This window comes from Veillonella sp. (assembly GCF_041333735.1).
Classification (GTDB): Bacteria; Bacillota; Negativicutes; order Veillonellales; family Veillonellaceae; genus Veillonella.
Genome location: NZ_JBGKFB010000001.1, coordinates 790,344 through 848,014, shown reverse-complemented (window position 1 = coordinate 848,014; position 57,671 = coordinate 790,344). Strand labels below are relative to the sequence as shown.

General features: G+C 37.9%; 48 protein-coding genes, 1 pseudogene and 1 CRISPR repeat array (2 of these 50 cut by a window edge). Of the genes and pseudogenes, 6 read left to right on the top strand and 43 right to left on the bottom strand.

Features of this window, described 5'->3' with window-relative positions; all coding sequences use genetic code 11:
• On the bottom strand, positions 1 to 193 hold the start of the coding sequence (locus ACDF53_RS03760; protein ID WP_370815536.1) for a DUF3829 domain-containing protein. The gene continues 707 nt to the left of window position 1, outside the view; only the first 193 of its 900 coding nucleotides appear in the window; the start codon lies at positions 191 to 193; the stop codon falls past the left edge of the window.
• A gap of 247 nt (positions 194 to 440) precedes the next feature.
• On the opposite strand from ACDF53_RS03760, the gene ACDF53_RS03755 reads away from it, so the two are divergent.
• Together ACDF53_RS03755 and ACDF53_RS03750 are read left to right on the top strand one after the other, a co-directional pair.
• Positions 441 to 617 (top strand): type II toxin-antitoxin system HicA family toxin, encoded by a 177-nt coding sequence (locus ACDF53_RS03755; RefSeq protein WP_370815535.1) that lies wholly within the window; start codon positions 441 to 443, stop codon positions 615 to 617.
• Positions 618 to 626: 9 nt separating this feature from the next.
• A complete protein-coding gene (locus ACDF53_RS03750) occupies positions 627 to 1,004 on the top strand; it encodes a type II toxin-antitoxin system HicB family antitoxin (RefSeq protein WP_005384984.1) in 378 nt (125 codons plus the stop codon).
• Positions 1,005 to 1,436: 432 nt separating this feature from the next.
• Here ACDF53_RS03750 and ACDF53_RS03745 read toward each other — a convergent pair whose 3' ends face one another.
• The 12 genes from ACDF53_RS03745 to ACDF53_RS03690 form a co-directional block, all read right to left on the bottom strand.
• Positions 1,437 to 2,042: a tetratricopeptide repeat protein gene (locus ACDF53_RS03745; protein ID WP_370815534.1), complete on the bottom strand. Its 606-nt coding sequence runs from the start codon at positions 2,040 to 2,042 to the stop codon at positions 1,437 to 1,439.
• A 190-nt stretch (positions 2,043 to 2,232) separates the two neighbouring features.
• A complete protein-coding gene (locus ACDF53_RS03740) occupies positions 2,233 to 5,055 on the bottom strand; it encodes an FAD-binding and (Fe-S)-binding domain-containing protein (RefSeq protein ID WP_105093740.1) in 2,823 nt (940 codons plus the stop codon).
• Positions 5,056 to 5,548: 493 nt separating this feature from the next.
• Positions 5,549 to 6,343, bottom strand: coding sequence for a sulfite exporter TauE/SafE family protein (locus tag ACDF53_RS03735; RefSeq protein ID WP_227721266.1), 795 nt, complete (start codon positions 6,341 to 6,343; stop codon positions 5,549 to 5,551).
• Between the two features lie 40 nt (positions 6,344 to 6,383).
• Positions 6,384 to 7,934 (bottom strand): ClC family H(+)/Cl(-) exchange transporter, encoded by a 1,551-nt coding sequence (locus ACDF53_RS03730; RefSeq protein WP_105093742.1) that lies wholly within the window; start codon positions 7,932 to 7,934, stop codon positions 6,384 to 6,386.
• Positions 7,935 to 8,389: 455 nt separating this feature from the next.
• Positions 8,390 to 9,541, bottom strand: a complete 1,152-nt coding sequence (gene fucO, locus ACDF53_RS03725; protein WP_370815533.1) for a lactaldehyde reductase — start codon at positions 9,539 to 9,541, stop codon at positions 8,390 to 8,392.
• Positions 9,542 to 9,653: 112 nt separating this feature from the next.
• Complete coding sequence (locus tag ACDF53_RS03720) at positions 9,654 to 10,637, bottom strand: Abi family protein (RefSeq protein ID WP_213467379.1); 984 nt, start codon at positions 10,635 to 10,637, stop codon at positions 9,654 to 9,656.
• Between the two features lie 207 nt (positions 10,638 to 10,844).
• A complete protein-coding gene (locus ACDF53_RS03715) occupies positions 10,845 to 11,993 on the bottom strand; it encodes a glycoside hydrolase family 3 N-terminal domain-containing protein (RefSeq protein ID WP_370815532.1) in 1,149 nt (382 codons plus the stop codon).
• A 216-nt stretch (positions 11,994 to 12,209) separates the two neighbouring features.
• Positions 12,210 to 12,443, bottom strand: a complete 234-nt coding sequence (locus tag ACDF53_RS03710) for a (2Fe-2S)-binding protein (RefSeq protein WP_024047871.1) — start codon at positions 12,441 to 12,443, stop codon at positions 12,210 to 12,212.
• Positions 12,444 to 12,970: 527 nt separating this feature from the next.
• A complete protein-coding gene (locus ACDF53_RS03705; RefSeq protein WP_295213395.1) occupies positions 12,971 to 13,597 on the bottom strand; it encodes a site-2 protease family protein in 627 nt (208 codons plus the stop codon).
• A gap of 15 nt (positions 13,598 to 13,612) precedes the next feature.
• Positions 13,613 to 14,383, bottom strand: a complete 771-nt coding sequence (locus tag ACDF53_RS03700) for a carboxymuconolactone decarboxylase family protein (RefSeq protein ID WP_370815530.1) — start codon at positions 14,381 to 14,383, stop codon at positions 13,613 to 13,615.
• Positions 14,384 to 14,471: 88 nt separating this feature from the next.
• A complete protein-coding gene (locus tag ACDF53_RS03695) occupies positions 14,472 to 14,870 on the bottom strand; it encodes a hypothetical protein (protein ID WP_370815529.1) in 399 nt (132 codons plus the stop codon).
• Between the two features lie 160 nt (positions 14,871 to 15,030).
• Positions 15,031 to 15,549 (bottom strand): MarR family winged helix-turn-helix transcriptional regulator, encoded by a 519-nt coding sequence (locus ACDF53_RS03690; protein WP_370815528.1) that lies wholly within the window; start codon positions 15,547 to 15,549, stop codon positions 15,031 to 15,033.
• 372 nt (positions 15,550 to 15,921) lie between these two features.
• On the opposite strand from ACDF53_RS03690, the gene ACDF53_RS03685 reads away from it, so the two are divergent.
• Entirely contained in the window at positions 15,922 to 16,512 is a 591-nt protein-coding gene (locus tag ACDF53_RS03685; protein WP_370815527.1) for a nitroreductase, read from the top strand.
• A gap of 116 nt (positions 16,513 to 16,628) precedes the next feature.
• On the opposite strand, the gene ACDF53_RS03680 is transcribed toward ACDF53_RS03685, so the two are convergent.
• On the bottom strand, positions 16,629 to 18,566 hold the full coding sequence (locus ACDF53_RS03680; RefSeq protein ID WP_370815525.1) for a heavy metal translocating P-type ATPase: 1,938 nt from the start codon (positions 18,564 to 18,566) through the stop codon (positions 16,629 to 16,631).
• Between the two features lie 512 nt (positions 18,567 to 19,078).
• On the opposite strand from ACDF53_RS03680, the gene pgtP reads away from it, so the two are divergent.
• The gene (gene pgtP, locus ACDF53_RS03675) at positions 19,079 to 20,410 is read left to right on the top strand and encodes a phosphoglycerate transporter protein PgtP (protein ID WP_370816191.1); all 1,332 of its coding nucleotides are present in this window, start codon (positions 19,079 to 19,081) and stop codon (positions 20,408 to 20,410) included.
• Positions 20,411 to 20,529: 119 nt separating this feature from the next.
• On the opposite strand, the gene ACDF53_RS03670 is transcribed toward pgtP, so the two are convergent.
• The 17 genes from ACDF53_RS03670 to ACDF53_RS03590 form a co-directional block, all read right to left on the bottom strand.
• Positions 20,530 to 21,303 carry a hypothetical protein gene (locus tag ACDF53_RS03670; protein WP_370815524.1) on the bottom strand — a complete coding sequence of 258 codons (774 nt, stop codon included), beginning with the start codon at positions 21,301 to 21,303 and terminating at the stop codon, positions 20,530 to 20,532.
• A gap of 351 nt (positions 21,304 to 21,654) precedes the next feature.
• Positions 21,655 to 22,008, bottom strand: a complete 354-nt coding sequence (locus ACDF53_RS03665; RefSeq protein WP_009352301.1) for a Spx/MgsR family RNA polymerase-binding regulatory protein — start codon at positions 22,006 to 22,008, stop codon at positions 21,655 to 21,657.
• 76 nt (positions 22,009 to 22,084) lie between these two features.
• The gene (locus ACDF53_RS03660) at positions 22,085 to 22,399 is read right to left on the bottom strand and encodes a HigA family addiction module antitoxin (RefSeq protein ID WP_156719533.1); all 315 of its coding nucleotides are present in this window, start codon (positions 22,397 to 22,399) and stop codon (positions 22,085 to 22,087) included.
• Between the two features lie 12 nt (positions 22,400 to 22,411).
• Positions 22,412 to 22,696, bottom strand: coding sequence for a type II toxin-antitoxin system RelE/ParE family toxin (locus ACDF53_RS03655; protein ID WP_370815523.1), 285 nt, complete (start codon positions 22,694 to 22,696; stop codon positions 22,412 to 22,414).
• Positions 22,697 to 23,120: 424 nt separating this feature from the next.
• Positions 23,121 to 23,837: a DUF554 domain-containing protein gene (locus tag ACDF53_RS03650; RefSeq protein WP_370815522.1), complete on the bottom strand. Its 717-nt coding sequence runs from the start codon at positions 23,835 to 23,837 to the stop codon at positions 23,121 to 23,123.
• Positions 23,838 to 24,351: 514 nt separating this feature from the next.
• Positions 24,352 to 24,951, bottom strand: coding sequence for a DNA-3-methyladenine glycosylase I (locus tag ACDF53_RS03645; protein WP_370815521.1), 600 nt, complete (start codon positions 24,949 to 24,951; stop codon positions 24,352 to 24,354).
• Positions 24,951 to 25,394, bottom strand: coding sequence for a hypothetical protein (locus ACDF53_RS03640; RefSeq protein WP_370815520.1), 444 nt, complete (start codon positions 25,392 to 25,394; stop codon positions 24,951 to 24,953). Before ACDF53_RS03640 ends, ACDF53_RS03645 begins: the two co-directional genes overlap by 1 nt.
• Before the next feature lie 458 nt (positions 25,395 to 25,852).
• Positions 25,853 to 26,389 (bottom strand): flavin reductase family protein, encoded by a 537-nt coding sequence (locus ACDF53_RS03635; RefSeq protein ID WP_370815519.1) that lies wholly within the window; start codon positions 26,387 to 26,389, stop codon positions 25,853 to 25,855.
• 283 nt (positions 26,390 to 26,672) lie between these two features.
• Positions 26,673 to 28,491: a CRISPR direct-repeat array (repeat unit 36 nt; unit sequence GTTTTAGAGGTTTACAGAATTACACTACTCTCAAAC).
• A 65-nt stretch (positions 28,492 to 28,556) separates the two neighbouring features.
• Positions 28,557 to 29,231 (bottom strand): type II-A CRISPR-associated protein Csn2, encoded by a 675-nt coding sequence (gene csn2 / locus ACDF53_RS03630; RefSeq protein WP_370815518.1) that lies wholly within the window; start codon positions 29,229 to 29,231, stop codon positions 28,557 to 28,559.
• Positions 29,228 to 29,533, bottom strand: a complete 306-nt coding sequence (gene cas2, locus ACDF53_RS03625; protein WP_370815517.1) for a CRISPR-associated endonuclease Cas2 — start codon at positions 29,531 to 29,533, stop codon at positions 29,228 to 29,230. The genes csn2 and cas2 overlap by 4 nt, the downstream gene beginning before the upstream one ends.
• Positions 29,534 to 29,537: 4 nt before the next feature.
• Positions 29,538 to 30,413, bottom strand: coding sequence for a type II CRISPR-associated endonuclease Cas1 (gene cas1, locus ACDF53_RS03620; RefSeq protein ID WP_370815516.1), 876 nt, complete (start codon positions 30,411 to 30,413; stop codon positions 29,538 to 29,540).
• A gap of 19 nt (positions 30,414 to 30,432) precedes the next feature.
• On the bottom strand, positions 30,433 to 34,629 hold the full coding sequence (gene cas9, locus ACDF53_RS03615; RefSeq protein ID WP_370815515.1) for a type II CRISPR RNA-guided endonuclease Cas9: 4,197 nt from the start codon (positions 34,627 to 34,629) through the stop codon (positions 30,433 to 30,435).
• Positions 34,630 to 36,040: 1,411 nt separating this feature from the next.
• Positions 36,041 to 36,616, bottom strand: coding sequence for a TonB-dependent receptor (locus tag ACDF53_RS03610; RefSeq protein ID WP_370815514.1), 576 nt, complete (start codon positions 36,614 to 36,616; stop codon positions 36,041 to 36,043).
• 57 nt (positions 36,617 to 36,673) lie between these two features.
• Positions 36,674 to 37,930, bottom strand: coding sequence for a hypothetical protein (locus tag ACDF53_RS03605; RefSeq protein ID WP_370815513.1), 1,257 nt, complete (start codon positions 37,928 to 37,930; stop codon positions 36,674 to 36,676).
• Between the two features lie 445 nt (positions 37,931 to 38,375).
• Positions 38,376 to 38,846 carry a hypothetical protein gene (locus ACDF53_RS03600; RefSeq protein WP_370815512.1) on the bottom strand — a complete coding sequence of 157 codons (471 nt, stop codon included), beginning with the start codon at positions 38,844 to 38,846 and terminating at the stop codon, positions 38,376 to 38,378.
• A gap of 6 nt (positions 38,847 to 38,852) precedes the next feature.
• On the bottom strand, positions 38,853 to 39,422 hold the full coding sequence (locus ACDF53_RS03595; protein ID WP_370816189.1) for a hypothetical protein: 570 nt from the start codon (positions 39,420 to 39,422) through the stop codon (positions 38,853 to 38,855).
• A gap of 8 nt (positions 39,423 to 39,430) precedes the next feature.
• Complete coding sequence (locus ACDF53_RS03590) at positions 39,431 to 40,003, bottom strand: hypothetical protein (protein WP_370815511.1); 573 nt, start codon at positions 40,001 to 40,003, stop codon at positions 39,431 to 39,433.
• A 273-nt stretch (positions 40,004 to 40,276) separates the two neighbouring features.
• Here ACDF53_RS03590 and ACDF53_RS03585 point away from each other — a divergent pair, with 273 nt between their 5' ends.
• Complete coding sequence (locus tag ACDF53_RS03585; protein ID WP_370815510.1) at positions 40,277 to 41,692, top strand: sodium:solute symporter; 1,416 nt, start codon at positions 40,277 to 40,279, stop codon at positions 41,690 to 41,692.
• 519 nt (positions 41,693 to 42,211) lie between these two features.
• Here ACDF53_RS03585 and ACDF53_RS03580 read toward each other — a convergent pair.
• The 7 genes and pseudogenes from ACDF53_RS03580 to ACDF53_RS03550 form a co-directional block, all read right to left on the bottom strand.
• The gene (locus tag ACDF53_RS03580; RefSeq protein ID WP_370815509.1) at positions 42,212 to 42,769 is read right to left on the bottom strand and encodes a hypothetical protein; all 558 of its coding nucleotides are present in this window, start codon (positions 42,767 to 42,769) and stop codon (positions 42,212 to 42,214) included.
• Between the two features lie 5 nt (positions 42,770 to 42,774).
• The gene (locus tag ACDF53_RS03575; RefSeq protein WP_370815508.1) at positions 42,775 to 43,341 is read right to left on the bottom strand and encodes a hypothetical protein; all 567 of its coding nucleotides are present in this window, start codon (positions 43,339 to 43,341) and stop codon (positions 42,775 to 42,777) included.
• Positions 43,342 to 43,872: 531 nt separating this feature from the next.
• Positions 43,873 to 45,075 carry a hypothetical protein gene (locus ACDF53_RS03570; RefSeq protein ID WP_370815507.1) on the bottom strand — a complete coding sequence of 401 codons (1,203 nt, stop codon included), beginning with the start codon at positions 45,073 to 45,075 and terminating at the stop codon, positions 43,873 to 43,875.
• 183 nt (positions 45,076 to 45,258) lie between these two features.
• The gene (gene dcuC, locus ACDF53_RS03565) at positions 45,259 to 46,620 is read right to left on the bottom strand and encodes a C4-dicarboxylate transporter DcuC (RefSeq protein WP_370815506.1); all 1,362 of its coding nucleotides are present in this window, start codon (positions 46,618 to 46,620) and stop codon (positions 45,259 to 45,261) included.
• A gap of 29 nt (positions 46,621 to 46,649) precedes the next feature.
• Complete coding sequence (locus ACDF53_RS03560; RefSeq protein ID WP_370815505.1) at positions 46,650 to 47,810, bottom strand: M20 family metallopeptidase; 1,161 nt, start codon at positions 47,808 to 47,810, stop codon at positions 46,650 to 46,652.
• Between the two features lie 185 nt (positions 47,811 to 47,995).
• Positions 47,996 to 48,487, bottom strand: coding sequence for an IclR family transcriptional regulator (locus ACDF53_RS03555; RefSeq protein ID WP_370816187.1), 492 nt, complete (start codon positions 48,485 to 48,487; stop codon positions 47,996 to 47,998).
• A 51-nt stretch (positions 48,488 to 48,538) separates the two neighbouring features.
• Positions 48,539 to 48,682: pseudogene (locus ACDF53_RS03550) on the bottom strand (helix-turn-helix domain-containing protein); the annotation flags it as partial.
• Positions 48,683 to 48,953: 271 nt separating this feature from the next.
• On the opposite strand from ACDF53_RS03550, the gene ACDF53_RS03545 reads away from it, so the two are divergent.
• Positions 48,954 to 50,675 (top strand): DUF262 domain-containing protein, encoded by a 1,722-nt coding sequence (locus ACDF53_RS03545; RefSeq protein ID WP_370815504.1) that lies wholly within the window; start codon positions 48,954 to 48,956, stop codon positions 50,673 to 50,675.
• A gap of 132 nt (positions 50,676 to 50,807) precedes the next feature.
• Here ACDF53_RS03545 and ACDF53_RS03540 read toward each other — a convergent pair whose 3' ends face one another.
• The 5 genes from ACDF53_RS03540 to ACDF53_RS03520 all read right to left on the bottom strand — a co-directional run.
• Positions 50,808 to 53,282 carry a P-loop NTPase fold protein gene (locus tag ACDF53_RS03540; RefSeq protein WP_370815503.1) on the bottom strand — a complete coding sequence of 825 codons (2,475 nt, stop codon included), beginning with the start codon at positions 53,280 to 53,282 and terminating at the stop codon, positions 50,808 to 50,810.
• 288 nt (positions 53,283 to 53,570) lie between these two features.
• Complete coding sequence (locus ACDF53_RS03535) at positions 53,571 to 54,179, bottom strand: hypothetical protein (protein ID WP_370815502.1); 609 nt, start codon at positions 54,177 to 54,179, stop codon at positions 53,571 to 53,573.
• A 492-nt stretch (positions 54,180 to 54,671) separates the two neighbouring features.
• Positions 54,672 to 55,562: a sigma-70 family RNA polymerase sigma factor gene (locus tag ACDF53_RS03530; RefSeq protein WP_370815501.1), complete on the bottom strand. Its 891-nt coding sequence runs from the start codon at positions 55,560 to 55,562 to the stop codon at positions 54,672 to 54,674.
• Between the two features lie 334 nt (positions 55,563 to 55,896).
• On the bottom strand, positions 55,897 to 56,961 hold the full coding sequence (locus ACDF53_RS03525; protein WP_370815500.1) for an ATP-binding protein: 1,065 nt from the start codon (positions 56,959 to 56,961) through the stop codon (positions 55,897 to 55,899).
• A gap of 341 nt (positions 56,962 to 57,302) precedes the next feature.
• A protein-coding gene (locus ACDF53_RS03520; RefSeq protein ID WP_370815499.1) for a glycoside hydrolase family 3 N-terminal domain-containing protein crosses the window boundary here: on the bottom strand, positions 57,303 to 57,671 show its 3' portion. The gene runs 780 nt beyond the window's last position; the window shows 369 of its 1,149 coding nt (coding positions 781-1,149); its start codon lies off the right edge, out of view — the gene reads right to left on this strand; its stop codon occupies positions 57,303 to 57,305.

The following is a 57,671-nucleotide window of genomic DNA, read 5'->3' as shown; positions in this document are numbered from 1 at the left end:
ATCGGCTTACGGCTTTCACATATTGATTAAACAACTGTACCTGATCCTGCTCAGACCGCTGTGCAATTTCCTTGCGACTCTGTTCAGTGCCCTGCCATAGCTCCGACATACTACAACCGCTCAACAATAAGGGGGATGTCAATGTAGCCGCACACAACACAGCCATTGCAATCCGTTTACCCAATGGTTTCATGATGAATTCTCTCCTTTCATCAATATTGAACCTGATTTATATACCTTAATTATATACCAATACGATTTATATAAATAGAATTAATGCACATAACTCATACATCTAGTTTGTCAAGTGACTAATAGAGTCAGGGGTGACCAATGGTCACCCCTGTTTTCCTTTATATACGGTTAGACTAGAAATGAAAAGACATAACTCCTATCAATTGTTTTATACGTGTACACGTGTTACTATAAAAGGAGAGCGTATGAAAGATAAAGATCTACTAAAACTGCTACTCAAAAACGGCTGGAAGGATGTACGGCAACACGGCAGTCATCATCGTTTGAAAAAGGATAATCAAGTTGAAGTGATTGCCGTACACGGAAAAGATGTACCTGTCGGCTTATTAAATGCAATTTTAAAACGTACAGGACTAAAATGAGGAGGATCTATGAAATTTATATACCCTGCTATAATCCATGATGATGCTGATGGTTTCTGGGCTGAGTTTCCAGACTTAGAATATACTAGCAGTACTGGCTCAACGTTAACAGAGCTCGTAACTAATGCCCAAGAGGCAATGGAACTATATATTTTAGGTGCCTTAGAGGATGGGGAGAGTTTACCAACACCTACATCTATTCGCAACTTACCTTGTACGGATACAACGTATCCTACATTAGTACAAACAGATATTGATTTAGCTAAAAATAGTAAATCCGTAAAGAAAACCTTAACTATTCCTGCATGGCTTAATGATAGAGCACTAGCTAAAGGAATTAATTTTTCTCAGCTTTTACAAGAAGCATTAGTAGAGAAAACAATGTAAATGTAAATTTACCTCATCAATTGCTTAGTAAAATTAGAACTACTGTCCACGCAATAACTGCTAAGGTGAGTAATAGTATACAAATCATCCACAGGATTATTACAAAGTAGAGCAATAGCTTAAGCACATATAACACATCAAACCATATACTATGTTGATCCTCTAGACGGTCCATGTAGGTACTGAGACAGCGCTCTAAATATGGAGGTTTTGTACGAGGATTCAGCTTTTTCCAATAAAACACCAAATAAGGCGTAACAATACAGCCTACCAGCACTATGTAGGTAAGGAAGATAGGTGTTTCAATATTGTACCGAGTCATAAAGTCTGACCAGCTGCCTAGCATTTGACCGGCGAGATACAAAAAAAGAAACCAATACAAGAAGGCTACTAACTTTATAATATGGCGAATGATTTGTTTAGTGTCCATGCCTATAATCCTACTAATGTTTTAAAGCGCGCATTATTGTGAAAGCGTTCAAAATGGTCTTGTTCAGCGGCCACGGTTTTCACAGATGGATCAATTTTAATTGCTTTTTCAAGCCAATCAAGGGCCTTAGTATCATCCCCTTGGTCTGCATAAATGGTAGCAATGCCATACACAGACCAAGTGTTACTAGGGTCCTTTTCTAATACCTTTTCAAACCATTGTTTAGACTCATTTAATTGGCCTTGTAATTTGTACACCATAGCCATGTTGTAATAATTAGCTACGTTATTAGGATCTAAATCATATGATTTTTTAGTATCTACTAAACCTTTAGCGGTATCACCATTTAACGCCGTAGCGAAGCCACGGATGGAGTACGCCTCTGCATTATTAGGATTATCCTTAATAGAAGCTGATGCTTCCTCGATGGTTTTAGCATAATCACCAGAGGATAGAGCCTGCTTAGCTGCCATTACATGAGCATCTTGACCTTGATCTGTCTTAGCTTGTTCGTTAACTGTTGTAGGTTTAGTGTCTTGCTGGGTCTTAGTGTCTGTGCCACAACCTAATAGGCTAAGCAAACAAATACATAATAGAATATATTTCATACAATACCTCTATATTATCTATATATACAACCACATTATGTCGTATATATTCATTATTTAATATGATGACAATATGTAGTAGTAACTGATAATTTATTTAATACCATTACAATTATACCAAAACTATATACAAAAAAGGACGAGCCGCAACTCGTCCTTTTTCGTTATATGGTAGGTAAAGTTATAAATCTTATTTTTTTGCTTTAGAGCAACGGTCTAATAGGAATGCAACGCCTACGAATGGGATGCCACCGCTTTCACCAAGACCAATTTCACATGTGGAACTGGAACTTACGCCTAGTGTTGCGCCGTATTCAGCAATTTCACCAGCAAGGTCTTTTGTAGCAGCTTTGTTAAGTTCTGGTGTGAAGAAACCTTTTTGACCAGCAAAGCCATCGCATGCGAAGGATTTAATGTTGAATACATGGTCTGTACATAGACGAGCCAAGTCTTCGATGTATTGAGATTTACCCAAAGATTTAATCTTACATTGTTTATGTACGATTACCCGTTCATCGCATTTTTCAATGTCGAGATGAGGTACTACGTATTTGCACAAGAATTCAGAAATATCATTGATTTCTAAATCTGGCATGTGTTTGAACGCATGGTTGAAACATGCACTATGGTCGATCACGATTGGATATTTACCATTTTGAGATGCTTTCATCAATGCATCGTGTAAGTCCTTAACAGCACGTTCGTGAACATCATCGTAGTTTTCAAAGCTCAAGCCACAGCAGAGGTTTTCGATATGTTGAGGATAAATAATATCGATATGAGCCTTGTTACAGAGGCTTTCTACAACTTGTTGTAAGCTACGATCATCGTCATACCCTTGATTTGGTTTGAATGCGCGGTTCGCACAAGTACTGAAGTATACAACCTTTTCAAAGTTAGTAGGTTTAATGCGGTTTTTCAATTTATAGCGATTAGCCTTAGGAGTTGTTTTAGGTACATATGGTGTAACACCTGTTACGCCATGTAAGCCTTCAGTAATCTTAGAAATCGCTTTTTGTGTAATGATAGATCCTGCAATGCCTTCAAGACTTACACCAGCACGACACATTTGAAGTGTTGTGGAGAAGTTATCGTAGATTTTCTTAGCCAATTCTGGTGCAGGTGGATCGATGCGGCGCATGGACAATGCGATTTGAGCAGTATCGATGCTAAGTGGGCAAAGACCTTTACACATAGAGCAAGCAGCACAAGTATCTACGCCGAAGTATTCGTAACCTTTTCTAAGTTCAGATGCCAATGTGAAGTTACCTTCGTTTTCAAGGCGTTTAGTTTCGCGCAACAATGCGATACGTTGACGTGGAGTCAATGTTAAGTTACGGCTTGGACAATGTTTTTCACAGAAACCACATTCCATACAGATTGTGAAAGCATCATCGATAACGCATTGAGCTTTAAGGTTTTTCTTGTACACATCTGGGTCATCAGTAATCATAACATCAGGGTTCAAGATGCGTTCAGGGTCAAAGATGGCTTTGATGCGACGGTTGATTTCGTACGCTTTTTTGCCCCATTCCATTTCAACGAATGGTGCTACCATGCGGCCTGTACCATGTTCGGCTTTCAAAGAACCACCGAAACCAGATACGCGTTCGGACATTTCTTTTACCAAGTCGCCGAAGTTCTTAGTATCTTTAGGGTCGCTAAAATCAGGTGTAATGTTAAAGTGAACATTACCAGACAAAGCATGACCGAAGATTACGCCACCATCAACGAAATCGTATTTGTGGAATAATTCGGTAAGCATTTCAATGCCTTTAGTGAAGTCTTCGATTTGGAAGCAAACGTCTTCTGTGATAACAGTAGTACCTTTTCTACGTTGACCACCAACGATAGGCAAGATACCTTTACGGATAGCCCACCAAGAATCGTATTCCTTAGGATCTTGAGAATAAAGACTTGGGATAGCTGTTGGGATGTCTTTCAATTTATCTTTAATGAAAGCTAAATTTTCATCTACAGTTTCTTTGGAGTAGCTTTCAGTTTGGAACAAGATAGCGCTTGTACCTTCTGGCACTTCACGAACGAAGTCTGGTACATTTTCAAGAGTTTGAACGGCTTTCAAGGATTGATAGTCCATCATTTCTGCAGCTACAACCTTATCGCGGCCCATATTAGCCAAGGCCACAACGGCCAAGGATGCATCGTTCAATGTTTTGAAGAACATGAGACCGCAACCTTTATGAGGTACGTCTTCAACAGTGTTGTACACGATTTCAGATACGAAGCCCAATGTACCTTCAGAACCGATGAACAAGTGATTGATGATGTCGATGATGTCTTCAAAATCAACAAGGGAGTTCAAGCCATAGCCTGTAGTATTTTTGATTTTGTATTTGTGATGAATCAAATGAGTCAATTCTTCGTCAGCTAAGATTTCTTTGCGCAATTGCAAGATTTCTTCTACCATTTGAGGTTTTTCACGAAGGAATTGTTCAATGGATTTTTTATCGGATGTATCAAGAACAGTACCATCTAGTAATACAACGCGGATGGAACGGATTGTTTTATAGGAGTTTTGAGCCGTACCACAGCACATACCAGAGGAGTTATTGTTCAAAATACCGCCTACTAATGCTGTTGCAAGCGTAGCTGGATCTGGACCGATTTTGCGGTTGTATGGTTTCAACAAATCGTTGGCATCAGAACCGATAACACCACATTCGCATTTTAAAGCCTTGCCATCGTCGATAACTTCCATTTTTTTGAAGCCATCATTACATACGATGAGCACGTCTTCACTGGAGCATTGACCAGACAAAGAAGAACCAGCCGCACGGAATGTAAATGGTGTACCACATTGTTGGCACAAACGAATAAGGCGTCGTACTTCACGTTCATCCTCAGCCTTTACAACAACCTTTGGTAAATAGCTATAACAGGACGCATCAACACCATATGCATAACGACGTAAATGGTCAGTATAGACACGATCTTTGCAAATCTCTTTTGCCTCCTTGGCAAAACGTTCATAATCTCTAGTAAGCGTACTCACTTATATTTCCTCCTATCCTCTCTTAAGGAATATATCTTATAATGTCTTATATTTAGTATACGCCGTTCTCATTCTCACTACTATAATTATGCATAAATTATATGTCTCCTAACAATTCTCGATATGCACAGCTTTTTTATTTCTTTAGTTGAAAGTGCATCTCAATAGCATTATCATATACTCATCTTTTCATATGTTATATTAAAACTATTTTATTTACTAAGCATATTCATAACGCCATAACAAATGAGTGCTAAACATCCCATAAAACATGAGTTACACTGCATATAATTCTATAGGAAATAGTTTACAAAAATTATGCATAAATTCGGTATAATTTATTTGTTTTAGTTTTCTCGTTCTCATTTATATTTAACTATGACTTTTACTCATACCTTTTTAATTACCTATCTAATATGCCTATTCATAGTTTCTTTACATATAAAAAGCCCTCTAGTGATAACTCTTACGAGCAACCACTAGAGGGCTTATATTATCCAAGAATACCAGATTTCAAAATAAGGCGTACTGCCAACGCAAAGACTGCCACACTCATGAGGGCAAGGATAGATTTTGCTTTCAAACGTTTAGCAATGCGCGCCCCTGCTTGAGCACCAAAGATAGCACCAATACTTGTAGGGATAGCGATACTAAAGACGATATGATTTTCGATTAAATGTGTTATAACACCTATCGTTGTAGATACAGCAAGGATAGATTGGCTCGTAGCCGTAGCCATATGGGTTGGGAAACCCATGAGATAGATCAAGGCAGGTACATGGATGAGGCCACCGCCGATACCAAAGATACTGGAGATAAAGCCTACAAAGAAGCTAATACTAATACCGATAGGCTTGCTATAGGTTAGCTGATCAAGGGTAAGGCTTTCTTCCTTCCGCTCCCCTTTACGGAAATTCTTAAACCCAATCAAACCAGAAGCACAGAGCATAAAGCACCCAAAGGCAAACATAAAGCCTTTACCAGAGAACCAACCAGACATTTGAGCCCCTAAAATGGCGCCTGGAAGGGTTGCTAAACTAAATACAATAGCCGCGCTGATGAGTACTTTTTTCTGTTTAATATAGGCAATGGATCCAGAAATCGCATTACACATAACAGAAAATAGCGATGTCCCTACAATCATGGATGGAGACCACTCAGGGAACCAATACATAAAGAGAGGCACAAATACAAGCCCTCCACCAGCACCGATGATAGTGCCTAGCATAGCGGCTAAAAAGCCAACTATGGTAAAGAAGATATAAAATACTATAATATTATCCAGCATGATAAGGCCTCCCTTTACTTAGATTGGAAAAAGCTCTTTGCTATATCTGATTCGATTGGAAAAATTCTTTCGCTGCTTTTAATCGTCCTCGTTCACAAGAGACTTGTAGTTCGTCACCTGGTTCAAGTTTTACATCCCCTAACGGCACAATGTATGTTCCATTGCGACGAATACTAACGATAAGTGTCCCATCTGGCAAGGCCAAGTCTTGTAATTGTACATCTGTATAATTCGCTACTACAGGTACCTTCGTTTGGAAGAAGGTTTGTACAGATTCTAAATTGTTTTGACCACTCATAGCTTGTAATAAGGAATCGTAAATAGGTGGTTCTTTTAATAGTTCTGCCACAAGGTAGGCCACCAGTGTAACAATGCCGATGGCGTAAATATTGGAGAAACTATTCGTCATTTCAAGAACGAGCAAAATCGCAAGAATCGGGGTCCGCATAGCCGCCGCTAACATACCACCCATGGCGCAAATAACGAATTGCGGTACAAAATCAGGCGCGATGATACCCACTGATGAAAGCAAGCTTTCACAAAAGGCGCCTGCCGAAGCCCCTATAACGAGCATAGGCAAGAATATACCGCCTTGCGCACCACTGCCATAGCAGAAGGTAGTAAGCAAAATCTTACCTAATACGATGCCCCCCAAGAGCAAGACACCATGAGATTGAAAGGCTAGCTGCCCCACAAGATCATTGCCACCGCCCAAGAGAAGTTGCGAGTCATAGCCGATAACGGCCACAGTCACAAAGGTAAGGGCTAATTTCAAGAACCGAGAGCATTTAAGCCATTCAAAGAACTTCTTAAATGCAAAGATCATGCGACAGAAGAACACCCCACAGAGACCCATGATAACGCCAACCATAAGAAGGACTGGGAAGTACTCAAGAGGTACACCGGAGGTCACCGAAAATCCAAGGGCCGGTTCGAGGCCGAAGATACTAACCGTAATATAGTTAGAAATTAAGGTAGCCACGAAAGTAGGCACAACGAGGTACGGATAGAAGCTTTTATGGACCTCTTCAAAGACGAACATAGCCCCCGATACGGGTGCACTAAATGCAGCCGTTAAGCCTGCCCCTGCCCCAGCAGAGGTCAAGATACGCTGCTCACGCAGCCCTGAATTCATCCAATAGGACACAATCTTGCCGGCAGAGCCACCAATTTGTACGGCTGGACCTTCACGACCTACAGAGAAGCCGGCAAAACCAGTCAACACGCCACCAATCATCTTGGAAGCTAGCGTCCGATACGGCTTCATATCAAAGAGGCCTAGCATTTCCCCTTCGATTTGAGGAATACCAGAACCACCAGATAATGGAGCCCACGCGAGCAATCGATCTACGATAAAGGCAAAGATGACCATCATCACAAGCCATCCTATGGCCCATTCTAGGGTAATGCCATCCATCAAATGCCAGCGAATATGCTCAGATTCAAGGATCAAATAGCGATATGTAGCACCACAAAAGCCTGCAATCACGCCCACAAGAGCGCCCTTCGCAATGAGCTCCGTCAACAACATACGATTCATGGACATATCTGCTAAGGTAGAACTTCGCTTATTAAATTTCCATAGCTTCATAACATTCCTCCTTAGCACTGACCAAATCTGGCTTATTATCTAGTAACATACATACAACCAAACTATGTATTCATATCCTTAGTATACTTATGTAAACCACCATTTTCAAGAAAGGATTACGTATCAAACAGCTATCTCACTAAACGTAAAATTAAAAATCCAAATAACAAGACAATAGATAGCTCTTCAAACACAAAGCTAGCCACCTCTAAAACGAGATGGCTAGTTTTGTTAAGCAAGTGTGTAAATGTATTTTCTTTACATATTCGGAGGCATCTGAAATATGTAAAGATTCTAAAGATGTAAAGTTCTTAGGGCTAGAGCTAAGCATCATTTAGACTATTAGATTATTTAGACTAGCAAAATATTTAGACTAGTCTAAATATTGATACCACATTATAGTATTAAATCCTATACATCATGAAACACTATATGCTAGCAAATCCTAAAATTCCTTAGAATATGGATTCATAGATACCAATGATTTCTTCCATAGATGCATCCCGTGGATTACCAGGTGTACATGCATCGTTGAACGCAGATTCAGCGAGGAATGGAATATCTTCTCGTTTTACGCCCGCTTCGCTAAGGGATTTAGGAATGCCTACATCATCAGCTAGTTTTTGGATCACATCAATAGCTGCTTGACGATATGTTTCTTGATCCATGCTATCCACATCAGGAACGCCCATAACGCGAGCGATTTCACGATATTTTTCGCCTGTGACTGGGGCGTTAAATTTCAAGACTGCTGTTAACAGCATGGCACACGCTTTACCATGAGGGATATCGTACACAGCACTCAATGGATGTGCCATGGAGTGAACAATGCCGAGGCCTACGTTGGAGAAGCCCATACCTGCAATATATTGACCAAGAGACATGGCTTCACGACCTGCGAAGTCACCAGCTACGGCGCTACGCAAAGAACGACCAATAATTTCAATGGCTTTCAAATGAAGCATATCAGTAAGCTCCCATGCACCTTTGGTGATATATCCTTCCACAGCATGAACGAGGGCATCCATGCCGGTAGATGCGCAAAGACCAGTTGGCATCGATGCGGACATATCAGGGTCTACAATGGCTACGATTGGGATATCATGAGGATCAACGCAAACGAATTTACGATTCTTTTCAACGTCTGTAATAACGTAGTTAATCGTAACCTCTGCAGCCGTACCAGATGTGGTAGATACAGCAATAATCGGCAAGCATGGATGTTTCGTAGGTGCCAATCCTTCAAGACTACGCACATCGCCGAACTCAGGATTTGTAATAATCGTAGCAATAGCCTTACTTGTATCGATAGCACTGCCACCACCTACAGCAACGATAGCTTCAGCACCTGCCGCCTTACAAGCAGCCACACCAGATGTTACGTTTTCAATGGTTGGATTTGGCTTAATATTGTCATATACATCGTAAGCAATACCTGCCGCATCAAGTAGGTCTGTTACCTTTGTAGCCACCTTAAACTCAAATAGATCAGGTGTAGACGTAACAAGAACCTTTTTAAAATGGCGATTCTTAATTTCGTTCACAATCTCCTGAATCGCCCCTTGCCCAAAATAGGACGTACCGTTCAACATAATTCTCCGAGCCATATACATTCACTCCTAACGAATAAAAAATAAACCGATAGAGAATAACTATACTAAGTAATTCTCTATCGGTTTATTAAAATCCTTGAAACTGTGTTATGTATACACTATATAATCATTGCAATAATTCTAAGGTTTGTTTCCATTGAAGGGTTAACTCCATTTTAGCTAGAACCTGATTAAACTGCATAACAGGTAATATTTCACTTAAAAGTATTAATTCATTAATTACCTCATCAATAATACGTTTATACGATATTCTAGGCAATAGTAATCTTAAAGATATTAACACCCCATATACTGAAGATTCACTCCCTTTTGGAGTTTGTACAAAATAATATGTTAATTTTTTAATAGTTTTCTTTGGACCTATAATTCTATGGTTATAAAGTCTGTCTCCATGCGCACATACATTTCTATAACCCACAAGAACATCTAGTATCTCACTAAAAACAGGTATCAAAGTAGATGTTGGATCAGTAATAGATACCTTATACTCACCAGTATATTCCTTGTGTATATCTTTTAATATTCTCTCTTGTATATTAGGTGTAATTAATTTATAAAAATTAGTAATTTCACCGAATGTAAGTTTTGTTACCAATACCCATAATGGTAAATCTTGATGTGTTGTTAAATAATGAGAAAACATCGTATGTCTCGCATTACGTTGTGTAGCATTAGATAATTTAGAGACTAATTCTGTCGCTTTTGGTAAATTTGTTTTAGAAAAATTATTGACATTCAAATGACTAAATTCAGATGTATATATCTCTGAAAAACGATAAGATACTTTAGTACAAATATTTTGTTCAGCTTGTAATAGAGCTTTTAATAAAATAATTCGTAAATTACGATCAAAACAATATAATCCATATATTTGAAAGAATGTTGTCCCAGTTACATAATAGTCATCACCACTATTTAATGTTGCATTATTATCTAAAAAAATATCTTTATATCCATTGATTACTGCATAATAATTATCTCTTGCTAAAATTCTTTTTACTCTGCTACCTTCGCTCCCCTTTCCAATTGTAATATTTCGTTTTCTCATCAAGCGTAATAGGGAATCTAAAGACTTAAACGGCTTAGACATAAGTCCCTCCTACAGACAAAAAAGCTCGCCGACCCTTGAGTCGACGAGCGTTGTACGTTGCCCGTAAGCTTCGCACAGTTTCTCTGTGTAATAACTATAACAAAGTTCTCCCTCGAGTGTCAACTCAGATGCGATTTCAATGAATAGTACTTCCACTTTCTATATTCGTTATATGGTTAATTAATTCCTGCAACAAAAACAAATAGTCTAAGAAATTTTAGTTATCTTCATAAGCAAAATCCGTTTCACAGATTCATCGAGTCGTTCTTTAGAGATTCGGCCGTCTTTTACGGCTTTCATAAGGCCATTGTACGCTTCTTGCATGTGTTCGTACTCGTGGCATACGAGCAAGATATCGCTGCCAGCCAAGATAGATTGAACCGCCATATCGCCAAAGGTGTAGTGTTTTGCAAGAGCGCCCATATCCATATCATCCGTTACGACAACGCCGTTATAGCCCATATCCTTGCGCAACCAGTCTGTAATGATAGCTTTAGATAGACTAGATGGATGGTCTGGATCGATTTGAGGATACATCGCATGAGACACCATAATTGCATATGTATTCGGTTTAGACTGTTTAATGAGGTCTACAAATACCTTTGTATCTTCATTCAACAATGTCTCTTTAGACACTGGCACAACACTGGTATCAGCATGTAAATCAACATCCGTTTTACCAATACCTGGGAAGTGTTTGTAAGAATACCACAAGCCCGCTTCATCATAGGCCTTGCCTACTGCACTGGCATAGCGTACGACCTCATCAGGGTTCGTACTAAAGGAACGGCCATAGGTTAATCCCAAGTCCGCTACAGGAGCAAAATTAATGTTGAATCCCAAGTCTTTAAGTTCTGTACCAGACTGTTTTGCCAAGGATACCGCTTTCTCAATAGGCTCCTTGCCTAACTCTTCTGCTGGAGGGACCTTGATGAGCTGATCCTCCATGCGCGCTACGGCACCGCCCTCTTGGTCGATGCCGATGAATAATGGCGTTAAACCGGCGCTTTTACCAGTTTTATTAATGTCCGCAATCAACGATTTCACTTGATCTTTGGACTCCATATTCCGATCAAACAAGATAATGCCGCCCACGCGGTACTCATTGAGCATAAACTTAGCATCATCGTTCAAGGTCTTGCCGTGGATACCAATCATCAACAATTGCCCTACCTTGTCTGCATCAGACATATTAGCCACTAATTTGTCCACCTTTTCCTCTGGTGAAAGCTTGCTCTGTGCCACGGATTCATAGGTGACAGGCTCAGCCTTAGAAGTAAATGGATTATGTAAACCGCAACCCGTTGTGAGCGCCAACGCGCCGATCATCGTTGCTGCTACGATACGTCGAAACATATATACCTCCAAAATCTCTAAAAAGTATTATGTATAGTATATCAAATAATAAAGACAACCCCAAAACGCCAATACATCTCATGAATCGTTAGCGCAAAAAAGACTATTACCCAAAACCTACGAATATTTACCGTATTGGTTTGAAGTAATAGTCTTTATATGAGTTAAGGTCAAACTTACACTTAACTGTTGCTTAATCTTAAATTTTACTTAGTTTTAAATTTTACCTTGCTCTTTCATTTCAGCTAAAAGCTTTACTATGCGAGGGCCACAGCCTTTGCCACCGCAAGCACCTGTGCCGGCACGTGTTGCCTCTTTTACCTCAGGAAATGTATGAGCACCATTCAAAATGGCTTCCTTAATCGTTTTACGTGTAATGCTACGGCATGTACACACCTTTGTAAGCTTATCCAGAATCGCCTCTGGCACTTGGTTTTCTTCAAAATCCATATGTATTCCTCTTCTATTCACTTGAATATCTCTATACTAACTCATATACAGTATCAATATACTTATGGTATTACATACTACATTATATATAGTATTAAATACTTCATTATGCATAGTAATTACTACTTAGTGTTCAGTAATTAATACTGTTTTATCTACGATATACTAAAACACTAATACATCGAAAAATTACGATTTCTACATTCAGTATATCATATTATGAAAACTATATTGATAGTTTTTAATATAAATATATCGATACCAATTATTTTAAAGCAAGCCCTATCAAAATATAGTTACACGACTAGTAGCAATAATCATAATGCAGTTAAAATCTACTAACAAGAAAATCCAGCACTAAAAGAGATTAACATAAGGCACATATACTAGAAAAGAGATCAACATAAGACAGATATACTATGAAAAGCCTCTACCATATAGAAATTTCCTATACGGTAGAGGCTTTTTATATGTCTAGTATATCCATTAGCATATACAGTTACGGAAGCGGCTTTCACCAAATATATTTATAAAATTGTCCCAATGATGGCAAAGAAGATTTTGAAAATCGTTTGTTGCAATGGACGAATAATCATAGAAATAATTGGTGTATTGATAAGGATGATAAAGAAAATTAAATTGACCATCCCTAATTGATAGTATTTAATCTGCCATTCCACAGGCAGCCATGGCAATATGATATTAAACCCTGGCAATGGAGGAAACGGGATTAAACAAAACAGAGAGATACCAATGCTATACAGGATGATATATTGCAAAACCATATCAAGACCTTGAGTGGTAATAAGGTTTAGATTACCTAGTAATATGTATATAAAGGTAAATATAAAGCCTGCAATTAAGCCTGCCACAGGTCCAGAAAAGGCAAGCAACGTCATATCTCTGCGAGGATCTTTAAAGTAAGATGGGTTAATGGCCATCCCCTTTGGCCAACCAAAGCCAACAAGAATAATACAGAGAGTACCGATTAAATCAAGATGCGCAAAGGGAGACAGTGTAAGTCGTCCCGCCATGCGTGGTGTAGGGTCTCCAAGCCACGTTGCCACCTTAGCCTCTGCATAGCCGTAGATAGAGAAAATAATGATAATAGCCGGAACACTGGCTAATATCTGGATTGGATTAAAATCAAACATAGAACTCCTTGTCCATTATTGTTTAGCTTCCCATGCAGTAAAGCCTTCTTGAATGCAACGAAGAGCATTCAATGTACGAGGGTAGCCGATATACGGCACGCATTGGGAGGCGATGTTAATCAAATATTGTTTGCTGTTGCCTACGTTCAAGTTGCCTTCTACGTGAGCCTTCAGCTGAGGTTCACAGCCACCTTGAGCCGCTAAGAAACAGAAGGTAATCATTTCACGATGAGCCACACTTAAACCTTTACGAGTGTAGTAGTCGCCAAACATATTAGCAAGCCACTTATTGATGTGGCGTGTCTCTTCAGGACCTTCTTGGTAAGAATTACGGATAGACTCACCAAAGATTTCAACTTGCTTTTCAACGCCCTTTTCAAGGCGAGATTCACTAGTGATTGTACTGCGAGACGGATCCACAACAGTTTCCCCACGATAGTCAAAAATCTTATTTGTTACCTTAAAGAATGGGCGTACACGACCGATGCCAAGATAAGGTACCGCTTGATAAAGGAGCTCTATTACTTCATCGGGAATCAAGCCAAAGTTAAGTGCTGCCGGTAACATCAACGCATATTCATCAACAGCAGATACACCTACAAGCGTGGCAAGGATAGCCAAGAAACGATCCTTGGCAGGCACATTGCGACCCTCTTCGGTAATAACTTCATCAAAGGCGAAATTATCAAACAATACTTCAAACTCAGGGTCGATATAACCTGCAGGGGCTGCAATATCAGGGAACATTCGCTCCGTGTAGGCTTGAGCAAATTCAGATTTAGACATAGGAAACCTCCATAAACAACACTGGTGAAAGCTCAAAGGAGCTTTCACCAGCAATAGTTATGTAATTATTACGGCTTGCGCCATCAAATTATAAAGCTGGGAAAGAGAAATCAGTGCCGTATACTTCTTTCCAAGCAGCCAAGAACATATTGTATTCATTGGAACCAGGAGTGATTTGGTACACTTGACCATCTGGAGCAAAACGATATACAGTATGCAAACTTGGATGAACAATGTATTTGAACAATGTAGCTTCACCATATTGGTTGTTATGCATATTCACTACATTGATGCCGAATACATAGTTACGGCTACTATCGATACCACTGAATTGGGATGCTTTATCGAAGAAGTATGTTTCAGAACCATTTGCACTGTTTGGAACCTCTGGATAGTTAGCTAAACCATTCCAGTTTGCTGCATTAGCAACACCACCAACTAATAATGTACCGGCTAATACAAATGCGCCTAATAAATTTTTATTCATAATGCTCTCCTTTTGCCTTAACGGCATCTCACGACAGGTCATATTCTCACATGGCCTCAGCACAATACGTTATATGTATAGTATATCACATTTTATGAAAATATTAGATATATTAAATTACAGAATGTATGCATATGAGATCTTACTAGAGTACGCTACATTAGCGCTTATGGCTTTCTGCAGTTTTAGCATTTGCGTTATCGATTGCATCTAATAATTTGTTGAGCAACATACGCAATTGACGTGTTTCTTCCACGTCAAAGATGGGACCAGCAGATTCAGCCAAACGACGTGGTACATGAACAGCTTCGTCACGCAACGCTTTACCTGTATCAGTAAGGGTTACCATAACAACGCGTTCATCTTGACGACTACGTTTGCGCTTCAAGAATGCTTTTGCTTCTAATTTCTTTAAAAGTGGTGTTAATGTACCGGAATCAAGGCGCAATACTTGGCCTAATTCTTTTACGGACAAATCACCATATTGCCACAATGCCATCATTACGATGTACTGTGTATATGTCAAATTCAACGGATCTAAGTGACTGCGATATGCATTAACAATTTCCTTCGCCACTACATAAAGTGGGAAGCTCAATTGGTTTTCTAGTTTCATGTACTCTGCATCAGGTACATCTTCTTTATGTTTGTAACCTTCCAGTACGCCAATTTCTGCCATATTCTACCTCCATATGCACACAATAATCTACAAATTAATTGTACACAATTCTACGGCAAGCAGTCAACGTAAAAAACATACTTTGCACATAAATTTTCAAATTTGTCAATTATTTAATATATTTTTTCTTTTTTATTAAAGAAACTAGTGGCTCTATAGAATTTATGGGGCAAAATTATGACATATATCTACCAAGCTATTAAGAAAAATTTTTAATATCACCATAAAATATAAAACCTCCCAAGCATAGTTTAGGTTCAAGCGTAAGTTAGATTTATTACTTATATGATTCAAGTTTTTGACATATAGTATAATAAAGAAAATAGTCATTGTATTTCTTGTATTATATTCCCTATCTAACAGGAGGTTACTATGAACACATTAGAATGTATCAAAACTCGTCATAGTACGCGTAAATTTAAAGCAGATCAAGTATCTCGTGAGCTTATCGACCAAGTTCTGAACGCTGGTCGCCGTGCCCCATCTGGTGGCAATACACAATTAACACATTTCATGGTCATCACGAACCAAAACGTGCTCAACGAACTAGTAACACTTGTACAAGAGGAATACGGCAAAATGCCGATTACAGAAAATACATTGCCATACATGGTGAACATCATTAAAATGTCTGCGGAGGGCAAGTTTGTATTCAACTATAATGCACCAGTTCTCATCGTACTAGCGAGCCAAGCAAACTATGCGAATAACTTCGCTGATGTATCTTGTGCAATGCAAAACATGATGCTTGCTTGCAACGAATTAGACCTTGGTAGCTGCTGGGTTAACCAAATCCGTCACCTCCAAGACAACGAACGCATCCAAGCTAAAATGCGTGAACTAGGCCTAAAAGACGGTGAAAAAGTCTATGCTAGCCTTGCATTTGGCTATCCAGACTTACCAAATGGTCTCAACCGCCGTGAAATCGAAGCCAAAGGCTATCCTGTAACCTATATTGATTAATCAACACTAGACACCATCTATTTCATAATATGAGTAAAACAAAAGCGCTATCTATCCGAACACTCGTATCGAGTTTCGTTCGGAATAGATAGCGCTATTTTATTTAGAATATAGTATTAACCTTCAAACACGCGTTTGCGCGCTGCTTTTACAAGAATAGAATTGTCATCTTCTACGACGTGATTAGATTTATAAGCCCAACGTAAGAGTAGTGCAGAGTTAGCCACTACGAGAAGGCTACCACCGTTGTGAACGAGGGCGCCCCATACTGGAGACAATGTACCAATCATAGCTAAGATAATAGCTACGAAGTTCAAAAGCAAGGAGAAGGAAAGATTAATTTTAATAGTTGTCATCATGCGTTTAGACAATGCTACAAGGTGTGGAATTTCTTTCACATTATCGTTTACAAGAACGATATCCGCTGCTTCTACAGCAATGTCACTACCAACACCGCCCATGGCGATGCCTACATCAGATTTCTTAAGAGCTGGCGCATCATTTACACCATCCCCAACCATGGCAACGATGTTACCTTCTTGTTGCAATTTTGCTACAGTATTCATTTTATCTTCTGGCAAGCAATCAGCGATAACATTCGGTACGTTCAAACGTTTACCAATGGTTTTAGCTGTTGTACCATGGTCACCTGTTAAAAGAACAGGCATAACATGAAGATCGTTCAAAGACTCTACTACGGCGCGACTTTCACGGCGAACACGGTCAGCCAAAGCCACATACCCAGCCAAGACACCATCTACAGCCACGTACACAATAGACGCACCACGGTTCAAGTGGTCATGAACAGCTGCTTTCACAGAGTCCGCAATAGACACATTAGACAAGGTCATCATCGCTTCGTTACCAGCTAACACTGATTTAGTATCTACAGTCGCCGCTAAACCTTTACCAGGCACCATGCGGAAGGAGTCTACGGAATCGAAGCTTTCACCATGACGAGATGTAAAGCCATTCACAATCGCCTTGCCCAATGGATGCTCGGATTTAGTCTCTACAGACGCTACCAAACGATACAATTCATCATTAGACATAGTACCCACTGTTTCAACAGCAGTCACCTCAGGTGTACCATAGGTCAATGTACCTGTTTTATCAAAGGTCATTGTATCAACCTTTGCCAATCGTTCCATAATATTGCCGCGGCGCACGAGGAAACCGTGTTGGCTCGCATTAGAAATAGCCGCCATGATTGCTGCTGGCGTAGCCAATACAAGAGCGCAAGGACAGAATACAACGAGGATGGTTACGGCGCGGATGATTTCTCCTGTCACCACATAAGTACCAACTGCTGCTAAGAGTGCAATCACTACAATCCACGTAGCCCAACGGTCAGCGAGGCTAACGATTTTTGCATTACCTGGATCAGTAGATTTAACGAGCTTAATCATGCGTTGAATAGAGCTGTCTTCACCCTCTTTGGTTGCTGTCATATCAAAGGCACCGAATTGGTTCACCGTACCAGAGAATACTTCGTCGCCAATCGTTTTATCAACAGGCATGGACTCTCCAGTCATAACGGATTGGTCGATAGCTGTATCGCCAGTCAAAATCGTGCCGTCTACAGGGATTACTTCGCCTGGCAACACGCGGATTACATCGCCTACTGTTACGATGTCTGCAGGCAACACCTCTTCTTTGCCGTTACGAACAATACGCGCTGTGGTAGGCGTCAATTTAACGAGACGTTCAATGCCCGCTTGCGCTTTAGATACAGTGAACTCTTCGAGCATTGCACCGAGCTGCATGATGAAAGCAATCTCTGCAGCCGCAAATACTTCACCGATAGCTACAGCCGCGATGAGTGCCAAGGATACCAAGAGGTCAGCCTTTACGTCGAACTCTTCATACATAGCAACCGCTGCGCCCCACACGATAGGCAACCCACATAATAGGATGGTGAACCATGCCCAGTCAAATGGCAATCCCAATCGAACGCCTAATAAACTAAATACTACGCCGATACCACCGGCTACTAATGTGATCTTTTCGCGATTCAAATCGAGCCACTCTGCTGCTTTACTCCACCGTTCCATACTTACCTCCTGTGAAAGCTTATATATAATGATATGTACACATTTGTTATGGTCTATATACATGCGTCCATGTATATGACCTAAAATAAACAACATATATCTGCTTAGTGCTTATTCTCTGTAGTTTGTTGTTTATCATTTTAATATTAGCTCTTTGTATACCCATAGGGGTATGCCCTATTATTGTGTTATACCCCTATGGGTATACTTATGTCAACAACAAAATATGTACAAATATTCATATATAAGCAAAAACATAGATAAATACTGGATCCAATGGCATTATATAATTCATGCATTGTCTTATTACACAAATGCATGAGCGATTATTCATATATAGGTACCTCTCTATATTTATAAATAGAAGATATTTTAATGACCGATAATCTATGCGCTAAGCCCATAATGGTGTACCAAAATAACTATTTATCATAATTAAAAATAAAATATAGTCGACTTTTAGTCATACATGGTATGATTACAATGACATTTTGTAGAAAGGATGTGTGATGATGTCGATTTTCTCTCCAGCTCCTCATATTGAACGATTACCAGAGGGGCAAATCGATTCCACCTACAAACGTCTTCGCAAAGAAGTCTTTGCAGGTACTTTTATTGGTTATGCTACATTCTATTTGATCCGCCAAAACTTTAGTTTGGCTGTTCCGTACATGATTGCTGAGTACGGCTACACTAAAGCGGACCTTGGTATTGTCATGACCCTCTTATCCGTAGCGTACGGTGTAAGTAAATTTGTCATGGGTAATGCGTCTGACCGCTCTAACCCAAAATACTTCTCCACAGTAGGTCTATTGCTCAGTGCTTTAGTTATGTTATTATTCGGCACCTTACCTGGTGTTTTAAGCAGTATTCCTATCATGTGCGTGCTCGCCTTCTTAAATGGTTGGTTCCAAGGTATGGGTTATCCTCCATATGCGAAGAATATGGTAACTTGGTTCTCCCGTTCTGAACGCGGTGCTTGGTGGTCCTGGTGGAACGTATCCCACAACCTTGGTGGCGGTATCATCGCACCTCTTGCTACGTTAGGTATCTATCTATTTGGTACATGGCATAGTATTTTCTTCTTCCCTGCTCTTATTTCTATCGTGTTAGCTGTTGTTACATTCTTCTTGTTGAAAGATACACCTCAATCCTGTGGCTTGCCACCTATTGAGGAATACAAACATGAACCTGTGGCAACTGAAGTAAGCGATGAAAATAAAACTACTTTCAAAGAAATTTTCTACAAATATATTTTGCATAACAAATACTTATGGTACCTTGCAATTGCGAATATCTCCGTATACTTCATCCGTTACGGTGTAGTAAGCTGGGCTCCTACTTATTTGACAGCTGTGAAAGGCTTTACAAAAGAAGGTTCCCGTTGGGCTTACTTCTTATACGAATGGGCTGGTATTCCAGGCATGCTCGTAAGCGGTTACTTGAGTGACCGTGTATTCCGCGGCCGCCGTGCTCCAGCTACGATTTGCTTCATGCTATTCGTTATCTTGGCAATCCTTGTTTACTGGTTCAACCCAGCAGGCAATATCCTTATCGATAACTTAGCACTTATCGCTATCGGCTTCCTCATCTACGGTCCTGTTATGATGATTGGCCTTCAAGCAGCAGACATGGTACCACGTGTAGCAACAGGTGGCGCTACTGGTCTTACAGGCCTTCTTGGTTACCTCATCGGTTCCGCTGGCGCTGGTGCCTTCATGGGTCTCATGGTTGACCTTTATGGTTGGGATGGTGGCTTCGTAGCCCTCGTAGGTGCATGTATCCTCGCTATCGTATTCCTACTTCTCACACTTGGTGACAAATCCCAAGCAAAAGAACAGTAATCTACAACAAACTGTTGTAAGAACGTAAAAAATCCCCTAGTAACACATCGTTACTAGGGGATTTTATTATGTCTTAATATATACTGCACTAGACTGTATTCTATATACGATATTAGCTCTTATGCTACGCACAAAGAACTATTGAGAACTTTCAAATTATACACGAGACCAAGTCGCGCCAAACCGTGCAATGCAACAGCCGTAACAGGATCGATGAAACCAAGTACACCAGCACCGATGATGGCAATGTGGAATACAATGGACACGATTAGTAGACCTAAATGAGCCTGCTTTGCTCCTTTTGAAAGCTCCGATACAGGAGATGCGTCATCCACAAGAGAGCCCATCATGATCACCACTAAGATAAGCTCCAAGGAACATGGGCATAGTACCAATAACAAGGTTACAGTATGTATGAAGTCCTGTGTTAATGCAAAGGAACCCATTGATAATAGCAATACGGCCACAACAATGACAGATGAATAATTGTTAATACCCTGACGCATAGCAACGAGCTGAGATGGCATGGTAGGAAGCATGTCATCATCTAAGGTATAATGTGGCTCACCTGTGATAAGCTGTTCCAAGAAGAAACCAGCCTGTACAATGAGCCCCACATAAGCTGCCGTATGATAATCGCCAATGGAAATGAGCGCTACCATGGCCACAACAATAAGAAAATTAGCGTGGATTTCTAAATGCTTCAAAATACTTTGAACACTATTGATAAGCAGTGGCAAACCACAAACGATAACCGTCACCCAAGCCAAGTCAATCACAGGATTGAATGACTCTGTGATAGCATCTAATAGAATAAATAAAACACCTAGTGCCAAAATAGCACCTTGCGTAAATAACGACACCTGCGCCGATAAAGACTGTAAAAATTTCATATAGACCTCTCTATACACTAGAACCGGCCTTACTTACTCCGGAAATAAAACAAAAAACAACACAATATTAATTCAGAACTCTCTATACCTAAATTAATTTAAAACCCTATGAACCTAAAGTATTTTATAAACCTATGTACCCATAGGGGTATATCTATGGTGTAACTATTATACATAACATACAAGAAATATACAAATCAAATTTTTCGATGAGTAATAAATGACTTATCCTTAATAGGCCTTAGTTGAAGATACTAATTTCATATAAACAGAAAAGACTCTATCTCTAAAAATGACTTAGCTCGCTATGGAGGCTTTTAGAGATAGAGTCTTTGACCCAAGGTTATGAAATTAGAGCTTCAACGCCTCAATCCATTCTGCTTCTTTAAAGCCAACGAGAACTTTGTCTTTTAGAACCAAGATAGGACGTTTTACTAACATGCCATTAGATGCTAATAAAGCTACTTTTTCTTCTTCGCTAAGATTTGGCAATTTATCCTTTAATTGTTGTTCACGGTAGATCATACCAGACGTATTAAAGAATGCTTTCAAATCTTTGCCAGATTGTGGGTACCAAGCAGCGATTTCCTCAGCTGTAGGATTTTCGGCTTTGATATCACGAGCCGTGTACTTAACTTTATGATCATCTAAGAATTTCTTTGCTTTTTTGCATGTTGTGCATTTAGGGTATTCAACGAATAGCATAGGTTCTCCTTATATCAATATTCAATATTATAACAACTTACTTATATGATAAGTGTACCAAATATATCGAAAATTATCAATCAGCAGTAGATTGAGTTGTAATACATATAATATTTTTTAAATCAGCTTGTAGGCCTTCAGTATCCTCTGCTTCAAGCAAATCTAAATCCATCTGCAATCTTAAGAAAAAACCTTTAGACATACCAAAATATTTACATAACCGTAAATCTGTATCTGCCGTAATTTTTCGTTTATCTTGAAGAATTTCTTGTATTCGTGATACAGGAACCATAATATCCTTTGCAACACGATACGCACTTAACCCCAATGGTTGCATAAATTCTTCACGTAAAACCTCACTCATTTTAGGTACAGGAATTAATTCCTTCATACTTTTATCTCCTTAATGATAATCTACAATTTCCACATCATATAAATTAAAATCTTCATCTATACAAAAACATATTCTATATTGCTTATTAATACGAATACTACATTGCCCAAATCGATCACCCTGTAAAAACTCAAAATGATTACCAGGTGGAACCATAAAATCATCTATAGTCCGACAAGCATGTAAGATTCGTAATTTCAATAATGCTATTTTTTGAATATGAGTCGGTAAACGTCGCGAATATCCACGATAAAAAATACGTTCTGTTTCCTTATCCTTAAATCCTATAATCATAGAATCTCTCCTTTGATTATACCTGTTAAACAGGTATAATTCAATAATATATACCTGGATAACAGGCATATTGGAAATTAAAATTATTTTGCTAGCGATTTCGGTGAAAGATTTCTAGATAATACTAAAAGAATCCTACTTTTGTAGTGACTCTATTGGTCACCTATTTCGGAACGTAAGGATCTACATCTATTAACTTAATTGAGTTGAGGAATACCATCAGTTATTTTATGACAAAATAATTTCAAAAATAAAAAGACCTATATCCTCTACCATCTCATGTACAAGGTACATATTAAAGATGTAGAGAATATAGGTCTCTTATAATTTTGAGAGTATTGAACTCTTATAAATCAATAAGTCTTAATCTCTCTATTGATAGTGCTATTTGTAATACTATTTATAACACTATTTGTAATACTATTTACAACAAGAATGTTAAGCCCATAGCCACGAAGATGGCTGGCAACAGGTTTGCAATGCGGATTTTACCAGGCCAGATGAGGTCAATACCGACGCATAAGATCAGAATAGACCCCACATAAGACAGGTTATCGATGGCACTCGGTGTCATCAACGGTGCTGCGATGTGTGCCATAGCTGTAATAATCCATTGTGTAATTCCTACTGGAATAAAGGAGAACAACGCGCCCTTCCCCATAGAGGACACCATAACCATAACAATGATGCCGTCGAGGATACCTTTCAACAAAAGCGTTTGGTAATTACCAGTTAAGCCGTCTTGAATAGAACCTAGTACACCCATGGCGCCCACTGTAAACGTAAGGGATGCCGTAATAAAAGCGTGGGTAAACTGCGGATCACCAGTATTACCAGTTTTGGCTTTCACCCAATCACCAAACACAGTAATCCAACGGTTAAGGTCGATAAGCTCGCCAATTATGGCGCCTGCCACCATGCTAATGATCATCAGCATAGGCCCCGTTGTTTGAAGCGTGCCGTTCACGATGACTAGCATATACTGCATGGCACCGCTCATCCCGAGGAGGAGAACAATAATGCCGCTCACCATCATGAGCGTCTGTTTTAAATTTTCTTTCATAAACCGACCAAATGCGAGGCCACACAAGCTACCGGCTATGATGAGGCCAATGTTAATGGCCGTGCCCAAACCAATCATATATTTCCCTTTCTTAATTGTGAAAGTAATACTTTAATTTACCATCAGTATATCAACTATATCGAAATAAATCAATTTATCATGGTATACAACTGAATCATACAGTTATAGAATCAATAGTCTCTAATCATAAAGGTACTTAACAGTTCACTATGCAGCAAAAAGCCCCTATCCAGTAAAGGATAGGGGCTTCATGTTGTGTTTATAGCTTTGAGAGAGAAGTATATGAGAGACCCGCTTTGGAGAGAGAGAATATATGTGTTTGTATATAAAGCGGGCCGACATATGATGGAACGCTATCTTTCCATCGACTATAGTGTACACCTTAAAGTGCGGTTTAACACAAGTTCAATTTTGTAAAACCAATTATGTATAAAAACTATTGTTAACTAACGATTATACAAATACGTTACAACATATAGGTAAAAGAACGCCAATAATTAGAAAAAGGCAAAAATAATGAGCTAACTATCAAACATTCAGATTATATTAATACTCAACATTTAGAACTATATTAATCCTCAGTGTCTGCAGGCAATTGAACAATATCTGCGGTCTTATTAATCTCGTCAAAACAAGGACAGTCCTTACCGTGATCGTTGATGAGGCCACTAGCTTGTAGATGGGAATAGATGGTCACAGGGCCTACAAATTTAAACCCTCGCTTCTTTAAATCCTTACTAATCCGCGTGGATAGACCATTCTTTGCAGGAACATGCCCATCGGGATGGCTTTCATAAATAATGGTTTTATTACCTGTGAAAGCCCAGATATACTTGCAAAACGAACCAAATTCATCTTGAATACGTTTAAAAGCAGAAGCATTATTGATGATAGCCTCAATTTTTGGCCGAGACTTGAGCATGCCCTCAGTCCGCATAATCCGTTCGATGTCGCTTTCACCATAAGCAGCAACCACATCAATATCAAAGTGATTAAAACAACCTCGAATGATGTCTCGTTTATTCAAAATCGTGAGCCAACTGAGACCACATTGGAGGCTTTCAAGACAGAGATGTTCAAACTGCAATCGATCGTCATGAATAGGACGGCCCCACTCATGATCGTGATACGCCTGATACAAGGGCGTCGTCGGCCATTCACAAGTAGCCACTACACACCTCCATGGGCCCAGACGAGGACATCATACATGAGCGCTACCACGAGGCCCATCACGAGATGACCGCCCACATAAAACGGCACAAGATAATAGATAAATAGCAATAGTGAATGTAATGTCCTGCGGAGCCATACAATCGGTGTAGACGTACCGCCGCCCACCTTGCCATCAAGCCAATTATGGACGATGTAAATAGGTGTCCCTAATCGAACAATCCAGTCGGGCATACGCTTTCTAGGATTGAGTCCTGGGCAATACAAAATCACCAAGGGCAACGCCACCGCATCAAGGATGAGCAGCACCGTTAAGGTCAAAGAGAATAAATCTATCTCGCCTTCCCACGTCAATGGATGAGCTATAAAGCGGAGCGCCCACAAATAGGCTTTATATACGATATACGGTTCTAATAGCCATAATAAGGGCTTCACTACACTCATGGGACTACCTACGCCAAACACAAAATAAGAAAACTACGCATTCGCGTAGTTATTTCTGATACTATTATTATATCAGATTTTGCACTTTTTGTGGGGTTAAAATTCATAAAATTTTATCAAAATATACAATTTATAGTAGTTCTCAACGAAAGAACCCACTATATAAGCTATTCCTCACTGTCGGCTCATATATACTGATTTTTCATCAATTTTATGACTTATTTTGATAAATTACAAAAAAATATAGTGTAAATTACACCATAAAACCTTGTGTAAATTACAGCATAAAACCTTACTCAAACAACTAAGAATTTGTAATCAATATCATGCGGCATTTTATACTCATACCCTATGTTATTATAAATACAGGTAGTAAATACCGTCTCACTTTCTTTTGAAAACAATAGCAAATAAGGCAGTCCCTTGGGACTGCCTTATTTGTATATTACATAAATTGTCTATTTCTCTATCGCCTCAACTACTTCGCCGATGTACATATAATGTGGTTCCCATCGATCTTTACCAACTTGGGTATACATAGACGGATTTGCTGCATAATATTCCTTTACGTTATCCGCTAAGTGAGCTTCATCAAATTGATGTTCATACAGTTTTTTACATACAAATGTTAAATCTGCTTCTTTGAAAGTTACCCCATCGCCTGCTGCAACTGGTGTTAAACCAGAGTTAGCCACCTTATCTTCATCGCGGCCCGAATGAGAACCTAAATAACCAAGAGCTTTGCGTTGGCTTTCAGGGAAGAAACTAACTGTAAAGGTATCGTATTTAGCCATAAACTCTTGAGTGTAACGAGCCGGATGGATATACACCGTCACCGTGGACATGTCACCACCATTAGGCCCCCATACATTGCCCATACTGCCCCAACTAACCGTACAAGTATTAAAGTCATCAGGCGTACCAGCCGTAACAAGAGCCCAACGATTCTCAAACATAGAAAACGCTTTATAGTCTTTTGTTTCAAATGCTTTCATAATGACCTCCGGTTTATCTTATTTTCCCAACCTCGTCTAACTACCCTAACCCCATTATATAATGCATTAATATACGATATAATAATCATTATATTATATAAATATACGAATAAACTAATAAAAGCTCGGCTGTTTATAGACATACAATAGCTCAGCTTTTTTCTCTTTTGCTTCATAGATTTAGGATCTACTAAATTGAAATTATATTAATCTTAAATGCTACAGCTACAAAATATCTTCAAAATTACATTACTTTCAAACACTTGTGTAAGTGGGCCGCCTCATTTTTATAAATTACAGAATTACACTACTCTCAAACTAATCGGCGCAATTAACTTCATTAAGACTAGTTTTAGAGGTTTACAGAATTACACTACTCTCAAACTAATCGGCGCAATTAACTTCATTAAGACTAGTTTTAGAGGTTTACAGAATTACACTACTCTCAAACCCAGATATGGATACGTTGTACTTTACAACAGTTTTAGAGGTTTACAGAATTACACTACTCTCAAACCACTCAATACCAACAACTAACATGGAATGTGTTTTAGAGGTTTACAGAATTACACTACTCTCAAACTAGTCCAATCACCACTATAGTTAGTGGTTAGTTTTAGAGGTTTACAGAATTACACTACTCTCAAACACGGCAGCAGCGTTTATAACACAAAAGAGAGTTTTAGAGGTTTACAGAATTACACTACTCTCAAACAGACCTTATGGTGCGGTAGCTAGACGGCAAGTTTTAGAGGTTTACAGAATTACACTACTCTCAAACCATCATGGTTGCGATTTCTTCACGAGTTAAGTTTTAGAGGTTTACAGAATTACACTACTCTCAAACTAGATATCTGTATTGATTTTATTGCCTAATGTTTTAGAGGTTTACAGAATTACACTACTCTCAAACAGTTTAGTCAACTTAGACTCTGTCAATCCAGTTTTAGAGGTTTACAGAATTACACTACTCTCAAACAAAGAAGGGCGTCTTCAATCTAGTCGATTAGTTTTAGAGGTTTACAGAATTACACTACTCTCAAACGGCACCGGAGATGGACGAAACTACAGACGTGGTTTTAGAGGTTTACAGAATTACACTACTCTCAAACAAACACACACCATATAATCTCTGTTTCCTTGTTTTAGAGGTTTACAGAATTACACTACTCTCAAACATGCTGTCATTATTATGACTTTCAAAATGTGTTTTAGAGGTTTACAGAATTACACTACTCTCAAACATGTAACACCGATGTAACGCAAGTGAAACAGTTTTAGAGGTTTACAGAATTACACTACTCTCAAACTCAATGAATTTACTATCATCTTTTCGCAAAGTTTTAGAGGTTTACAGAATTACACTACTCTCAAACCATAAGTGTGTTTACCTGTTCAGGGGTCAAGTTTTAGAGGTTTACAGAATTACACTACTCTCAAACATATCAGATTGTACATGCTTTAGATCTTCCGTTTTAGAGGTTTACAGAATTACACTACTCTCAAACCGCTACGAAATCAGCAATTTTTTAAGAACAGTTTTAGAGGTTTACAGAATTACACTACTCTCAAACTGGTGGTGATAAGTACTGGTGTTTTTATTCGTTTTAGAGGTTTACAGAATTACACTACTCTCAAACTGTACCAAAGGCAATGCCGTTTGGAGCGGAGTTTTAGAGGTTTACAGAATTACACTACTCTCAAACGCAAAAAGCTATGATTGCAGCATTATTTGGGTTTTAGAGGTTTACAGAATTACACTACTCTCAAACATTGGCATCGGTTAAGGATACACCAAATTGGTTTTAGAGGTTTACAGAATTACACTACTCTCAAACTGTTTCTTATGCTCAATTTAGCAAGCAATTGTTTTAGAGGTTTACAGAATTACACTACTCTCAAACGAACTCGAGGCGCTTGTAAATCGATTAGTCGTTTTAGAGGTTTACAGAATTACACTACTCTCAAACCCTAATTTTAACGATAACTATGCTGACCAAGTTTTAGAGGTTTACAGAATTACACTACTCTCAAACGTCTATCTGAGCTTGTTGGGATTCAGATTCGTTTTAGAGGTTTACAGAATTACACTACTCTCAAACCCCAAAATTAAATTTGAGGCTCAAGAGTAACTTGGGCTACCACCAGGTGTAATTCTGCATACTCTTTAAATAACACAGAAATCATTATCTAAAATATACCCATTTATAAAGCTTTTATCAAGTTTTTCTTTGTTTAGAGATCCTGTTGTTAAGCAAACTAACCGTAATTGCCTACTCAGCATATTTTGATAGAATGCATTAATTTCGTCATCATTTAAAACTAGGTCTAAATTTACCACAATATACACCATAGGGGATAGTAATGTATCTACCACTTCTATATAAGACATTAGATCCATAATATCTCCTTTACGATTAAACTCAAAATTAAAACTTCCTAATTTAATAAGTTCAGCAGTCCCGATTTCAAGTTTATGTTGAATCGATAATGGATACCCAAATTCTAAAGAGTAGTAAAAAGTATGTAGTCGATTAACAATATCGGCGACCTCTTCAGTCATCAACAAAGCTTCTTTAGATAATTGATTTTGTAATTTAGTTAATAGAGTTTTACTATTTACATCCACATATAACGGATTAAGTATTATATGGCTATATTTATCTATACTGAAAGCTTTATCATTGTCATTTAAGATCCATGGCCCTTCTCCACCATCGCACTGTACATCAAGTTCCGTAACCATGCGACGAAACACTTTCCGGTCTTCAAAGGATATCACCGTTACCTTATCATGAGATATCTCAAAGTCCAATATAGAGTCTTGATACATTAACTTCATATCATAAGCACCCTCTCTGTGGAATCTATAACTTCACTTTGCTTATTTCCAACTACAATTTCCATTCTAGAAAACTGCTTTTCTGTAACAGTTAACATAAATAAGCTACCACTCGATGGCTTATTTTTACGTACATGTTCCATGATAAGATTAGCGCTTGTCGTATTAAGAACGAGCTTTGAATATACAGACTCTTGTAACATAAGAAAGCCAGATACAATTAAATACTTTCTAAAATTCCTATATTCTTTTCGATTTTCCGAAGTTAACGTCGGCAAATCAAACATCACTAATATTCTCATAAATCTATAGCTCATATTCTATAAACCTAATTTGATTAGCATCTTGAGTACGCAATGCATCAAATACACTTTTACAATAAATCCGAATTGCAGCACTAAAGGTTTGAATGGTATCATTTATCTTTACATCTTCAGATAAAAGTTCTATAAGTGAAAGCTTTACATTGCGGTCAAATTCTGTAGGTCTTAACTTGTTAACTACCGCATCAACAAATCCACGCAATGGCTCCATTAAATCAGAGCCTAAATTATACGGATTAAATTGATTACAGTGATTTAACCCTAACTGAGTAATATATCCTAGGGATAAAATCTCTCGATTTACTGCTGAAAGTAAGATAGCATATCCATAATTAAGGGCTGCATTAATAGGATTATCTTGTTCCCTAGAAAATGATTTCCCAAACAAAGCATTGAAATATACCTTTGCAGCATGTCCTTCACGTTGAGTTTCATCGTTTAAAGTCAACTCATCTAGATATTGATATAACAACTCTGCCTCAGCTAACTCTTGATGCTGCAATAAGCTGGCTTGATTCATAATTTTATGCCGTACAATTTCAGTCCAAATATAAGCTTGCAAATCTTTCGACCAATCAGCCTGCTCCCGACAACGTTTGCTACTATTATGACTACCGTATAATGGAAGGACCTCACTAGCAGGATTCCGTTTCTCATCACAGAAAACAATAGCTACCTTCTTTTTAATCAATTCATTTAGGAGTACGGCGGTGAGACTCACCGCCGTAGATTCAATAATCAACATATAGATTTCATCAATATATATTTTAGTCGTCTCAAAGTCCTTACGAATAATCATATAATTCATTTTAAAGTCTAGTTTAGAACGACTACCTATGACCACTGTACGCCAACTCATAATAGCTCCTAATATTAACTCACTCGTTTGAAACTATGGTGATCTCATTAGAATATAATCCTGTAATAGATTCATTTATAATTTTAAATTCATCTAATGTCGAAATTTTAAAATTAACAACTTTACGAGATGCACTAATATTTATAGTACTTAAAGATAGTTTTTTATTCATATTAGTAAAAATATTAAGCAACTCTGCTAATGCTTTACATTGTTCTTCTAGAGAAAGTTTTATAAATTGTTTTCTTCCTATATTATCAATTTCTGTTATCTTATTCCCCCTCATCTTCAAATAAATAGGCTCGTTAAACTTAGATACCAAATAATCGAATAGTTTTTGCGTATACTCTGAGGTTATATTTTCAACCTGATTATTTATTGGATTTCTAGATTTGACCGACGTAGCTTTAAGTGCAATATTCTTATTTTCTGATGTTATAGCTGTAAATTTCTCAACTAATTTTATATAAAATTGTAACTCTAAAGGAACTATAAGTTGAATTGCATTATCAATACAAAACCGGTCGTTTGATCGTCCACCTAGATAATAATTAAATCCATCAATTTTCAATAATTGATCATTGTATACTTTTTTATAAATTATTCGTAGATCATTAGCCTTAGGTAAAATCGTTTTTATATAATCTAAGAGAGCTTGATTGGTCAGATTCTTTGTAGCAATAAAAATAGGTATTGGTAAAAAAGATTTAATACTGTTATTCTTCTTATCTCTATATTCAATAATCGTGTAATAAGCATTTTTTATATCTGAATATCCGCCATATTTTGTATTCTGAGACATAATTAAATCATTACTTTTTATCGGCAAATATATATCGGCCTTAACTTTACTAGCCTTAGTTAAATTAATATCAGCCAATTGCCCCTTTTGCTCATAAACACGTTTAGTAACACGCACATCATTACTAGCCATCATTTTGCTAACTGTATCCATACTTGTTTTTACATCCCAAGCTTTCCCATCTTTAGCATTAGTACAGGTAACATCATAGTTGAACATCTTCGCTAAGTTATATGTACGATTAGCTCCATTCTTTTGGAAGAATGAACGGAAATTACGTGTAAATTTCTCATGGTACACATTGCCAACTACGATATTTAAATATGCATCTTTAGCATGGTGATGGTGGTTCAATGAGCGAACCTTAATAAAGTTATTATCATGACGGAAGTCCGTTACATTCTCAGCTTTTACAAAGACTACATCAATTTCTGGGTAAAGACGACGCAGTAAAGTTGTAGCAGCTTTTACAGATTGATTGGTTTCTACCAATTGACGAGCAATAAAGCCACTTAGATCATCAGCTGTAAGAGGCGTGTTACGAGTCAGACGCGCATATTTTCGTTCGCTAATAAGTCCTTGTTGTTTTAAGAAATTCCAGAATGGTTTTTGTACCTTTTGAACCCCCTCAGCAATTGGATAGGTATCTGATTTCTGCGCATTTGCTGTTCGTTTACATAACACTAAATTGTCAAAACTATCATCCTTAGTAAGGCTACGAGGATAAATATGATCGATATCGTAGTTATCCGTATTTAAAAGTGCTATATCAATAACTTCACCTGTATAAGCACAACGACCCATTTGAGTGTAGTATAAATAGAGTTTTTTACTTCTCAAATCCGCATCATTATAATTAGCTAAGCCTGATTTCAAGCCTTCAAACTCGGTGGCCTTTAGCCCACTTAATAAAGCTTCGTCTTTTTTAATCGCTGCATATAAATCAGATAATCGTTTTTGGCGAGAGTCCTTTTTCTTTTTCTCAGCTTTATTAGACCGTGTTACCTCTACAAAGATACGAGATGGTAACGCTTTTTTAATATGTATAACCTCATCAACAATACGCAATGCCTGCCATACTGCACGTTTAACAGCAGGTGAAAGTCCTAATTCATCGATAATGTCATAGGGATCTACTACTTGACTGGCAGTCAATTCATCATTTAGCTCTTGGATACGCTCCATAAAGGAAAATTTATCTCCTAATAGTTCCATCAAATTATAACTAAAATTGCGCATCAGTTTAATTATAGTTTCAGGTGTACCATCACCAGCTTTATCGCAACCCTCGATACCATTCAGTAACTTTTTAGAGAGACGGCCCCAGTCTCGATATCTTAATTTTGACAACTTTTTGATAGCTTCATCATCAAGGTGCGAAGCAAATTTATTGCGCAATGTTTCTCGCAACATTTTTTTACTTTCACCAAAGATAGTAATATCCGTAATGATGTCTTCAGCCATAGATATATCAAATTTACCACCTAGAATACGAACCATGTCTCGATAAGATTTCAAATCATTTTTAATCTCCCCATCAAGACCTGTAATTTCTGGTTTATGCTTCTTAGGGATATAATTATTATCCTTTAAGAACTGCTCTATACGATTTTTAGTCGTTTTCTTATGGTCTTGCTTGAATACAGCGTCAATAAGATGTTCTTTTACAGCCGTCTCCAATGGTCTACCATCAATACGTATATTATTTAACTCATTTAGCAACATGAACTCGCTATATAAAAGAGAGGATTTAGGTAACACATCTTCACCTAAAAGATAGGTACATTTATTAGTAAGGTTCTTAATAAAAGCTGCTGCTGATTTTTCTCGATCAATCTTATCATCAAAATTCCATGGTGTGACACGACCACTAGCTTTACGAACTGCCCATGCAAAACCACCATTATCTACATTATGATAAGTATTTAAAGGTCCTACATAATACGGAATTCGGAACTCAAAAATTTTAATAATTTTCTCTGCTACAGAATAACCGTCTGCCACTTCATTTAAGAATGGAAATTTAGATTTACATGTATCAAGAATGGTTTTAAGTTCATCCAAATGTAATTGATACGGAATTACACCATTATCTTTAATCCGTTGCAAGGGCAATAACGTTTGTAATTCAATTTCACTAAGAATATATGCTTTATCCTTAGAGGCTGGCAATCCCTCAACTATCTTCTTAGTATACTTATAAAAATCTTCTCGCTTACAACTCGTTTCCTCTTTACGACCTTGTTTAATATAGTGTACATAGTTATGCAACCCTTTTTCATCAACTTTAAACATCGCATTGTAAATGCTTCTATCAGACTTTAGTAAAGATTTCAATATAGCTAAATCATCTTTATGCTTGTTGAAAGCTTTTACCTTAGATTCAGAAATAGTAAGACCAGGCTCCTTGATGGACATCAGAATAATAGCATCATATACAGATTTACAATCATCAATAATATGAATCTCATCGCCCCATGCTTTAGCTAGTTCATCACGTTTATCTTCATATGTATCCCCTGTTATTTGAAGCTTTTTAAGGTCATCATCTAACTCCTCTACAGAGCCGAATAGCTCTGTAAGACTAGCAGATAAACCTAACACTAAATTAGCAAATGCTTTAAGTCTTTTTTTATCTTCTTTGACCTGCTCTTTTTGAGTTTTACTAGAAGCATCTTCTATATCAGTAGCTATATATGTATCAACTAGACGTTCGATGGCCTTTGCTTTATCGGATTTTGTTTTTCCAGATTCCATAAGAGTTTGGCCTATAGAGCTAATAGCAGAATTACAGTCAAAGCAATTAAATGTAATATTTTCTAAAGCTTGTTTGAGAACATCATCAAGCGTTGAAGCATTAGAATCAAATGTAGCCCCTTCATAAAGGAAGTTACCACGATATTTTAAAATATGGTGTACCACTAAAAATAGTTTGCGAATATCATCAGTACCAGATTTCATCAACTCTGCACGCAAGTGATAAATAGTAGGATACTCTTTAAAGTAATCTTGATCTGTATAATCTTTATCGATAAATAAAATATGTTTAGAGCTATGACCAGTCGTTTTATCCTCATAGTGGTATTTACTTTCACGAAGTCGCATGAAGAATGTAGGATCTACCTGAGCCATAGCATCAGCAAATAGTTCTTCTAATAATTTTAATCGTAATTTACGGCGTTCCAAACGACGACGTATAGAACGGAAACTACGACGTCCTACAGCTGATTCACCTTCATCAAATAAACGGCTGCCCCACATTTTATGTGATCTGAATTTTAATAATTCATATGACTTATTCGTTACTGCCCATCCTGTAGAGCCTGCACCAATATCTAGGCCTATAAAATAATTCTCAATCGGATAGTTTTTCAAATGACTTGAGATGAGTTGTTTCGATGTTTGCATTTCCATAAGACCTCTCCTTCGGAAATTAATAATTGACATTCATCAAATGCTTAACTATACTATAAGTAATCCAATTAGTTTTGGAGGTTTACAGAATTACATTACGAGTTCAAATACAAATTTATTTACAATGCCTTTTGGCCGCCCGACGTAGGGCATCTATTCTCAATTCTTTGGAATTGAGATTTTTTATTGCCAAAATTTACTATTTAAACATGATATATAATCTATAAGTCGCCAAACACCGTATAATTAACTTCATTTTAGCATAAAACAATAAAATTATTCATTATTTCTTCATAAAACTTATAGTTATACGGATATATCTTATTTTGACGATATATATCTTTATCCCTATAATATAGGCAGATAGTAAGATGAGTAGTAACGTCAGGCGCATCTCAAAAAAGTAAAACATTAGGAAATGATCTTTCAGTTATCTAGTTACACTAGGCAATGGGGGCTATTTGTCTTTTGTGAAACAACTAAAAAACCGAGCTACCAAAACATAGTAGCTCGGTTTTTGATTTATGTAATATTTGAAAGAAGTCTAATAATTCACTAATGGAATACTCAAAATACTGGAAACCACAATTATGATATATACCAAGAGAGTTAATTTTAGCAAAAGTAATAAGATTCCAAACAGGATTTTATAGATAGGTGCATCTTCTTTCTTAGATCGTATCCATTCTTTAGTCTTATAATATATTTTGGGCTTGTTAAAAGCTGGCCGTAATCGCTTACACCATAAAACAAGCCACAGAATACAGCATATATTACCAAATAGAAAGAATAAAAACAGGCCAAAATGCTCCAATGAATATGCTTTCAATACATAGATATTATAGAGTAGCTGAGTAAACGTCTCTACAAAGTTAATCCATAGATAGACAAGATAAGCCTTCAGCAAAAGCACTAATATAGTTTTGATGTATTTGAGTTTGCTCATTGGCTTTCTCCTATCTAATACCATAAAACTTAAAAACAAAATTTCTTATTGAGTTAATATTTTAATCCATACTTGGTTTAGTGCCTATTATCTTAAGTTTATATTTTAGATTGTATAAGGGTTATTTCTAATTAGTATGTATAAGGTTTATCTCAATTTGACGATATATACCTTTATCCCTATAATATAGATAGATAGATAGCCAGACGAGTAGTGACGTCAGGCGCATCTCGAAATTGAAAAAAAGATTAGGAAATGGCCTTTCAGTTATCTAGTTACACTAGACAACAGAGGGCTATTTTATTTTCCCAACCCCGTCTAACTATCCTAACTCTATTATAGAACGATCTAATATGCGATATAATAAGCATCATACTGTATAAATATACGAATAAACTAATAAAAGCCGAGCTAATTCTATGAATTAAAAGCTCGGCTTTTTTCATAGATATGGTAAGAATACAATCATTTATAAATCAAAATCTTACTGACTTTATCGCCTTTTTGTTCAAATTGTATGCCATGCATCATATCAGTTCGATAGCGATATTTCCCATAAAACCATCGATTGTTAGTATCCACTAAATCAGGTCTGCCATATAAATTAAGAACTTTTCGCATGGAGTCGCCTACGGCGATACCTCTATGAGTAGTAGCATCACGATTCTCGATCATCATATAGGTAACAATAGGGCCCACACCATCCATTTTAAAGTTCCCAAATGTAACACCACCATAGGTAAGTCCTCTACTAGTTTCTTTAGTAGGCTGTCCTAAACTAGCTTTCACACTATCAAAGGTATTGCCTAATGAAACACCAAGAATCATCATATCCTCTTCTGGCAAGGTAGTACCTACAATTTGCCCGCCCGCATAATGAGTATATTGCTCAGCTTTGGGCCAGTCATAAGACTGTTTCGCTGCATTTGTTTCAAGGCGGTCCCAAGTTTTACTAAGCCAACTCGCATCTGATTCATAACTATAACCACTTACCAATTGCAGGCCTATAACAAGCCCCATAACCATATATTTTGTTTTCATAGTCTCTCTCCTAAAATTTCTTATAATTAGCTCAAACTACATTCACTATATTACACACTATTGATTCAATAGCTTAACCCACTCCATATACCAAGGAATAAATATAGGCCCACGTTCTAATTTCTCTTTATAGCTTCCATCTTCTCTCCATTGTGGAACTTTTCTGAGTTTGGCTGCATTATCTAAGCCTACATATTCAATCATATCTCTCCATTGTTTATGTGTATAAGAGGTCTTACTTTCATCATAATTAATACGATAACTGTAAAAGTACACAGAATCTTTCACCACATGACGGAGATAAGACTCTCCTTTAGGCTTGTAAGAATCAATCAAAGAGCCTGCGATTCCATTATTCCATACGACTGCATATTGTGTAGGTGTTTCTAAATCATTATACTTTCTCAAAAAAGATAATATTGAACTCTTGATGACCGTTCCATCTCGTTTTTCACCCAATATGGAAGTACGTACTACACGTATCTTGGAACCTGTATCCTCATAGGTTCTCACATCATATTGACTATTCTCTACAGCCTCACTCACTAGCTTTGCAGTCTTAGGAACGCGATAACTAAAATTACCCCAATGCTCAACACGACTATAAGTATCTAATCCAGACAAGGATTCTATGGATGGAATAATATAATTACTCATCACAACTTCCGGTGATTTATCTTGATACGGATCTTCCGCATTAACCCAACCGCCATACGTAATCCCATAGGTAGTCTTTGAATCATTCGGTGTAAACTCCGTATACATTACACGGGCATTGTTGGACATAAGCTTCCAAGATGCATTCTGCAAACCTGGATAATTATATTTACCTTCTTCTTCAGCATATTTATTGAGCTCTTTACCATGTGGTGGGCCTACCACTAAAAACGCACTAAGACTTCGAACAGCAAATAAAGGTCCCTTTCCAGACTTAGACTCAACAGTATCGCCACGGAAGCTAACATTTGGGATGGACAATCGAATATTCTTATCCCCTTCATGAATCAATACAACCGTGGATTGAGAGTAATCTGCTAACTCCAACGCCTTAGCCAAACCAGGGCGTTCTCGATACAACTTATCCATCCCAGATGTAGGATTTACAGGTTGTGATTTTATAAATTCACTATAGTCCTCTGCATTCTGCTCCGCTACTTCATTAATATGACGATAATTCTCATACGCATTAGCAGGAATACTCGCGTCTGCCCCAGGCATAGGCGGTTGTCCGGCTGGCACTTCGATCTGTACAGCACTTACATTTATGGTGAAAGCAGCTGCTAAAGCCATCATAATTACACTTTTACGTAACATAAAATCCTCTCTTTTTCTTCTCTCACATTACAACAAAATAAGCACAACCTTATTAGCATAAGTATACTATGCAAACAAGGCTGTGCCTATGATTAATAATTTTATAATTTAGTATATGTAGGTTTCGTATATATTTAGCATTTATAAGGTTTATCTCAATTTGACGATATATATCTTTATCCCTATAATATAAGTAGATAGTCAGACGAGTCGTACCGTCAGGCGCATCTCTAAAACAGAAAATCTTGAGAAATGGCCTTTCAGTTATCGAATCATCTAAGATAACGAAGGGCTATTTGTCTTTTGTGAGACAAATAAGCGCTACAAGTGCTCCACTAATAAAAGCCAAGCTATTTTTAAATATGAATAGCTTGGCTTTTGCATTATGTAAATAAGTTAAGAATATATCAGAAATCTAATATGAATGTTTAGGAGCTTTTAAGAACTAACGAAGTATCAGTCCAGCAATCACAAGTAGAATCGGAACTAATATAGCAAAAGCCGAAATAAAACAAACTATAACAACAATAGTACCATACGTTACTACACATAACTTTATAAAAAAATCCATAAAATTATATACACACATACCCACGGTAGATTGTTCTTTTAAAGAAATGAACCAAGCTTTCACTCTATAATATAGATTAGGTTTATTAAATGCAGGAGATAGTTTCTCATACCACAAAATTACACACGGTAAAACCCAAATATTCCCAAAGCAAAATATCAACACGGGAAGATAATCTCTTAATGGATATGCTTCTAATACATATCGATCATACAATAATGTATAAATTCCCCAAATAGAGATTCCCCAAATCAGTAAAAGAACAAGCTTTAACAAGATGTTAAAAACAAGTTTTATTATCGATCTATCTTTATTCACTGTTTCAACTACTCTAGTGCTATTCATACGCTATCACAGCTCATCATCATAGGCAATGCCATATGCTTTTTTATACATCAAATTAGGCAGTTTATATTTTTCGACACCAAATTCTGCAGGTAGAATCATAGCTTTTAGGTTTTCTGCATACACACGTTGTTGGCGAATTTGTCCATTATTGTAATAGGTACCGCCATCATTAACGGTTCCAGTGATACCTGAGTTTTCTTGTTTTGCACGCCAAATAGAGATATATGGCGTCTTATCACCTTGTTTTAAACTATTATCATGAGCATTAATCAAATGGCGCAAAGAACGATCCATTTGGTAATCGTATTGTACTGAAAGTCCTTGAATCATATTAGCAGCAGGCATGGAAACATAAATGCTAGCTTCGATACGACGATGACCATTCGGTGCCGTTACAGACTTAACAGATGAAAGGTCCAAATATTTTCCATCCCCTCGTCCAGAGTCAGCACTCGAATCGATGTGTTCAAATCGCTCTGAGTTTAGTAATTCAGCCTGTGATACGGCTTGTCCTTGCATCGGTGCTATGAGACAGCCTAATAACCATAGTGAAAATAAATATATACGTTTCATCATCTACCTCACTGCACCACAACATCATCAAAATGCTGCTGATACACAGACATAAATATAGCATCCGCTATATCATACATAATAGTGTTATTACGATTAAGTGGGAACTTACGCGTATCATTCACATAATGCATTGGCTTCGTCGCCCCATCAAAGGTATACTTCGCCACATCTACCTCTGTCATAGCTAAACCAGACTTACTTTCACTAGCCTCAATTAAAGCTATCATAGACGGACTCGGATTCATTATACGAGACGAATGAATAAGGGTCGCTAACGAATAGTTAGTATCATAATCCACAGTGAGCTGTCGCTCGTCAATGGTAGATTGATAAGACGTATCCATCACAACATAGTAGGTCCCGCGCAAAGAATACTGTGGCGGTGCATAGCGAAGGGCCTCAATAGAATACGTGTTCAAATAGATATACAAGCCACCACTCTCCATAGAACCATTCATCGATCGAGTATGAACCAACTTAAACTGTGGTGACGTCTTCAACTCTTGATATGTAATTGCCTCTGTAGGCATGGTGAAAGCCAGCAACACAAGGGCTAGCATCAAAATACGTTGAATCATAAAAACCTCTCTCAAAAAATGAATCTTATCTCTCAATAAAATAAGCACAACCTTATTAGCATAAGTATACTATGCAAACAAGACTGTGCCTATTATTAATAATTTTATATTTTACTTCCTAATATATATACATTCTCCAATGTAGCAAGAAACTCCTCTTTGTATTTTCCCCAGTTTTTATGGATAATTAAACTATACTTGATATATGCACCGCAAGTAGTAAGGGTGATTTAGTATGTGTCTCTAACTAGTTTGTAGTTTAGGAGGTGGCATATGGACTCTTTAACTATTATATGGGTTATTGTTTGTGCCTATTTATTACTGAATTTATTGGTCGGCGTGTATTGTCATATTCGTGTAAAAGATAGTACTGACTATCTACTCGCAGGTCGTCGTATTGGGGTTCTTATGACGGCAGGCACGTTAGCAGCTACAGAGATCGGTGGCGGGAGTACCGTTGGTGTAGCCGCGAAAGCGTATGGTTCTTGGGGTTTATCTGCAGGTTGGTACGTAGTCTCTGCAGGGATTGGGGTTATTCTCGTTGCTTTTATCGCACCACTGTTACGACGTGCCATGGCAACGACCGTACCGGAGATCATCGGTCGTCGCTTTGGTGGCTCTAGCCATCTCATAACGTCGATTCTCTCTATGCTTGCAACAATTACCCTAGCAGGCGTACAGATTACTGCTACAGCAACCATTATTAGCGTTCTTACCGGGCTTTCAACAGAGCTAGCAATCCTCATCTGCGGCGCGGTACTCGTAATTTACACCATGTCCGGCGGTATGTGGAGCGTAACGATGACAGACGTTATCCACTTCTTCGTTCTCGTTGGGGGCTTTACCCTTGCTGTACCGTTCGTACTGCACAATGTGGGCGGCTGGGAAACAGTAGTGTCTAAATTACCATCTGAACAGCTAGGCTTCACAAAGGTTGGTTGGAAAACCATCATCGGCCTCATTATCATGTACTTCATGACCTTCTCCACCGGCCAAGAATCGGTTCAACGGTACTTTGCCGCGAAGGACGAAAAAACAGCCGTTCTCGGTTCTATCATTTGTGGTATTATCATGGCGTTATTCGCCTTCGTTCCTGCGGTTTTAGGCCTCGTAGCATTGGCCGAGTTCCCGAATATCGAAGCGAACAATGCGGTGGCAACGGTTGCCCTTAACCTCATGCCTCCAGTAATGGCGGGCTTTGTTATGGCCGCTGTCGTATCGGCCACGCTTTCATCAGGCGCAGGCGACCTATTAGGCGCCGCTACTGTATTTACCAAGGATATTGTAGAACATCATTTTGGTAAAAGCCTCACCGATGCTCAGCTCACGAGATATAGCCGTCTATGCGTGCTATTCCTCGGCATTATCGCCATCGTTATCTCCCTCGTAAGCAAAGCCATCATTCCGATGCTCGTATTTGCTTTCACCATGAGATCCGCTGGCCCATTCGCCGCATTCCTACTAGGCCTCACTTGGAAAAATGCAACAGCTGGCGCTGGTATTTGGTCCATCGTGCTCGGCTCCATCGCAGGCGTGTACTGGGAATTCGTGGGCAACCCATACGGCATTATGTCCATCATCTTTGGTTCCATCGTCAGCCTCATCGTCTTTGTAGCTGTGGTATTCATTGAAAGAGCCATGGGTAAACCACCGGCTCCACCGGCAATTCCTGACGACTTAAAAGAATGATATAAAAGAAGCATATAAACGAATACACTAAAAGGAACACTCCTATCGGCTAAGCCAATAGGAGTGTTTCTTATTTTACAACAACATCATCAAATTATATGCCATACACACATTCATCACAATTTGACGATATATCATAACCTTACTATAATATAGGTAGATAGTCAGGCGAGTGGAAACGTCGGGCGCATCTCGAAAATCAAAATACTTAGGAAATGGCCTTTCTGTTTACTTAGCTACCATGCGGTAACGGAGGGCTATTTGCTTTTTGTAAGGCAAATAAGGGCTACCAATGCTCCAAAAGCAATGACAACAGCCAGTACTTGTAAAAGGAGCATGATTATTTCATAATCACTCATAGGCTTCTCCCTCCCTTCGATGACGAAGAGAGGCCCAACCTCGTCTAACTATTCTAAGTCTATTATAGAACGAACTAATATACGATACAATAAGGAACGAATAATAGAAATATATAGATAAATACAAAACTCCTATCGGTTAAACCAATAGGAGTTTTTCTTATTTTACAACGACATCGTCAAATTGTACGCCATGTACACGTTCATATAAGCGGTTTGCCAAGAGGTATCCTGCAAATCCAAAGTCTACAGGGGCTGATGCCATGCGTCTATCTTGTGCTTCGCTTTGTGCATCATATCGAGTGCCATCTACATGGTACTGTTTGAAATCAACAACACTCGATGTTATGCCGGAGTATTTTTGTTTAGATAGCCATAGGTATTTATAGGATCCTAATTGATGGGCATCCACCTTCTTAATCAAATTAGCAAAGGATTGTTTTGTATCAAAGGTGTAAAGAACCTGTTTTTCTTGAATTGTATCACCCGCTGGCATGAGCACATATTGTGTGACGTTGATTTGTTTGGTTCCATTCGGCCCGTTAGAGGTCTTGATGGAATCCTTATCTATAAAGGTGCCATCACCATTGCCGCTTTCACCAAAGCCATGCAGCATTTCATAGCGGCTCGTATTTTGTAATTCCTGCATAGACATGCTGTGCGCAGGCACTACACAAGACAGCGCCAACGCCATTGCTATATATAGTACTTTCATCATGGGCCTCATTTCACCACCACATCCTCAAAATGCATACGATACGCTTCATAGAATAACGTATCTGCTATATCATAACGCGTTGTATTCGGCGCCGTGCGCACAATAGCACGAGTTGAGGCTTTCACCTGAACCGGCAGCGACTGTCCGTCAAAGGAGAAATCCCCCAATGGTTCCTCAGTGCCCGTCATACCTGTTTTCGTCTGTGCCACATCAATAACCGTCGTCAACGAAGCGCCCGCCTGTTTCGCACGATATACCTGACTTGCAAGTGACAAACGAGTATCATAGGACACAATCCAAGAATCACTAAAAATGACATGTTTCCGCGGCGACTGATACGCATTGTACACAGTAGCCTTGATCTTATACATAGGCGGCGCATACTCTAGCACCTCAATGGAACTCGTGTCTACATACCACGTAGTATGCTCGTCAGCATTAGGAACATCTGGTGTTACCTCATAAACTACCTTAAACTGCGGTGACGACTTGAGCTCCTGTATCGAAATCGCTTGGCTAGGCATGGTGAAAGCTAGCGTCAGTGCCATCATCACTAAGAATTGTTTTAACATATACCTCTCCTTAAGCCTCATACACTATTATGTAAACTATATTTATTATACATCATATATGTGAGCTCAAATATCTAAATAAAACCGATAAAACGGTACTCATTTATCACCATTTGACGATATACAACTTTGTCCATATAATATAAGAAGATAGTCAGACGAGTCGTAACGTCAGGCGCATCTCTAGTTACACAAAAACATGAAGAAATGGCCTTTCAGTTATCTAGTTACACTAGGCAACGGAGGGCTATTTGTCTTTTGTGAGACAAATAAGCGCTATTAAAGCCCCAAAGGCAATAACTACTGTTATCACCTGTAATAAGAGCATGATTATTTCATAATCACTCATAGGCTTATCCCTCCCTTCGATGACGAAGAGAGGCCCAACCTCGTCTAACTATCCTACAATTATTATATAGTGAACTAATATGCGATACAATAAGGAACGAATAATAGGAATATATAGATAAATACAGCAAAGACCGTACCTAAAAGCACGGTCTTTTTCTTATGTCTTTATCTTTTTTCTATCTAGTTTCTTAACTCGTTAACATTTTTAAAGTCTAAGTATTCCATCATATTGCGCAACTCTAAATGATTGTATTTAGCTTTACCCTCTTTATACATCAATACCATAACATAGGAGTATTCATTATCTTGTATCAAATGGAGTATACGTGATTGCTTACCAGGGTTATATTGATCCATAAGATACGTAGGAACACCATTATTCAACACCATCGCCGATTGGATTGGTACATTTGGTAACAATAATGTAGAGTTTTTATAAATAATATCCTTAAAAACACGTTTAGGGTACGCAACCATTGGATGATCTTTACTATGTATAGGGCCTCTTGTTACAACCAACCTCATGTCTGAACCTACATATACACGACCTTCTATATGTGGACCACCTTTTGTTTCTGATTGTAACTGCAATCCCTTAGGCACACGATATGTTACATTCCCCCATGTAGCACCATCACTGGTACGATCTACATCATCTACTGGCTGTAGCGATGGAATGACAAAATTAGCCATTGTACGCTCTATCTTATCGGTAATTGGGTGATTTTTACTGCCAAGAATGGCCATATAATTGTGGTTCGGTTGTTTATCAAACGTAACAGCAGCCATCATTAAAGGTGTATTCTCACTAGAATATTTATCTGTTACACTCCAATACCCTTTCGTAATACCAGGGTAATTAAAAGCCCCCTTTTGTTTTGCAGATTTATAAGCTGCATCATCTACAAAGCTTTCACTGGAACTAGCAAGACCAGCAACAACACTACTTTCAGCGACAAAAGAAGACACCTCATTTTTCTTATGAGCGTCTTTATAAAAACTTCTGGTTACAACAATAGGCACTGTCATTTTAGCCCGATGGTCACCCTCGTGCAGCAAGATAACCGTAGATTCATGAGCAGATATATCCATAGATTTATCATGTACTTTCTTCCATCGTTCTGCTTCTTCGATACTTCTTTTATTCTCTTGCACCTGTTTATCTAGCATTTCATATATGTGCTTGCGTGCTAAAATGATTGCACTCGCATTAGCATTCAGAGCTTCACCATAACGATAGTTCTGATATGCAGTATCTGGAATACTTGCATCAGCCCCTGGTACAGGTGGTTGGCCTTCAGGAACACTATACTGCGCCGCATCAATAGGCATGGTGAAAGCCAGCGCCATGGCTAGGCTCAACAATGTACTTTTTAGTTTCATACAATACCTCTCTCAAATAACAATAGGCACGTTCTCTCATTAGTATAAGTATACTACACCGTTGAGAACGTGCCTATGTGTTGAACAACCTCAAAGCTCTAGATTGTATTATATTTGTAGTTATGACCTCTATGGTCTAATCAAATTTATCTACATATTAAGATATTAATTTCTTAACTTCAATTAGTGAATAAGCAAAATCGCAATTGTACTTGTAATGAATGTAACGATGACAGGTACGCTTGTACGTTTTACAAGGTCGAAACTGGAGATGTTTGCGATACCTGCTACGGCGATCATAACAGCACTGATTGGGCTAAGTAGACGGCCTACGCTAGCCGCATTTTGCATACCAAGAAGGATTGTTGTAGCATTGCCACCTAAATCAGCTGCAAAGTTAGGAACTAGAGGGGCAAATGCGAACATAGAGGCAACGCCAGAGCCCATTACAATGCTTAGACCTGTAATGATTGTAGATACGATTACGCCTACTACATCAGCAGAGATAGCAAGACCTTGGATTGCTGCAACGAATTCTTTTACGATACCCAAGGAAGTTAAACCGAAAGCGAATGTTTCGCCTGCAACGATCAATGTTACAGTGTTGGCAAATTGGTCGCCCATACCTTTAAAGAAGGTTTGGATACTAGCTGCCATTTTACGGAAGTCACGATGACGAATGAGTTCACAGCCCATAGCGATGAATAAGCTGAGGAACATGGCAAGGTTTACGTTCATCTTAACGCCTTGAATACCATAATCGCTGAATCCAAGGATAAAGATCAATGGTAATAATGGTAAGAAGATATATGGCAATGGACCTACTTCAAGTTCATCAGATTTATGAGCCTCAACATATTCTGTAGGAACATGACCAGATTTTTTATCTAAGTATTTTTGCCATACGAAATGAGCAATAGCCGCCATCAAGCCACAGATAATATATACTTTCAACTGATAATCTACAAAGTATTCATGAACAGGCATGTTTACAGTTTTGGATACGAGTAATGTAGTAGCAGAGGCAGGACCGATGTCGAGTAAGTGACCTGTAGCAACAGCTGCTGCAGCACCAACAGGACTAACACCTAAACGCACAAGGATAGGGAAGATTGTCACCATCATGAGCATCGCAAGACCAGAAGCACTTGGAATTACAAGGGACATGAACATATTGAGGATAAAGGTAAGCGCCATTACTAGGTATGCAGATTTCATTTTACCAAGGGGCTTAATAGCCGTTACAACGAGGCGAGAGCTAGCACCGATGTGGTCCATGTATTTCGCAAAACCAGTACAAGTCATGATCATGAGGCCAAGATTGGCCGCATCTTTCGCAGTAGTAATGTTAATGAATTCAAAAGCATCAAAGAAAAGAACACCTGTAGCCTTCTTCGCATCTACGAAGGATGTTGTATAGCCTAACAAGTACGCCGCGAACATCATAATAAGACCGCCCAACAACAATACGGTTTGCGCTTTAAACTTCTTAATAACTAGCGTTCCCGTTATGGCAATAACCAATAAACAAACTAACAAATTCATACATGTTCCCTCCATTTACAACACAATAATTAGAAGTTTTCCTTTGCTTGCTTGAAATCTTCTTTGATTTTTTCTAACAAGCCTGGCGTTTCAAGGATTTCTTCTACAGATAAAGCAATGCCCTTTGCACCATACATGATAGCATCCTCAGCGAGCTGGCTTTTACCATTGACTAACCATTCTTGAGAATGGCTAGTCACGCCTTTGCCTACAAATTTCACGCGCAAGCAAGCACCTGGCACTCGGAACGTAACGCTAGAGAAATCGGTAGATCCCGTCACCTTACGAGGCTCAGAAATCTCTGGGGCTCCTACTTTTTCTGCATTTTTTAAAAGTATATCATTCAAGGTTTGTACATTAACTTTGTTGTCGTACGCCTTAACCTCTTCCCATTCCATGGTAGCTCCGACCTGTAAAGCTGCCCCTTGAGCTACATTTTTCACGCGCTCCACAATCTCATCGAGACGAATGCGACTAGAGGAACGAATATACCATTGAGTACACGCATAATCTGGAACGATGTTCGCCGCCTTGCCGCCGTCAGTGATGATACCATGCATGCGAACCTCTGTCGGCACGTGCTCACGCAAGTACTCCATGCCGTTAAAGAACAACAATACTGCATCTAATGCGCTAATACCCTTTTCTGGCGCAATTGCCGCATGAGCAGACTTGCCGTGGAACTTGATGTTCACAAGATTTAGCGCCAAGGACTTGCCATCTACCGTCGTCGTGTCACTGCCGTGCATCATGAAAGCAAGGTCTAAATCATCAAACACGCCTTCACGAGCCATAACGAGCTTGCCGCTTGCTGTTTCCTCTGCAGGCGTACCGTACACAACTAACGTGCAAGGTGCTTGTAACGTACGTTTTAAAGCAATCGCAGCCGTACAGATGGATGGGCCTTGTAAGTTATGACCACACGCATGACCCAAACCTTCAAGGGCATCATACTCGCAAAGTAGGCCAATCTTAGGGCCGCCACCATTTACGTGGTACACCGCTCTAAAGGCAGTCTTAAGACCACTCACCTCGCGGTCTACGGTGAAACCTTCCTTCTCCAACAAATTCGTCAACAACTCATGGGCTTGGAACTCTTCGTTCCCAAGCTCAGGATGATCGAAAATGAAATCGTTCAGCTCCTTCATAGGCTGTCTTAATGATTCGATTTCTTGTAAAAGCTGACTCATTTCTACCTCCAACATACACACTATAAAGCATAAATTCATATAACTACAAACACAAGCCTTATGAAACCTGTATCTAATAACCTGTTTTTATTTATTTATCTATCTTTCTATTTATTTGTCTATTAATACACTAATGATTGTTCCATATAATGGAATGCCATTCCATAAAAGGGGTAAAAATAAATTTATAAGGTCGCCCCCATCTGTTTGGAAATGGTTTGACCTAATGCCATCATGACAGATAGATACTCTTTGACGCGTTCTTCCGTATAGTCCCCTATAGGACCAGAGATGGTCATCACTGCCTCTAGCTTATTGCCAAAAGAGAAGATGGGCACTGCGATGGATGCCGCATCAGGTACACGACTGCCTCGGGTTACCACATACCCATCATGACGAATTTGGGAGCTTTCACCAGCACTCATATCAGCATCCTTGAAATCCCCTAGATAGGCCCCAAAAATCTTGCCGGCCGCCCCTTTAAAGATAGGGTACACCGTGCCAATCTTAATGTCATGACGCAACGGCTTATCCGCCGCAACGCGCTCGATGCAGATGCGATAATCGCCCTGTGCCAAGAACAAATTCACGGATTGCTGCAACTGATCACGAATGGCCACCATATACGGCTGCGCAATGGCACGCACATCCAAAGACGTAAGAAAGGACTTGGCCATAGGCAAAACACCCCAAGATAACTGATACTTCTTGGCTCCATTAAACTCAACCCAATGATGGGCCTCAAAGGTCTTGAGCAACCGATGAACCGTTGTCTTCGGCAACGCCGTCGCATTCGCTAACTCAGTCACACCAAGAGGGCCCGCCTCTAACAACTTGAGTATCTCAATACCACGCTCTATTGATTGAACCATATTCATATCCAAAGAAACGCACTAACTCGTTAAAGCCTAAACGTTTCGCTATTCTATTAAAACTAATAACAATATACGTAACTCGTTTGATTACACATAATACCTCTGAATAGAAGACTGTGCAATTAACTCATTATCAATATAACAATAACACATTCATGAAAAATTTAAAAATAACAAAGATGCATGATTAACTAATAATTTGATCTCTACCTCAAAGTATGATCTAATATTTATAAGAAACGTATTTATTGTATATGGGGGTAGTAATATGGGGATTATTAACTCAAATCTAACAAAACTAGGTTCTTTTTTAGGGAACGAAAAGCTTTATATTCCAGAATATCAAAGGGGCTATTCTTGGGAAGAGACTCAATTGGATGACTTTTGGCTAGACTTGGAACAAATTTACGAAGAAAATACACATGATGAGCACTTTCTTGGACAGGTTGTTATTCATAAGAATAAGGAAGATGGTAAACGCTATATTATTGATGGCCAGCAACGTATCTCAACAACAATTATCTTCCTAGATATTCTACGAACTAAATTTAAAGAAATTGCCGATTCAACAAACAATAATGATGCAAATGACGACTCCGAAGATATTAATGCTAAATATATTGGCCGCATATCTGAAAGCAAGCGAGAGCAGTATTTATCTATGGGTGGTGTTGATAAAGAGTTCTTCTTTGAATATGTCCAAAAACGTGGAGCCATTGATTATAGCGACAAAAAATTTGATAAAAAGAAACTTAAACCATCTAACTACAATATCTTCTATGCAAGTAAATTCTTTAATGGGAAGGTAGATGAATTTCTTAAAAATAATGAGTCTAATCAATACAAAGCACTAAATAAACTATACCAAACCTTAATCAATCAGTTTATCCTTATGACTGTCGAGACTGACGATATCAATGAAGCATATATAATCTTCGAATCACTCAACGCTCGCGGTAAAGCACTAGAAACTGCAGACTTATTAAAGAATCATATTCTTCGTATGGCACAAAATGACTTACCTAGTGCTACTGAAACTTGGAATACCATTATTGATAATCTTGATAATATAGATCCAACAAAATTTATTCGCTACTATTGGAACAGTACAAAGCGCTTTGCTCGAGAAAAAGATTTATTCAAAGCATTACGTACAGATATAACATCACAGTCTGATGTTAATACATTATTATCAAATTTACGCTCTTTATCCAAAGTGTGTGCAGCAATACTACACCCTGATGATAACAAAGACTTTGATTTAACTGAGCTGAACGAACGTCTTATTGAGATGCAAAAACTAGATGCATCCTCATATATACCTATAATCTTTGCCTTAAGATTACAAAACTACTCTGAAGAAGATATAAATGAGGTTTTGAAAGCAATAGAAACACTAGTAGTTCGTAACTTTGTTGTTTCAGGACTTGTTGCAAATAAATACGAACTTGTATTTGCACAAATCGCTAGAAGTATTAGCGATAAAACTTGGCCACCTAATAGTGATAGCGCATCTAGCAAAAAGCCAACAAAAGATGATATCCTAAAAAAACTATATTCTCTTATGGTATCAGATGAGGAATTCATCAATAATTTCAGAATCTTCAACTCCAGGAAAAATGCCGTCATTCGCTATTTACTTCGTAAGATAAATAACTTTGATATTAACGAAACAAAAATTGTAGATGACTCAAACCGCGTTCATGTCGAACATATTCTTCCTAAAAAGATTAATGATGAATGGATCAACTTCAATGATGAGGACCATGAAACATACCTATGGCGTTTAGGTAATCTAACTCTATTAGGCCAAGAATATAACAATAGAGCCAAGAACAAAGGCTTCGATAAAAAGAAAGAAATCTATAAGAAATCTGAAATTAAAATGACTCGTGACCTAGTCTCAATTGATGACTGGACTACATTTACAATCGTAAAACGCCAAGAGGACTTCGCTGAAATAGCACTAAAAATTTGGCCACGAAATTAAATTTTAGTACTAATAGCTTAGAATCAATATAAAAGCAGGATAACCAATGCATAAGTATATTCGTATTGGCATCCTGCTTTATTACTTTATAGAGAGTATATAAAATATGCTATTCCTTCTCAAATATTATTCTTATTCACTTTTAAGTACTTTACATAATCGAACTACACCTATACTATTAGTATTTATAGCTTCTTCTAAGTACTCATTAGATAATAGTTGTTCGTCATTAAAAAAAACTTTTGTATCTTCTTCAGCATCATAATTATATAGCTTATCATGACTATAAAGATCAATAATTTTATCTACAACCCTTTTAATATCATTAACCTGCTCTAGATATACTTTTAAATCATATTTGGCACTATTATCTTCCAATATATCCATATAATTAATACATACAGCTTTTATTACTGAATAAATCTTATTATATGTGTCAAAATCATAGTCCTTAACATATTCAATATCAGTCAAACCTTCGCTTATCTCTTTATCAAGTTCTATATATCCTAAATTTATTAGAATATCAATAATCCTTTTTTGAAATATATAATAATCAACATTACCTGAATAACTTTTATTAATCTTTAAAGAGTTAAGTGATTTTAGCATGGAAAAAAAAGCTGATTTTAACTCATAACTTAAAACTGAACGTAAAAATATATTAAGAGTTTTAAATAATATTTCTGAAAAAGAATCTCTACCATATTCTACCTCATATAACTTAAAATATAATTGTATTAACTTATCAAAGTATTGATTAATGGTATCTTTATCCCAATTCCAAGCAGTGTAATAAAATGCTTCAAAAATATATCGCCAAGTCTCTATATTAAGTACATCTTTCACCTTACCAGCCTTATAAGCATATTCTGCAAAATGCTTATATGAACTAATAGTATCATTAGAAAGTAATACATTTGTTACAAACTCATTTATAAAAGAAACATAACTTTCTTGTGCTTTATTACCTACAGCAATACAATAATAAAAATAATGTTCTAATCTTAGCAAACTACGTTTTTGATCCTGTCTTACTTCTAAAGATGAACCATTATAATTAAAATCAAATATTGAATCCCTAGTCGATCTAAATAAATCCACAAAACGAATATCATATTGATATAACTCAAGAATAGAGAATGCCAATAATTTCTCAAAATTAATTGGTTCAATACTAGGTATAAATAATGCTTTAATTTTCGATGGGTCCTCAGTAGCTTTGATGATATCTATAAGATCTAATATAAATTCTACCTTATTATTAAATTCAATTCCAAAGTTCCATTTTATATCAATATTTGTAGATATGCTTTGATAAAAATTTTGTAGAAAACATTTCATATAACAATGTTTAACTAAAACCTCATCAAATTGTTTATTATTATGAATAATTTCAGAAAATTCATTTATATAAAATACTAGTATACTTATAAATGACTCTATATTTCTTATATTATAAGCTGCAGCCAAGTATCGTTCCTGTTCATTTAAGGTGATAACATCACTTAACTCTCCAGCCCAACTTACTGAAGGATTTATAATATCTAATATTAAATCTTTATATCGTAAAACTTTCTCATATTCATTACTATTTCCTTTTATAATATAGTTAAATAATTTCATAAATGAAATATGAGTCAAAGAAACTGTATTTGGTATATATTTTTGCAAATAGTGGTTATCAAATCCCTTTAAATTTATTTCTTCAGCACTATATTGATATATAACCTTTAATTTTCCTGATAAATCTGCGGTTAACCTTTCAGATATATAAAAAATCTTGCGCAATACATCTTTATCATCAATTCTATCTAAATCTTCGAATATTATAATAATAGGCTTATTTAACTTTCGAATAGAAGTCTTAAAACTCTCTAATTCTGACGAGTATGTTGACTCATTTCCTAAAAACTTAGTTAATAATTGACCATATCTAAAATTATTAATGTAAGATATGAAATTTCGACTTCTTTTACTAAACACATATTGCCTCTCTAACTCTGAAGTAATTTGCATAACTAAATATTCAAGTACATCATCTATATTTAATGCAACAACATCAATACGTATAAAAGCAAAAAAGTCTCTCTCTCTATACATAAGGTGATCAATAATCAAACTTTTCCCCATTCCCCAAAATGACTCTATCCCAAGTATATTAACTGATTCTTTTTTAATAGTTGTAATAATTAAATTCAAATCTAACTCACGCTCTGCATAAAGTCCTTTATTAGGCTTTTTGATTTCAATAATACGAGGAACTGTTGTACAGGTACTTATAAAAATAGTAAAATACAAAGTTAATGTAGCTATTAATAAACATTCATCTGAAGCCAATCCATCATATAAATATTTATATAAAATATAACTACTTATATAAGAAAGCCATAATGAAACTAAAACTAAACTTAATAACTTACTCTTATAACAATATGCAATAATTATCCCCATAGTAACAATAATAAACATTATATAAGGATATATATTTAAAACGGGAATAACCAATAAAAATAATATTAATAACAAAAGAAAATATATAAATATATATTGAATACAATATTTAACCTTATATATATAATCATTGAAACTATCTATCATGGTCATAAGTATTTCACCCTTTACAAACAGTCAAATCATTTATAGTTTATATACTCTTATTATTATTTCTATATTAATAATAAAAATCCCTTTTATATCATTACTTTATAAACCAAAAACCACCCCATAAAGAGGTGGTTTTTTTATTAATAAAAAAATATTATTTGTCGTGTCTTAATGATAACCTTTTATTTATGTCTCCCCTATGTTATTGTCTCCCTATAGTTCCTCCTCTCTTTCTCTCCCCTATTACTTCATCTCACCCTACTTATTCTTCTCTCCCCTCTAACAGTCTTATCTTGTTAGGTCTCTCCAGGCGATAAATAGTTCTGCCACGACTTGTGGGTTTTGGCTGAGTTTGATGCGGGCTAGCATTTTGCGCACGTAGTTGCAGTGTTCTAGCATGACTTCGTTCAGCTTGTGTTTCACATGGTGTGGGGCTTGGTACACCAAGATAGGTTTAAAGTCGCCCACGTGAATGTAGCTCGTATCTGGATCAGGACCATCGGTGACGATGTATTGATAAGGTATCGCCACGTTAAAGAGTCCGTACACCACGTCCTTGCCGATAGGGCGCCGACATTTAATATGCCCAAAGGTTAGGTGCGGGCCATAGGTCTTAGGCGCCGTATAACTGCTACGCCGACCATCGCTAGTCATGATGTAATTCGGCCTCAATCCTTCTTGTAAGGCCAGCTCTCGCAAGATGGTACGAATTGGCAGATGGACCAATTCTTGACGGCCATCTACGAAATAGCACATCGTGCTGTCACCGCCGCCAGGTTCGTAGGTAGGAATGAAACAAACAATATGATTCTTCGGATTCGTATAGATCAAATCCAAATTCTCTCCCTTAGATAGCCAAGTGGCCACCGCTACTGGTACTTCATTACATGTCATCATAGGAATTCTCTCCCCTCAACTTAGGAACATTCCTTTCAACAATACAATGAACACGTGTTCTGTGAAAGCAGATTCGCATGCTTTAATCTGCTGTTGGTTTAATTGTATATCACACTGTATAATTTGTAAATATATACACAAAACTATAGAAATTTATGTAAAATTAAAGACTTTATGATCTTGTAAAAGTAATATATACCTATATGTGTCATTATTTTCTCATTTACATTGAGAATTGCATATTTTATGTATATCTGTTAATCGCGATTAACGTAATTATACAAAAATCAGAATATAAATAAGAAATTAAATTATATTAACACACATCATTTTAATACGAACTTAGCTCTAATAAACTAACACTCATACGTTTACACTACACATTCTAATCGCTTCAAAGTTCTAAGAATCTCATACGTGTATAACTCTAATAAGTATATAGCTCTAAAACATGTATATCTATAATGAATGTATAGACCCATTCCATTCGTATTAGTGCACTCGTATCTTATTAAAGTCCGTCGTTAAGTATCTGCGCAGCTTCCTAAGGGCTCGTTCATGGCGCCGTTGGATAGCTTGGCGGCTGCAGTTCAATTCTTCGCTAACGGATACGAGACTTTTACAATCACCGTACACGCGGCGCAATAGGTCTTGTTGATCTGGAGATAATCTACCGAGAGCCCATACGAGGCGAGCCCGTAGTCGTTGTTCCTCATCGGCCGTCATGATCATGTCTGCTATATTTTCTCCCGATGAGAAGATATCCATACCAACAGCTACCTCGCCATCATCGGTGATGCGGTCTGGTATATGAATCTCACGATGATTACGCAATCGCTCTCGCTTCCAATACCGCATGTAACCATATCTAACACCAGCTTTCACAAAGCCAGGGAACGGTACGGAACCTTTTAGATCAAAGCTATAAATCGATTCTAAAAGGATGGCCCATAGATAACTCTCTAGGTCTTCTCGGAACTCGCGGTTCCCCGTCTTATTCGTATAGTGTAAGATGAGTGGCCGATACCTGCGACAGAGCTCGATTTGAGCCGCATCATGGCGCAGCTCATCAGCGGACCAAGGTTGGTACCCAACAGTCTGTATTCGCATATTTGGATTTTGACAAATCGACACGAGGCTCTTATCCGATAAAGACGTTAAGACCTGATGACCACAGATAAGAGTCTGTAATTTCAGCTCCTCCGGTACCTTGTACTCTGGTTCCTTAGGCGGTATCGTTTCAGATTCTAGTTCATTAGAAGAAGGTCTCTTAGATAGTGCTTCTTTGGAAGATGTTCCCTTTGAAGATATTTCCTCAGATTGTAGGCTTGCAGTTTTAATACAGGTTCGTTGTACTAACGGTTCTTCGTTTGTGTATAACATAAATCCCCTTTCCTGCCATGGCATAGCGCTTATCTACACAATAGCGCGGAACGGGGATTTTGACAAATTGGCAATTCTTTAGAATTCCTACATATTCTGTTACAAACTAGCATTAATTTCTATCCATTAAAAGACATAACTATACACCTATATACGTAATTGCTGAAAATAATACAAAAAAGACACCACAGAGGAATATGGTGTCTTTTTTAGAGGAATTAGTACTACCATTGGGTAATAGTACGTAAGTTACGATTACTGATATACACATTAGGCGTAACGTATTCTGATGTTACAAGTAACTTTACAGGTAATCGTATTTTAAATTGTCTGATTACATTGCAATACAGGAGGCTTCTACAAAGTCTTTGAGTTGTGGTTTTACGTAGGTTTGGTACACGTCTGCACCATTGCCACGAACGATGTCGCCCCAGTATTTATACACATAGCGGTACCAGAAATGGAACATGCTATTTGTGAAGTGGTAGTCAGCGTATTTCGCTGGTCCACGGCTATTCGCTTGGATACGACCTACGAGGCCCATGGCCATCAAGTCGTTTAAGCGAGATGTAAAGGTGCCGCTTTTAATTTGGCTAGCTTGCAACAGCTCCACATAGTATGGTCTCTCTAGTGTAGCAAGGCCAGATAGAATCGCATTAGCACCTGTTATATTTTTCATATCTCGATGTAAGATATGCTGCGTTTCTTCAAAGAGTGCACCCGATACGGAGAAGAACAAATTAATAATATTCGTATCGATGCTTTCACCATTATCAAAGTACTGCACATAAGCAGGCAAACCACCTGTTACGGCGAACACGGTACGCAAGTCATCCTTAGCATAGTGAAGGCCCAAGGATTTCATGTCCACCAAGGAGAACGGTTTTACCTCGAAATATTCCGACACATAAGGACCAATCAAGCTGCGATCGCCAATGATGCGGCCATCGAGCTGTTCTAATCCATTCGCCATCAAGATGATGTTCAAATGGCTCGTTTCTTTATAAGAATCTAACAAATCGCGCAAGTGAATGGGGAACTGAGGTACAGCCTCCACCAAGGAAGGGTAATCATCAATCACCACAGTCTGAGGCGTTTTTACACTGCTTTCAAATAGACCCTCAAAGGCCTCTTGCAAGCTAGTGATCGGTTCGAATTTGTCTTGTCCATTAGCAGGAACAAAACGTGCCTCAAGAGCTCGATTCATATCGGCTACATGGATTGCTTCATTAGCCATGCGGCCTGCCAAGTATAGCGCCTTATGACGGCGTACGAGCTGGGAAGCCACATAGGATTTGCCACTGCGATGCGGACCATACACAACACACAAACTCATTTGATTCATCGCAATACGGGACTGGATACTCTCAATAATCTCAGCACGTCCCACAAAATTCATATACTCTCACCTCCAACATTCTATGGAGACTATTATATCATAAATTTAAAACAAATTTAAACTTATTTTCATATTATTAACATGACTTTTGATTATGTTAAATTTTTTACGCATAAAATACACTTATTTAATGGTTTACTTTTTACCCATACGTTGGTGAAAGTTCCTATATTTACTACATTTTATACAGGTGTAATCCCAATATGACTATACAGAGGAAAGTATAAAAAAAGACGTGCCTATCTAGGATAAGCACGTCATGTGTATATGTTTATATGTATATCTATATGTATATGTAATAGTTTTGTTTATGGACGATACCTGCGAGGACGTTCCTCACATTATTGTTGCATTTGCGTTTGCATCTTCATGAGCAAAATATGCTTAACCGCATCATTAAGGCGATCATTGGTAATCGTTCCGTTCGCCACCGCTTGAGTTAATGCACGATGGACTTCATCGATGTGAACGGTGTCAGCATCAAGGAGAACGAGATCACTGCCCGCCACGATGGAGTCTACAGCAAAGTCCCCTATTTTTTGGTTTGCTTGCAAGGCGCCGACGTCGACACGGTCTGTCATGACTACGCCATTATAACCAAGCTCATGTCGTAACCAGTCTGTAATAATCGCCTTAGAAGCGCTGGCCAAGTGTGCATTGTCGATAGCCGGAATTTGCACATGGCTCATAACGAGCATATACGTGTTCGC

Bases quoted from the DNA above. Each gene is read 5' to 3' on its own strand.
- ACDF53_RS03755 (WP_370815535.1), top strand. From the start codon at position 441: ATGAAAGATAAAGATCTACTAAAACTGCTACTCAAAAACGGCTGGAAG.
- ACDF53_RS03750 (WP_005384984.1), top strand. From the start codon at position 627: ATGAAATTTATATACCCTGCTATAATCCATGATGATGCTGATGGTTTC.
- ACDF53_RS03745 (WP_370815534.1), bottom strand. From the start codon at position 2,042: ATGAAATATATTCTATTATGTATTTGTTTGCTTAGCCTATTAGGTTGT.
- ACDF53_RS03735 (WP_227721266.1), bottom strand. From the start codon at position 6,343: ATGCTGGATAATATTATAGTATTTTATATCTTCTTTACCATAGTTGGC.
- ACDF53_RS03730 (WP_105093742.1), bottom strand. From the start codon at position 7,934: ATGAAGCTATGGAAATTTAATAAGCGAAGTTCTACCTTAGCAGATATG.
- fucO (WP_370815533.1), bottom strand. From the start codon at position 9,541: ATGGCTCGGAGAATTATGTTGAACGGTACGTCCTATTTTGGGCAAGGG.
- ACDF53_RS03720 (WP_213467379.1), bottom strand. From the start codon at position 10,637: ATGTCTAAGCCGTTTAAGTCTTTAGATTCCCTATTACGCTTGATGAGA.
- ACDF53_RS03715 (WP_370815532.1), bottom strand. From the start codon at position 11,993: ATGTTTCGACGTATCGTAGCAGCAACGATGATCGGCGCGTTGGCGCTC.
- ACDF53_RS03710 (WP_024047871.1), bottom strand. From the start codon at position 12,443: ATGGATTTTGAAGAAAACCAAGTGCCAGAGGCGATTCTGGATAAGCTT.
- ACDF53_RS03705 (WP_295213395.1), bottom strand. From the start codon at position 13,597: ATGTTTGATTTTAATCCAATCCAGATATTAGCCAGTGTTCCGGCTATT.
- ACDF53_RS03700 (WP_370815530.1), bottom strand. From the start codon at position 14,383: ATGTCTAAATCTGAATTTGCTCAAGCCTACACGGAGCGAATGTTCCCT.
- ACDF53_RS03695 (WP_370815529.1), bottom strand. From the start codon at position 14,870: ATGAATAAAAATTTATTAGGCGCATTTGTATTAGCCGGTACATTATTA.
- ACDF53_RS03690 (WP_370815528.1), bottom strand. From the start codon at position 15,549: ATGGCAGAAATTGGCGTACTGGAAGGTTACAAACATAAAGAAGATGTA.
- ACDF53_RS03685 (WP_370815527.1), top strand. From the start codon at position 15,922: ATGAACACATTAGAATGTATCAAAACTCGTCATAGTACGCGTAAATTT.
- ACDF53_RS03680 (WP_370815525.1), bottom strand. From the start codon at position 18,566: ATGGAACGGTGGAGTAAAGCAGCAGAGTGGCTCGATTTGAATCGCGAA.
- pgtP (WP_370816191.1), top strand. From the start codon at position 19,079: ATGTCGATTTTCTCTCCAGCTCCTCATATTGAACGATTACCAGAGGGG.
- ACDF53_RS03670 (WP_370815524.1), bottom strand. From the start codon at position 21,303: ATGAAATTTTTACAGTCTTTATCGGCGCAGGTGTCGTTATTTACGCAA.
- ACDF53_RS03665 (WP_009352301.1), bottom strand. From the start codon at position 22,008: ATGCTATTCGTTGAATACCCTAAATGCACAACATGCAAAAAAGCAAAG.
- ACDF53_RS03660 (WP_156719533.1), bottom strand. From the start codon at position 22,399: ATGAAGGAATTAATTCCTGTACCTAAAATGAGTGAGGTTTTACGTGAA.
- ACDF53_RS03655 (WP_370815523.1), bottom strand. From the start codon at position 22,696: ATGATTATAGGATTTAAGGATAAGGAAACAGAACGTATTTTTTATCGT.
- ACDF53_RS03650 (WP_370815522.1), bottom strand. From the start codon at position 23,837: ATGATTGGTTTGGGCACGGCCATTAACATTGGCCTCATCATAGCCGGT.
- ACDF53_RS03640 (WP_370815520.1), bottom strand. From the start codon at position 25,394: ATGAGTGTAGTGAAGCCCTTATTATGGCTATTAGAACCGTATATCGTA.
- ACDF53_RS03635 (WP_370815519.1), bottom strand. From the start codon at position 26,389: ATGAAAGCATTTGAAACAAAAGACTATAAAGCGTTTTCTATGTTTGAG.
- csn2 (WP_370815518.1), bottom strand. From the start codon at position 29,231: ATGAAGTTAATGTATCAAGACTCTATATTGGACTTTGAGATATCTCAT.
- cas2 (WP_370815517.1), bottom strand. From the start codon at position 29,533: ATGAGAATATTAGTGATGTTTGATTTGCCGACGTTAACTTCGGAAAAT.
- cas1 (WP_370815516.1), bottom strand. From the start codon at position 30,413: ATGAGTTGGCGTACAGTGGTCATAGGTAGTCGTTCTAAACTAGACTTT.
- cas9 (WP_370815515.1), bottom strand. From the start codon at position 34,629: ATGGAAATGCAAACATCGAAACAACTCATCTCAAGTCATTTGAAAAAC.
- ACDF53_RS03610 (WP_370815514.1), bottom strand. From the start codon at position 36,616: ATGAAAACAAAATATATGGTTATGGGGCTTGTTATAGGCCTGCAATTG.
- ACDF53_RS03605 (WP_370815513.1), bottom strand. From the start codon at position 37,930: ATGTTACGTAAAAGTGTAATTATGATGGCTTTAGCAGCTGCTTTCACC.
- ACDF53_RS03600 (WP_370815512.1), bottom strand. From the start codon at position 38,846: ATGAATAGCACTAGAGTAGTTGAAACAGTGAATAAAGATAGATCGATA.
- ACDF53_RS03595 (WP_370816189.1), bottom strand. From the start codon at position 39,422: ATGAAACGTATATATTTATTTTCACTATGGTTATTAGGCTGTCTCATA.
- ACDF53_RS03590 (WP_370815511.1), bottom strand. From the start codon at position 40,003: ATGATTCAACGTATTTTGATGCTAGCCCTTGTGTTGCTGGCTTTCACC.
- ACDF53_RS03585 (WP_370815510.1), top strand. From the start codon at position 40,277: ATGGACTCTTTAACTATTATATGGGTTATTGTTTGTGCCTATTTATTA.
- ACDF53_RS03580 (WP_370815509.1), bottom strand. From the start codon at position 42,769: ATGATGAAAGTACTATATATAGCAATGGCGTTGGCGCTGTCTTGTGTA.
- ACDF53_RS03575 (WP_370815508.1), bottom strand. From the start codon at position 43,341: ATGTTAAAACAATTCTTAGTGATGATGGCACTGACGCTAGCTTTCACC.
- ACDF53_RS03570 (WP_370815507.1), bottom strand. From the start codon at position 45,075: ATGAAACTAAAAAGTACATTGTTGAGCCTAGCCATGGCGCTGGCTTTC.
- dcuC (WP_370815506.1), bottom strand. From the start codon at position 46,620: ATGAATTTGTTAGTTTGTTTATTGGTTATTGCCATAACGGGAACGCTA.
- ACDF53_RS03560 (WP_370815505.1), bottom strand. From the start codon at position 47,810: ATGAGTCAGCTTTTACAAGAAATCGAATCATTAAGACAGCCTATGAAG.
- ACDF53_RS03555 (WP_370816187.1), bottom strand. From the start codon at position 48,487: ATGGCCAAGTCCTTTCTTACGTCTTTGGATGTGCGTGCCATTGCGCAG.
- ACDF53_RS03545 (WP_370815504.1), top strand. From the start codon at position 48,954: ATGGGGATTATTAACTCAAATCTAACAAAACTAGGTTCTTTTTTAGGG.
- ACDF53_RS03540 (WP_370815503.1), bottom strand. From the start codon at position 53,282: ATGACCATGATAGATAGTTTCAATGATTATATATATAAGGTTAAATAT.
- ACDF53_RS03535 (WP_370815502.1), bottom strand. From the start codon at position 54,179: ATGATGACATGTAATGAAGTACCAGTAGCGGTGGCCACTTGGCTATCT.
- ACDF53_RS03530 (WP_370815501.1), bottom strand. From the start codon at position 55,562: ATGTTATACACAAACGAAGAACCGTTAGTACAACGAACCTGTATTAAA.
- ACDF53_RS03525 (WP_370815500.1), bottom strand. From the start codon at position 56,961: ATGAATTTTGTGGGACGTGCTGAGATTATTGAGAGTATCCAGTCCCGT.